At 72.7% G+C, this 55200-nt stretch carries 54 protein-coding genes and 2 pseudogenes (1 of these 56 cut by a window edge); 39 read left to right on the forward strand and 17 right to left on the reverse strand.

The annotated features are described in order from the left end of the window. Positions 1-658, forward strand: the 3' portion of a protein-coding gene (locus ACWGJ5_RS17280; protein ID WP_453310546.1) for a 5'-nucleotidase. It extends 275 nt beyond the left edge of the window; 658 of the gene's 933 nt are visible here — the last part of the coding sequence; its start codon lies beyond the left edge, outside the window; the stop codon is at positions 656-658. A 13-nt stretch (positions 659-671) separates the two neighbouring features. On the opposite strand, the gene ACWGJ5_RS17285 is transcribed toward ACWGJ5_RS17280, so the two are convergent. Beyond that, positions 672-1517 carry a siderophore-interacting protein gene (locus ACWGJ5_RS17285; RefSeq protein ID WP_453310547.1) on the reverse strand — a complete coding sequence of 282 codons (846 nt, stop codon included), beginning with the start codon at positions 1515-1517 and terminating at the stop codon, positions 672-674. Between the two features lie 128 nt (positions 1518-1645). Further along, positions 1646-2575, reverse strand: coding sequence for a 5'-3' exonuclease (locus ACWGJ5_RS17290; protein WP_453310548.1), 930 nt, complete (start codon positions 2573-2575; stop codon positions 1646-1648). A gap of 417 nt (positions 2576-2992) precedes the next feature. Here ACWGJ5_RS17290 and ACWGJ5_RS17295 point away from each other — a divergent pair, with 417 nt between their 5' ends. Then, positions 2993-3562 carry a helix-turn-helix domain-containing protein gene (locus ACWGJ5_RS17295; RefSeq protein WP_228618696.1) on the forward strand — a complete coding sequence of 190 codons (570 nt, stop codon included), beginning with the start codon at positions 2993-2995 and terminating at the stop codon, positions 3560-3562. Beyond that, complete coding sequence (locus tag ACWGJ5_RS17300) at positions 3562-4281, forward strand: helical backbone metal receptor (protein WP_453310549.1); 720 nt, start codon at positions 3562-3564, stop codon at positions 4279-4281. The genes ACWGJ5_RS17295 and ACWGJ5_RS17300 overlap by 1 nt, the downstream gene beginning before the upstream one ends. On the opposite strand, the gene ACWGJ5_RS17305 is transcribed toward ACWGJ5_RS17300, so the two are convergent. Then, on the reverse strand, positions 4193-5356 hold the full coding sequence (locus tag ACWGJ5_RS17305) for a TDT family transporter (RefSeq protein ID WP_453310550.1): 1164 nt from the start codon (positions 5354-5356) through the stop codon (positions 4193-4195). The genes ACWGJ5_RS17300 and ACWGJ5_RS17305 overlap by 89 nt on opposite strands. Before the next feature lie 70 nt (positions 5357-5426). On the opposite strand from ACWGJ5_RS17305, the gene ACWGJ5_RS17310 reads away from it, so the two are divergent. Both ACWGJ5_RS17310 and ACWGJ5_RS17315 read left to right on the forward strand, forming a co-directional pair. After that, positions 5427-6380, forward strand: a complete 954-nt coding sequence (locus tag ACWGJ5_RS17310) for a LysR family transcriptional regulator (protein ID WP_453310551.1) — start codon at positions 5427-5429, stop codon at positions 6378-6380. A gap of 198 nt (positions 6381-6578) precedes the next feature. Then, positions 6579-7541, forward strand: a complete 963-nt coding sequence (locus tag ACWGJ5_RS17315; protein ID WP_453310552.1) for a phosphotransferase family protein — start codon at positions 6579-6581, stop codon at positions 7539-7541. 34 nt (positions 7542-7575) lie between these two features. Here the strand turns inward: ACWGJ5_RS17315 and ACWGJ5_RS17320 are convergent, their stop codons facing one another. Beyond that, positions 7576-8283, reverse strand: a complete 708-nt coding sequence (locus ACWGJ5_RS17320; RefSeq protein WP_453310553.1) for a gamma-glutamyl-gamma-aminobutyrate hydrolase family protein — start codon at positions 8281-8283, stop codon at positions 7576-7578. Between the two features lie 52 nt (positions 8284-8335). After that, positions 8336-9073, reverse strand: coding sequence for a FadR/GntR family transcriptional regulator (locus ACWGJ5_RS17325; protein WP_453310554.1), 738 nt, complete (start codon positions 9071-9073; stop codon positions 8336-8338). A 95-nt stretch (positions 9074-9168) separates the two neighbouring features. On the opposite strand from ACWGJ5_RS17325, the gene ACWGJ5_RS17330 reads away from it, so the two are divergent. The 3 genes from ACWGJ5_RS17330 to ACWGJ5_RS17340 are packed head-to-tail and all read left to right on the forward strand — an operon-like array spanning position 9169 to position 12706. Next, positions 9169-10527 (forward strand): glutamine synthetase family protein, encoded by a 1359-nt coding sequence (locus ACWGJ5_RS17330; protein ID WP_453310555.1) that lies wholly within the window; start codon positions 9169-9171, stop codon positions 10525-10527. Positions 10528-10538: 11 nt separating this feature from the next. After that, positions 10539-11927 carry an aldehyde dehydrogenase family protein gene (locus ACWGJ5_RS17335; protein ID WP_453310556.1) on the forward strand — a complete coding sequence of 463 codons (1389 nt, stop codon included), beginning with the start codon at positions 10539-10541 and terminating at the stop codon, positions 11925-11927. Further along, positions 11924-12706 (forward strand): 3-oxoacyl-ACP reductase, encoded by a 783-nt coding sequence (locus ACWGJ5_RS17340; RefSeq protein WP_069781870.1) that lies wholly within the window; start codon positions 11924-11926, stop codon positions 12704-12706. The genes ACWGJ5_RS17335 and ACWGJ5_RS17340 overlap by 4 nt, the downstream gene beginning before the upstream one ends. A 9-nt stretch (positions 12707-12715) precedes the next feature. Here ACWGJ5_RS17340 and ACWGJ5_RS17345 read toward each other — a convergent pair whose 3' ends face one another. Then, positions 12716-13918, reverse strand: coding sequence for an amino acid deaminase/aldolase (locus ACWGJ5_RS17345; RefSeq protein WP_453310557.1), 1203 nt, complete (start codon positions 13916-13918; stop codon positions 12716-12718). A 1115-nt stretch (positions 13919-15033) separates the two neighbouring features. Here ACWGJ5_RS17345 and ACWGJ5_RS17350 point away from each other — a divergent pair. Both ACWGJ5_RS17350 and mycP read left to right on the forward strand, forming a co-directional pair. After that, a complete protein-coding gene (locus ACWGJ5_RS17350) occupies positions 15034-16194 on the forward strand; it encodes a hypothetical protein (protein ID WP_453310558.1) in 1161 nt (386 codons plus the stop codon). After that, positions 16191-17417, forward strand: a complete 1227-nt coding sequence (mycP, locus tag ACWGJ5_RS17355; protein ID WP_453310559.1) for a type VII secretion-associated serine protease mycosin — start codon at positions 16191-16193, stop codon at positions 17415-17417. Before ACWGJ5_RS17350 ends, mycP begins: the two co-directional genes overlap by 4 nt. A gap of 121 nt (positions 17418-17538) precedes the next feature. Here mycP and ACWGJ5_RS17360 read toward each other — a convergent pair whose 3' ends face one another. Next, on the reverse strand, positions 17539-18495 hold the full coding sequence (locus ACWGJ5_RS17360; RefSeq protein WP_453310560.1) for a serine hydrolase: 957 nt from the start codon (positions 18493-18495) through the stop codon (positions 17539-17541). A gap of 129 nt (positions 18496-18624) precedes the next feature. Between ACWGJ5_RS17360 and ACWGJ5_RS17365 the strand changes: the two genes are divergently transcribed. Further along, positions 18625-19356, forward strand: a complete 732-nt coding sequence (locus ACWGJ5_RS17365; protein WP_453310561.1) for an SseB family protein — start codon at positions 18625-18627, stop codon at positions 19354-19356. Here the strand turns inward: ACWGJ5_RS17365 and ACWGJ5_RS17370 are convergent, their stop codons facing one another. After that, on the reverse strand, positions 19357-19713 hold the full coding sequence (locus ACWGJ5_RS17370; RefSeq protein WP_453310562.1) for a DUF1844 domain-containing protein: 357 nt from the start codon (positions 19711-19713) through the stop codon (positions 19357-19359). Positions 19714-20065: 352 nt separating this feature from the next. Here ACWGJ5_RS17370 and infC point away from each other — a divergent pair, with 352 nt between their 5' ends. The 7 genes from infC to pheT all read left to right on the forward strand — a co-directional run bounded on the left by infC (position 20066) and on the right by pheT (position 27554). Next, the gene (gene infC / locus ACWGJ5_RS17375; protein WP_228618720.1) at positions 20066-20728 is read left to right on the forward strand and encodes a translation initiation factor IF-3; all 663 of its coding nucleotides are present in this window, start codon (positions 20066-20068) and stop codon (positions 20726-20728) included. A gap of 124 nt (positions 20729-20852) precedes the next feature. After that, complete coding sequence (rpmI, locus tag ACWGJ5_RS17380) at positions 20853-21047, forward strand: 50S ribosomal protein L35 (protein ID WP_003977225.1); 195 nt, start codon at positions 20853-20855, stop codon at positions 21045-21047. A 97-nt stretch (positions 21048-21144) separates the two neighbouring features. Then, positions 21145-21528, forward strand: coding sequence for a 50S ribosomal protein L20 (gene rplT / locus ACWGJ5_RS17385; RefSeq protein WP_006141703.1), 384 nt, complete (start codon positions 21145-21147; stop codon positions 21526-21528). A gap of 199 nt (positions 21529-21727) precedes the next feature. Further along, positions 21728-22582: a TrmH family RNA methyltransferase gene (locus tag ACWGJ5_RS17390; protein ID WP_453310563.1), complete on the forward strand. Its 855-nt coding sequence runs from the start codon at positions 21728-21730 to the stop codon at positions 22580-22582. Positions 22583-22632: 50 nt separating this feature from the next. Further along, positions 22633-23769 carry an ATP-binding protein gene (locus ACWGJ5_RS17395; protein WP_453310564.1) on the forward strand — a complete coding sequence of 379 codons (1137 nt, stop codon included), beginning with the start codon at positions 22633-22635 and terminating at the stop codon, positions 23767-23769. 141 nt (positions 23770-23910) lie between these two features. Beyond that, a complete protein-coding gene (pheS, locus tag ACWGJ5_RS17400) occupies positions 23911-25032 on the forward strand; it encodes a phenylalanine--tRNA ligase subunit alpha (RefSeq protein ID WP_453310565.1) in 1122 nt (373 codons plus the stop codon). Then, positions 25032-27554 carry a phenylalanine--tRNA ligase subunit beta gene (gene pheT / locus ACWGJ5_RS17405; protein ID WP_453310566.1) on the forward strand — a complete coding sequence of 841 codons (2523 nt, stop codon included), beginning with the start codon at positions 25032-25034 and terminating at the stop codon, positions 27552-27554. The genes pheS and pheT overlap by 1 nt, the downstream gene beginning before the upstream one ends. 91 nt (positions 27555-27645) lie before the next feature. Here pheT and ACWGJ5_RS17410 read toward each other — a convergent pair whose 3' ends face one another. Then, positions 27646-30039, reverse strand: coding sequence for an ATP-binding protein (locus ACWGJ5_RS17410; RefSeq protein WP_453310567.1), 2394 nt, complete (start codon positions 30037-30039; stop codon positions 27646-27648). Between the two features lie 191 nt (positions 30040-30230). Here ACWGJ5_RS17410 and ACWGJ5_RS17415 point away from each other — a divergent pair, with 191 nt between their 5' ends. The 5 genes from ACWGJ5_RS17415 (at position 30231) to ACWGJ5_RS17435 (ending at position 34549) form a co-directional block, all read left to right on the forward strand. Next, the gene (locus ACWGJ5_RS17415; RefSeq protein ID WP_453310568.1) at positions 30231-30686 is read left to right on the forward strand and encodes a carboxymuconolactone decarboxylase family protein; all 456 of its coding nucleotides are present in this window, start codon (positions 30231-30233) and stop codon (positions 30684-30686) included. Positions 30687-30808: 122 nt separating this feature from the next. Next, entirely contained in the window at positions 30809-31204 is a 396-nt protein-coding gene (locus ACWGJ5_RS17420) for an iron chaperone (RefSeq protein ID WP_453310608.1), read from the forward strand. A 186-nt stretch (positions 31205-31390) separates the two neighbouring features. Further along, the gene (locus tag ACWGJ5_RS17425; RefSeq protein ID WP_453310569.1) at positions 31391-32482 is read left to right on the forward strand and encodes a PP2C family protein-serine/threonine phosphatase; all 1092 of its coding nucleotides are present in this window, start codon (positions 31391-31393) and stop codon (positions 32480-32482) included. 124 nt (positions 32483-32606) lie between these two features. Next, positions 32607-33947 (forward strand): transcriptional regulator, encoded by a 1341-nt coding sequence (locus ACWGJ5_RS17430; RefSeq protein ID WP_453310570.1) that lies wholly within the window; start codon positions 32607-32609, stop codon positions 33945-33947. 65 nt (positions 33948-34012) lie between these two features. After that, on the forward strand, positions 34013-34549 hold the full coding sequence (locus tag ACWGJ5_RS17435) for an NUDIX hydrolase (protein ID WP_365717301.1): 537 nt from the start codon (positions 34013-34015) through the stop codon (positions 34547-34549). 18 nt (positions 34550-34567) lie between these two features. Here the strand turns inward: ACWGJ5_RS17435 and ACWGJ5_RS17440 are convergent, their stop codons facing one another. Both ACWGJ5_RS17440 and ACWGJ5_RS17445 read right to left on the reverse strand, forming a co-directional pair. Next, positions 34568-34828 (reverse strand): hypothetical protein, encoded by a 261-nt coding sequence (locus tag ACWGJ5_RS17440; RefSeq protein ID WP_228618738.1) that lies wholly within the window; start codon positions 34826-34828, stop codon positions 34568-34570. Between the two features lie 194 nt (positions 34829-35022). Further along, positions 35023-35898 carry a 3-hydroxybutyryl-CoA dehydrogenase gene (locus ACWGJ5_RS17445; RefSeq protein ID WP_453310571.1) on the reverse strand — a complete coding sequence of 292 codons (876 nt, stop codon included), beginning with the start codon at positions 35896-35898 and terminating at the stop codon, positions 35023-35025. 172 nt (positions 35899-36070) lie between these two features. Here ACWGJ5_RS17445 and ACWGJ5_RS17450 point away from each other — a divergent pair, with 172 nt between their 5' ends. Further along, positions 36071-37297, forward strand: coding sequence for a glycoside hydrolase family 10 protein (locus tag ACWGJ5_RS17450; RefSeq protein WP_453310572.1), 1227 nt, complete (start codon positions 36071-36073; stop codon positions 37295-37297). Here the strand turns inward: ACWGJ5_RS17450 and ACWGJ5_RS17455 are convergent. Next, a complete protein-coding gene (locus ACWGJ5_RS17455) occupies positions 37267-37491 on the reverse strand; it encodes a DUF1918 domain-containing protein (protein ID WP_228618743.1) in 225 nt (74 codons plus the stop codon). The two genes, ACWGJ5_RS17450 and ACWGJ5_RS17455, sit on opposite strands and share 31 nt — an antisense overlap. Before the next feature lie 20 nt (positions 37492-37511). Then, complete coding sequence (locus ACWGJ5_RS17460; protein WP_453310573.1) at positions 37512-38423, reverse strand: DMT family transporter; 912 nt, start codon at positions 38421-38423, stop codon at positions 37512-37514. On the opposite strand from ACWGJ5_RS17460, the gene ACWGJ5_RS17465 reads away from it, so the two are divergent. From ACWGJ5_RS17465 to ACWGJ5_RS17475, 3 genes and pseudogenes are all read left to right on the forward strand, one after another. Further along, positions 38422-39900: an aminotransferase-like domain-containing protein gene (locus tag ACWGJ5_RS17465; protein WP_453310574.1), complete on the forward strand. Its 1479-nt coding sequence runs from the start codon at positions 38422-38424 to the stop codon at positions 39898-39900. The genes ACWGJ5_RS17460 and ACWGJ5_RS17465 overlap by 2 nt on opposite strands. Before the next feature lie 17 nt (positions 39901-39917). Beyond that, positions 39918-40147, forward strand: a pseudogene (locus ACWGJ5_RS17470) (GNAT family N-acetyltransferase); the annotation flags it as partial. Between the two features lie 188 nt (positions 40148-40335). Beyond that, on the forward strand, positions 40336-40929 hold the full coding sequence (locus tag ACWGJ5_RS17475; RefSeq protein ID WP_453310575.1) for a histidine phosphatase family protein: 594 nt from the start codon (positions 40336-40338) through the stop codon (positions 40927-40929). Here the strand turns inward: ACWGJ5_RS17475 and ACWGJ5_RS17480 are convergent. Further along, on the reverse strand, positions 40911-41363 hold the full coding sequence (locus tag ACWGJ5_RS17480; protein WP_453310576.1) for a DUF6314 family protein: 453 nt from the start codon (positions 41361-41363) through the stop codon (positions 40911-40913). The two genes, ACWGJ5_RS17475 and ACWGJ5_RS17480, sit on opposite strands and share 19 nt — an antisense overlap. Before the next feature lie 212 nt (positions 41364-41575). Between ACWGJ5_RS17480 and ACWGJ5_RS17485 the strand changes: the two are divergent. Then, positions 41576-41797 (forward strand): annotated as a pseudogene (locus ACWGJ5_RS17485) (alpha-L-arabinofuranosidase C-terminal domain-containing protein); the annotation flags it as partial. Here ACWGJ5_RS17485 and ACWGJ5_RS17490 read toward each other — a convergent pair. The 3 genes from ACWGJ5_RS17490 to ACWGJ5_RS17500 are packed head-to-tail and all read right to left on the reverse strand — an operon-like array spanning position 41798 to position 43944. After that, positions 41798-42238 carry a carboxymuconolactone decarboxylase family protein gene (locus tag ACWGJ5_RS17490; RefSeq protein ID WP_453310577.1) on the reverse strand — a complete coding sequence of 147 codons (441 nt, stop codon included), beginning with the start codon at positions 42236-42238 and terminating at the stop codon, positions 41798-41800. Beyond that, on the reverse strand, positions 42235-42660 hold the full coding sequence (locus ACWGJ5_RS17495) for a MerR family transcriptional regulator (RefSeq protein WP_453310578.1): 426 nt from the start codon (positions 42658-42660) through the stop codon (positions 42235-42237). The genes ACWGJ5_RS17490 and ACWGJ5_RS17495 overlap by 4 nt, the downstream gene beginning before the upstream one ends. Positions 42661-42711: 51 nt before the next feature. Then, positions 42712-43944, reverse strand: a complete 1233-nt coding sequence (locus tag ACWGJ5_RS17500) for a cysteine desulfurase (protein ID WP_453310579.1) — start codon at positions 43942-43944, stop codon at positions 42712-42714. 94 nt (positions 43945-44038) lie between these two features. Between ACWGJ5_RS17500 and ACWGJ5_RS17505 the strand changes: the two genes are divergently transcribed. The 11 genes from ACWGJ5_RS17505 to ACWGJ5_RS17555 all read left to right on the forward strand — a co-directional run bounded on the left by ACWGJ5_RS17505 (position 44039) and on the right by ACWGJ5_RS17555 (position 55076). After that, positions 44039-44650: an ABATE domain-containing protein gene (locus ACWGJ5_RS17505; RefSeq protein WP_453310580.1), complete on the forward strand. Its 612-nt coding sequence runs from the start codon at positions 44039-44041 to the stop codon at positions 44648-44650. Between the two features lie 190 nt (positions 44651-44840). Further along, positions 44841-47387 (forward strand): YfhO family protein, encoded by a 2547-nt coding sequence (locus ACWGJ5_RS17510; RefSeq protein WP_453310609.1) that lies wholly within the window; start codon positions 44841-44843, stop codon positions 47385-47387. Positions 47388-47420: 33 nt separating this feature from the next. Next, positions 47421-48371, forward strand: coding sequence for a glycosyltransferase family 2 protein (locus ACWGJ5_RS17515; RefSeq protein WP_453310581.1), 951 nt, complete (start codon positions 47421-47423; stop codon positions 48369-48371). Continuing rightward, the gene (locus ACWGJ5_RS17520) at positions 48368-48739 is read left to right on the forward strand and encodes a GtrA family protein (RefSeq protein ID WP_453310582.1); all 372 of its coding nucleotides are present in this window, start codon (positions 48368-48370) and stop codon (positions 48737-48739) included. The genes ACWGJ5_RS17515 and ACWGJ5_RS17520 overlap by 4 nt, the downstream gene beginning before the upstream one ends. A gap of 57 nt (positions 48740-48796) precedes the next feature. Next, positions 48797-49825, forward strand: coding sequence for an N-acetyl-gamma-glutamyl-phosphate reductase (gene argC / locus ACWGJ5_RS17525; protein WP_453310583.1), 1029 nt, complete (start codon positions 48797-48799; stop codon positions 49823-49825). Next, on the forward strand, positions 49822-50973 hold the full coding sequence (gene argJ / locus ACWGJ5_RS17530; protein WP_453310584.1) for a bifunctional glutamate N-acetyltransferase/amino-acid acetyltransferase ArgJ: 1152 nt from the start codon (positions 49822-49824) through the stop codon (positions 50971-50973). Before argC ends, argJ begins: the two co-directional genes overlap by 4 nt. Beyond that, positions 50970-51872, forward strand: coding sequence for an acetylglutamate kinase (gene argB, locus ACWGJ5_RS17535; RefSeq protein WP_453310585.1), 903 nt, complete (start codon positions 50970-50972; stop codon positions 51870-51872). Before argJ ends, argB begins: the two co-directional genes overlap by 4 nt. Continuing rightward, complete coding sequence (locus tag ACWGJ5_RS17540; protein WP_453310586.1) at positions 51869-53074, forward strand: acetylornithine transaminase; 1206 nt, start codon at positions 51869-51871, stop codon at positions 53072-53074. The genes argB and ACWGJ5_RS17540 overlap by 4 nt, the downstream gene beginning before the upstream one ends. A 7-nt stretch (positions 53075-53081) precedes the next feature. Beyond that, positions 53082-53624, forward strand: coding sequence for an arginine repressor (locus tag ACWGJ5_RS17545; protein WP_228618766.1), 543 nt, complete (start codon positions 53082-53084; stop codon positions 53622-53624). A 110-nt stretch (positions 53625-53734) separates the two neighbouring features. Next, positions 53735-54322, forward strand: coding sequence for an RNA polymerase sigma factor (locus ACWGJ5_RS17550; protein ID WP_453310587.1), 588 nt, complete (start codon positions 53735-53737; stop codon positions 54320-54322). Beyond that, on the forward strand, positions 54312-55076 hold the full coding sequence (locus ACWGJ5_RS17555) for a hypothetical protein (protein WP_453310588.1): 765 nt from the start codon (positions 54312-54314) through the stop codon (positions 55074-55076). The genes ACWGJ5_RS17550 and ACWGJ5_RS17555 overlap by 11 nt, the downstream gene beginning before the upstream one ends. Positions 55077-55200: the final 124 nt, after the last annotated feature.

Below are 55200 nucleotides of genomic sequence, written 5' to 3' on the forward strand. Positions count from 1 at the left end.
GCGGTCGATCGCGGCCCATGAACTGCCGGTCAGCCGGGCCGTGTTCATGCAGGGCAGGGCGCCGTACGCGTTCATGACCGCGCTGAACATGTCCCTGTTCCTGTCCGCGAACGGCGACGACGTACGCGAGGCGGTCGCGGCCGGCCTGCCCGCCGGGCATGTGCTCGGATCGTCGTACGCGGACGACCCGGCCGACCCGGAGCTGCGGATCGCGTTCGACTTCGACGGTGTGCTCGCCGGTGATGCCGCCGAGCAGATCTACCAGTCCGGCGGTCTGGAGGAGTTCCGCGCACACGAGACCCGCAACGCGGCGACCCCGCACGACCCGGGACCGCTGCGGGACTTCCTCGCCGGTGTGAACCGGATACAGCGCCGGGAGGAGGAACGGCGCAGGACCGACCCGGACTACCCGAGCCGGGTCCACGTCTCCATCGTGACCGCGCGTGCCGCGCCGGCCCACGAGAGGGCCGTGCGGAGCCTGAAGCAGTGGGGCGTGACGGTCAACGGCGCCTTCTTCCTCGGAGGCATCGAGAAAGGCGCGGTGATGAAGGTACTCAGACCGCACATCTTCTTCGACGACCAGGTCACACACCTGCAGAGCACGTCCCGGACCACACCGAGCGTGCACGTCCCGTTCGGCAAGCTCAACGAGACCTGAGCGCGGGCCGGTCTCAGGCCGCCGCCGCGCCGCTCTCCTGCTCGGCCTCGATACGGGCGTTCCACTCGCGCTTGGAGGCCTGCCAGCCGTCCTCGTTGTGGCCCAGGCGCCAGTAGCCGGAGATCGACAGGTCCTCGCGCGGGATGTTCAGGTCGACCCGCAGCAGCCGGCGCAGCTCCTTCACGAAGCCCGCCTCGCCGTGCACGAACGCGTGCACCCGGCCCTCGGGGAACTCAAGGGCGCGTACGGCCTCCAGCAGCGCCTCGCCGACCGGCCGGTCGCCGCGGTGCAGCCAGACGACCGCCACATCGGAGTCGATCTTCTGCTCCTCCTCCGGGCCGGACACCTCCACGAAGGCATGGGCGCGGGCGCCGGCGGGCAGCGCCTCCAGGGACCGCGCGATCGCGGGCAGCGCGCTCTCGTCACCGGCGAGCAGATGCCAGTCGGCCGTGGGGTCGGGGGCGTAGGCGCCGCCGGGGCCCGTGAAGCGCACCGCCTCGCCGGGCCGCACCCGGGCGGCCCACGGGCCGGCCAGGCCCTCGTCGCCGTGGACGACGAAGTCCAGGGTCAGCTCACGGAGTTCGGGATTCCAGGCGCGCACGGTGTAGGTCCGGGTCACCGGCCACTGCTCCCGCGGGAACTCCGCCCGGATCCGCTCCACGTCGAAGGGCTCCGGGTAGGTCACGCCCTCGGGGCCGAAGAGCAGCTTCACATAGTGGTCGGTGCAGGTGTCCGCCGCGAAGTCGGCCAGGCCCTCGCCGCCGAGCACCACCCGCTGCATGTGCGGGGTCAGCCGCTCGGTGCGGACCACATGGGCGGTGCGGGTCTTGCGCGGCTTTCGTACCGGACGCTCTGCCATCACGACCTCCAGCAAGATGGTTAGGTTTGCCTAAGTTAGCACCTCGCTCTGCGGTCACACCTCGCTCCCGGCCCCGGCGGAGAGCCCTTTGCCGGAATATTCCGGTCACCGTGCATATTCAGGTACCGTCACCCGGGCTCCACGGCGAGTGTGGTCAACAGCCGCTGCAGGGAGCCGCCGAGCCCCCAGCGCTCGGCCAGCTGCTCCAGGCCCGCCGGGTCCCGAGGAGCGTGCGGCAGGGCCGTGTCGACGTCCGGCAGCGGTACGTCGTCCGCGACCCGCACCACCTTCGGCGCGACCGCGACGTACGGGCCGGCCTCGGTGAGCCGCTTGCGCTGCGACGGCGTGAGCCTGGCCCGCGGGTCGTCGACCGCCGTCATGATCCCGGCCAGGTCGCCGAACTCGGCGAGCAGCTTGGCAGCCGTCTTCTCGCCGATCCCGGGCACGCCCGGCAGGCCGTCGCTCGGGTCGCCGCGCAGCAGCGCCAGATCCGCGTACCCCCGCCCGTCGACGCCATACTTCTCGCGCAGCACCGCCTCGTCGGTCAGCTGCAGGGTGCCGACGCCCTTCAGCGGATACAGCACCCGGATCCCGCGCGCGTCGTCCACCAGCTGGTACAGGTCGCGGTCGCCGGTGACGATGTCCACCGGGCCCCCGGCGCGCGCGGTGAACGTGCCGATCACGTCGTCCGCCTCGTACTCCGCGACGCCGACCCGGGCGATGCCGAGCGCGTCCAGCACCTCCTCGATGACCGGCACCTGCGGGGAGAGGGTGTCCGGCACGACCTCCTCGTCCGGCGCGTCCTCGTGCTCCTCGGCTACCCGGTGCGCCTTGTAGGTGGGGATGAGGTCCACCCGCCACTGCGGCCGCCAGTCGGCGTCCATACAGGCCACCAGGTGCTGCGGCCGGTGGTCCCTGACCAGCCGGTCGATGAAGTCCAGCAGTCCGCGTACGGCGTTCACCGGCGTGCCGTCCGGTGCCTTCACGGAGTCCGGGACGCCGAAATAGGCGCGGAAGTACAGCGATGCGGTGTCGAGCAGCATGAGTCGTCCGGTCACGTTCGCATCATGCCGCACCGCACCGACAGTGCCGTGCGCGCCGGGCTCGAGCGCGCCTGTGCCAGGAAGCAGCCGGTCGCCGTCACCCCGTGGTCCCGCACGGGCGCGGCGCCTTTCCTGGCACGGCAAGGATCCGGCCAACCACGGTCCGTGACGACCCTTGGCCCCTGCCCGGGCCCCCGGCCCTGCTGGTCGGCATGTTCGCCCCGGGCCCGGACCCCGCCCGGGACCGGCCCGGGGCCCCGCCACGCTGGCGCGAACCGTGAGGGTGGCGGCTCGGCAGCATGTCGGGTATGTGACAGCGACGTGAAACGGTTTGCCGAACATGCGTAGGGTGCAGAGAAGTCATCAGAAGAGGTGTGCCCCGAGCCGGGCACCCGGACAGTGGCACGACGAGCGAGGGAGGGAGCCGGAGCGATGGGCGACCACAAAGAGCAGCCCGTGCGGGTGGGCGCGGCCGTCCGGCGACGCCGCCGTGCCCTGGACCTGACCCTCGCCGCCGTGGCCGAGCGCAGCGGTCTGTCGGTGCCCTTCCTCAGCCAGGTCGAGAACGACCGGGCCCGTCCCAGCCGCACCTCGCTGGAGAAGCTCGCCGACGCCCTGCGCACCACGGCCGTCGAACTCCTCGCCGCCGCCGACCCGGCGGCCAGTGTGGACGTCGTACGCGCCGACCCGGCGGCCGAGGGCGGCTTCGAGCCCCGGACCCGCTCCCTGGTGCGCGGCCACCACCAGCTGCACGCCTCCGAGTTCACCGGTGACCACGACGCCGGCCGCGAGTTCCAGCACCGCAACGACGAGCTGATGTACGTCGCCGACGGCGCGGTGGAGATAGAGGCCGAGGGGCGCGCGTATCGCCTCGGTCGCGGCGACACCCTGTATCTGACCGGTGGGGTCCGCCACCGGTGGCGGGCGACGGTGCCGGACACCCGGGTCGTCGTGGTGGCGGTCGCCGAGCACATCGAGGCCGTTCAGGACCGGTCGCGGTAGTGCGGGTCGTCTCCCTGGTCCCGTCCCTCACCGAGGCGGTGGCTGTGACGCTGCCCGGGGTGCTGGCCGGCGCCACCGGCTGGTGCACCCACCCGCCGGACCTGGACGTCACCCGGATCGGCGGCACGAAGAACCCCGAACTCGACCGCATCCTCGCCCTCGCTCCCGACCTGGTGATCGCCAACGAGGAGGAGAACCGCGCCCCCGACCTGGACGCCCTGCGCGCCGCAGGCCTCGATGTGCTGGTCACCGAAGTGCGCAGCGTGCCGCAGGCCTTCACCGAACTGGAGCGCGTCCTCACCGCGTGCGGCGCGCCGGGGCGCCCGCGCTGGCTGGCCGAGGCGGAGGCGGCCTGGACGGCGCTGCCGCGGCCCGAGGGCCGTACGACGGCCGTGGTGCCGGTCTGGCGCCGCCCCTGGATGGTCCTGGGCCGGGACACCTTCGCCGGCGACGTCCTGACCCGGCTCGGTGTCGACCACCTGTACTGCGGTCACCCCGACCGCTACCCCCGCGTCCCGTTGGACGAACTGCAGGCGGCGGCCCCGGACGTGGTGGTGCTGCCCGACGAGCCCTACCGGTTCACCGCCGACGACGGCCCGGAGGCCTTCCCCGGCCTGCCCTGCGCCCTGGTCAGCGGGCGGCACCTGACCTGGTACGGCCCGTCTCTGACCGAGGCGCCACGGGTGCTGGCCGAGGCGCTGCGAGCAACTCGCCGCTGAGCAGGCCGCGTACGGTGCCGGCGGCGGCCGCCGCCCAGGCCGCGGCGAGCAGGGCGTACAGCCCGACGGCCAGCGCGTCGAAGACCGCCAGACCGGTGTGCCGGGCGAGCGCCATGGCGCCGGTGACACACGTACCCAGCGGGAAGGTGAACGCCCACCAGCTCATCGTGAACCTCATGCCCCTCCGGCGGGCCCGCGCCACGTGCGCGGTCGCCAGCGCCAGCCACAGCAGCGCGAACCCCATGACCGGCACCCCGTACAGGACGGCGAAGACGGGCAGGCCACGGGCGTCCGCGGCCGGGACGACCCCCGGAGCCGCGTCCGCGATCTTGCCGACCGCGGTGGTGGACTGCCCGAGCGGGCCGAGGACCAGGAACAGGGTCGGGGTGAGGGCGAGCGGCAGCGGGCCCGAGACGAGCCGCGCGAAGACCAGCGACAGCATCAGCAGCGTCGCGAGCAGGCTCAGCCCGAACAGCGCGAGACAGGTCAGCAGCAGGGTCTCGCGGGGCGGGCCCGCCGGCAGGTACGGCACCAGCAGTGGGCCGAGCGCGGCCGACACCATGGGCGCGACCAGCGGCAGCAGCCAGGCCGGGCTCGCCTGCGCGGGCTCGACGCGGTGCCGTACGGCCATCAGGTACGGCACGGCCACGGCGGCGGCGAGCCCGACCGCCGTACCCGCGGTGAACAGTACGGTGTCCAGGGCGACGGCCGTGCCGGTGCCGATCAGGTCCCGCCCGGCCGTCGTGGCACCGCCGCCGACCGCCAGCAGGGCCATCGACAGGCAGCCGTAGAAGGGGGCCATGGCCGGGTCCAGGAGATCCGCGCGGGCCCGGTCGCGATGGTGGGTCCAGTGCAGGGCCCGGGCCCCGAGCAGGGTCACCAGCATGATCAGGGACAGGACCCAGGTTCCGGCGAAGACGTGGCGCAGAGTTGCCGCGTGCGCGGGCAGGGCGACGCCGGCCGAACCGAGGATGGCGGTGCCCATGACGGTGGCGTACCAGTTGGGGCCGAGGTGGCGGACCCGGGCGGTACGGGGGACGGAAGGGGCGGGCAAGGGCTGGGCTGCGGTGACCATGGGATCACCGTGCCGCCGCCGCTCGCCCCTGACCAGGGGGTTCCTTCCTATCAGGGCATAAGCTGGTCTTATGAGCGAGGCGGAGGGGCGGCGAGAGCCCACGGACCGAGAGCGCCGGGAACCGGAGCGCACGGCGTCACTGGCGCACCGGGTGCCCGACCTGGCCGCGCTGGAACTGCTGCTGGCGGTGGCGCGGCTGGGCAGCCTCGGTGCGGCGGCGCGCGAGGTCGGCATCACCCAGCCCGCCGCCAGCAGCCGGATCCGCTCCATGGAACGGCAACTGGGTGTGGCCCTCGTCGACCGCTCGCCCCGTGGCTCCCGGCTGACGGACGCGGGCGCCCTGGTGACGGACTGGGCCCGTCGCGTGGTCGAGGCGGCGGCGGCCTTCGACGCGGGAGCGCGGGCGCTGCGGGACCGGCGGGACTCGCGCCTCAGGGTCGCGGCGAGCATGACCATCGCCGAGTACCTGCTCCCGGGCTGGCTCCTCGCGCTGCACGCCGAGCGGCCCGACACGGCCGTGTCGCTGCTCGCGGGCAATTCGGCGAAGGTCGCGGAACTCCTGCTGGCCGGGGAGGCGGACCTCGGGTTCGTGGAGGGCCTGTCGGTCCCGACGGGACTGGACTCCGCCGTCATCGCCCGCGATCGCCTGATCGTCGTCACCGCGCCCGGCCATCCCTGGGCCCGCCGCCGGCGCCCGGTGACGGCGGAGGAACTGGCGGGCACTCCGCTGATCCTCCGCGAGCGCGGCTCCGGCACCCGGCAGGTCCTGGACGCGGCGCTCGGCGGCCTCGCCCGGCCCCTGATCGAGCTGTCCTCGACCACGGCGGTCAAGGCATCGGCCGTCAGCGGCGCGGGCCCCTCGGTCCTCAGCGAGCTGGCGGTGAGGGAGGAGCTGGCGATGCGACGCCTGGTCAGCATCCCGGTGGAGGGTGTCTCCCTGCGGCGCGACCTGCGCGCGGTCTGGCCGACGGGGCACCGGCCCACCGGCCCGGCACGGGAACTGCTGTCGCTGACGCGGGGGTGACGGGCGCGGCCCGGCCGGGGCCGGCGGGGTGGGGTCGCTTGCCTCGAAGCCACCGGTACTGCAGCTCCCCAAGGGGCGCGGGGAACAGCGCGACCAGCCCACCGCGCACCCGCACCCGGCTGTCGACGGCGAACTCCCACGGCGGCGGACCGCAAAACCCTTCGCCAAGCCGCGCAGCGCCCCGGCACCATGATCCGCATGACCGTCACCGCCCCGCCCGCCAGAGGCGTCCGCGCCCCCTGGGAAGACCTCCCGACCGCCGTCCGTGAGGCCGTCGGCGAGATGCTCGGGTCGCCGGTCGTGCGGTCGGAGACCCAGCACGGCGGTTTCTCGCCCGGCGTGGCCGCGCGGGTGCGGACCGCCGCGGGCGGCACCGGTTTCGTCAAGGCGGTGAGCGGCGAAGCCAATCCGCACAGCCCCGGCCTGCACCGCCGGGAGGCCCGGATCGCCGCCGCGCTCCCGGCCGTCGTACCCGCGCCCCGGCTGCTCGGGACGTACGACGACGGCACCTGGGTGGCACTGGTCTTCGAGGAGGTGGCCGGGCGCCAGCCGCACGTGCCCTGGCGGCCGGACGAGTTGCGCCGGGTGCTCGACGCCGTGACCGTGCTCGGCCGTACCGGCACGCCCTGCCCCATCGACGTCCCGCCCGTCGCCGAGGATCTGGCGGACGCCTTCAACGGCTGGCGCCGGCTGCTCGACGGCGAGGCCGGCGGGGCCGGTGAGGTGCGCGACCGGCTCGGTGCCTGGACCGCCGGCCATCTGCGCGACCTCGCCGCGCTGGAGGCCGGCTGGGCCGAGGGCGCCTCGGGGGACACCCTGGCCCACGCGGACCTGCGCGCGGACAACGTGCTGCTCACGGCCGACGGGGACGTGGCCCTCGTGGACTGGCCGCACGCCATGCGCGCCGCGCCCTGGTTCGACCTGCTCGTCATGCTGCCGTGCGTGCGGGCGCAGGGCGGGCCCGATCCCGAGGAGGTGTTCACCGCGCACCCGCTGGGCCGCGACGCCGACCCGGACGCCGTGACCGCCGCACTGGCCGGCCTCAGCGGCTACTTCCTGCGCAGCTCCCTGAACCCGGCACCGCCGGGCCTGCCCACCCTGCGCCCCTTCCAGCGAGCCCAGGGCGATGCGGCCCTGGAGTGGCTCCGAAAGCGGCTGTGACCCAGTCGGAGGCCGGGGCCGTCCGGGGCCCGGACTACGGCCGTCCGGCCGTGCCCGGCGTGGCGGCCGTGACCAGGGCCGACAGCACCCGCAGGTCCTCGCCCATCTCGGGGTGCCACTGCACGCCCAGCACCCAGCCCCGGTCCGCGGGCAGCTCGACCGCCTCCACCGTGCCGTCCGCCGCGTAGGCCGACGGCACCAGTCCCGCGCCGAGCCGGTCCACGGCCTGGTGGTGGTAGGTGGGCACGGTCGTCTCCTCCGGGACGATCCCGGCGTACAGGGTCCCCGGCACCGGCTTCACCGGGTGGCCGCCGAACACGCCGACCACCTCCGCGTGCCCCTCCAGGTGCTGGACCAGCGTGCCGCCGAGCGCCACGTTCAGCAGCTGCATGCCCCGGCAGATGCCCAGCACCGGCGTTCCGGCGTCCAGCGCGGCCTCGATCAGGGCCAGTTCCCAGGCGTCGCGGGCCAGGGCGGGCGGACCCGTACGGGGCTCGCGCTCGGCGCCGTACCGGACCGGGTCCACGTCCGGGCCGCCGGCGATCACCAGGGCGTCCAGCCGGGCCACCGTCTCCGCCGCGCGCTCGGGCGTGTCCGGCGGCAGCATCGCGGTCAGCCCGCCGGCCCGCTGCACCAGCCGTGGATAGCCGGCCGGCAGCAGCGCCGCGTCCAGCTCCCACACGCCCCAGCGCGCGCCGGACTCCAGATAGGTGCTGATGCCGATCAGCGGTCGTACGGTCATGCCACCCTCCACGGAAGCCAAAGGTTCACGCCTATACCTTTCCAGACCGGCCTCACGCCAGGAAGCCCCGCAGCAGCGCCGCCGTGCCCGCGCAGTGCTCCCGCATCATCTCCCGCGCGCCGTCCGCGTCCCCGTCCAGCACCGCCTCCACCAGCGCGGTGTGCTGGCGCTGCGAGTGCTCCAGGTTGCGCACCAGCAGCGGGATGCAGTCCAGCAGATCGTTCACCGTGGCCCGGACCGCCGCGTACTGCGCGGTCAGGGAGGGTGAACCGCACAGCTCGGCGAGGGTCAGGTGGAGCAGGGTGTCCAGCCGGCGGTAGTCCGCCAGCGGGGCGTCGTGCGTGCGGGCCAGCGCCTCGCGCAGCCGGTCCGCCTGCTCGCCGCTCAGCCCGTGCGCCGCGCACAGCCCGGCCGCGCCCACCTCCAGCACCTCACGGAACCGCAGCACGTCCTCGATGTCCACCTCGGCGATCCGCCGCCGCAGCTCGTCCTCGCCGCCCGCGTCCGCGCGCGGCAGCACGAACGTTCCGCCGTAGCGCCCGCGCCGCGCCTCCACCAGCCCCTGGTCCTGGAGCACCTTCAGCACCTCGCGCAGCGTCACCCGGCTGATCCCGAGCCGCTCCGCCAGTTCCCGCTCGGCCGGCAGCCGTTCCCCGCCCGGCACCAGGCCGAGCCGCACCACCTGGAGGATCTGCTCCAGCGCCTCCTCGAAGCCGTTGCCCGCCCGCACCGGCCGCAGCACCGGAGCGAGCCGGTCACCCAGCCCATAGGGGCCGATGTCCTGCGACATCCGCCGTACCCCCTTCCCAAGCAATGGTTCTGAGCAATACCTTATGGCTCCCGGCCCGGCCGAAAAAGCGCGAAGGCGCCGAAGGAGGCTCTCCCGTGGCAGACCGCACACCCCCGCTCAGCGTCGAGGAACTGCACGCCCTCGTCGCGAGCGGTGAGATCGACACTGTCGTCCTGGCCTTCCCCGACATGCAAGGGCGGCTGCAGGGCAAGCGGTTCGCCGCCCGTTTCTTCCTGGACGAGGTCCTGCGGCACGGCACCGAGGGCTGCAACTACCTCCTCGCCGTCGACACCGAGATGAACACGGTCGACGGCTACGCGATGTCCTCCTGGGACCGCGGCTACGGCGACTTCGCCATGCACCCGGACCTCACCACCCTGCGCCGCATCCCCTGGCACCCCGGCACCGCCCTGCTCGTCGCCGACCTCGCCTGGAACGACGGCTCCCCGGTCGTCGCGGCGCCCCGCCAGATCCTGCGCCGCCAACTGGAGCGGCTCGCCGAGCTCGGCCACACCGCCCAGGTCGGCACCGAGCTGGAGTTCATCGTCTTCAAGGACTCCTACGAACAGGCCTGGGACGCGGGCTACCGGGGCCTGACCCCGGCCAACCAGTACAACATCGACTACTCCATCCTCGGCACCGGCCGCATCGAGCCCCTGCTGCGCCGGCTGCGCAACGACATGGCCGGCGCCGGCCTCACCGTCGAGTCCGCCAAGGGCGAGTGCAACCCCGGCCAGCACGAGATCGCCTTCCGCTACGACGAGGCCCTCGTCACCTGCGACCAGCACGCGCTGTACAAGACCGGCGCGAAGGAGATCGCCGCCCAGGAGGGCGTCTCGATCACCTTCATGGCCAAGTACAACGAGCGCGAGGGCAACTCCTGCCACATCCATCTCTCCCTCGCCGACGCCGACGGCGGCAACGCCATGGCCGACGGCGACGGAATGTCCGACGTCATGCGGCACTTCCTCGCCGGACAGCTTGCCGCCCTGCGCGACTTCTCGCTCCTCTACGCCCCGAACATCAACTCCTACAAGCGGTTCCAGCCCGGCTCCTTCGCCCCCACCGCCGTCGCCTGGGGTCACGACAACCGCACCTGCGCCCTCCGCGTGGTCGGCCACGGCCGCTCCCTGCGCTTCGAGAACCGCCTCCCCGGCGGGGACGTGAACCCCTACCTCGCCGTCGCCGGACTCGTCGCGGCCGGCCTGTACGGCATCGAGCAGAAGCTGGAACTGCCCGAGCCGTGCCCGGGCAACGCCTACACCGCCGGCTTCGAGCACGTGCCGACGACTCTCCGCGAGGCCGCCGAGCTGTGGGAGAACAGCCCCATCGCCAAGGCCGCCTTCGGCGACGAGGTCGTCGCGCACTACCGCAACATGGCGCGCGTCGAGCTGGAGGCCTTCGACGCCGCGGTCACCGACTGGGAGCTGCGCCGCTCCTTCGAACGCCTGTGAAAGGTCACCACGTGTCCGACCCGCACGAGCTCGTCGTCCTCAACCCCGCCACCGAAGAGGTCGTCGCCACCGTCCCCGCCGCGAGCGCGGAGGACGTGACCGCCGCCGTCGTACGGGCCGCGCGCGCCCAGACCGGGTGGGCCGCCCTCGCCCCCGCCGACCGGGCCCGGCTGCTGCGCCGCTTCGCCGACACCGTCGACGCGCACATCGAGGAACTCGCCCAGCTGGAGGTCCGCGAGGCCGGTCACACCGTCGGCAACGCCCGCTGGGAGGCCGGCAACGCCCGCGACCTGCTGCTGTACGCGGCCGGCGGCGCCGAACGCCTCCTCGGCAGGCAGATCCCGGTGCCCGGCGGATGGAACGTCACCTTCCAGGAACCCCTGGGCGTGGTGGGCGTGATCGCGCCCTGGAACTTCCCCATGCCGATCGCCGCCTGGGGCGCCTTCCCGGCGCTCGCGGCCGGCAACGCGGTCGTCCTCAAGCCCGCCGAGACCACCCCGCTCACCGCGCTCCGCCTCGCCGAACTCGCCCTGGAGGCGGGCCTGCCCGAGCACGTCTTCCAGGTGTTGCCCGGTTACGGCCACACCGCCGGACGCGCCCTGGTGGACCACCCGGACGTCGCCAAGATCGTGTTCACCGGCTCCACCCGCACCGGCCGCGAGGTCATGGAGCGCTGCGCGAGGCTCGTCAAGCCGGTCACCCTCGAACTCGGCGGCAAGAGCCCCAACATCGTCTTCGCCGACGCCGACCTGAAGGCGGCCCTGGACCCCTTCTCCTTCCTGGACAACTCCGGCCAGGACTGCTGCGCCCGCACCCGCATCCTCGTGCAGGAGCGGGTGCTGGAGGAGGCCCGCGAGTTCCTCGCCGACGCCCTCGCCTCCGTCGTCGTGGGCGACCCGGCCGACGAGAAGACCCAGATGGGCCCGCTGATCTCGCGTCAGCAGCTGGACCGCGTACGGTCGTACGCCCCCGAGGACGCCCCCGCGCTGCGCGGCAGCGCCCCCGACGGCCCCGGTTTCTGGTTCCCGCCGACGGTCCTGACGGGGGAGCGGCCGGACAGCCGGACGGCCCGCGAGGAGATCTTCGGCCCCGTCGCCGTTCTCCTCCCCTTCACCGACGAACAGGACGCGATCCGCCTCGCCAACGACACCCCCTACGGCCTCTCCGGCTCCCTGTGGACCCGGGACCTCGGCCGCGCCCTGCGCGTCTCCCAGGCCGTCCGCGCGGGCAACCTGTCCGTCAACTCCCACTCCAGCGTCCGCTACTGGACCCCGTTCGGCGGCTACAAGCAGTCCGGCCTCGGCCGCGAACTCGGCCCCGACGCCCTGACCGCCTTCACCGAAACCAAGAACGTCTTCATCAGCAACGTCTCCCCCAGCACGGAGGGCCCCGCACAGTGACCGCAGAATCTGTTTGCCGCCGCCTGGTCGGCCGTACCGCCGTCGTGACCGGAGCCGGCAGCGGCATCGGCCTCGCCACCGCCCGCCGGCTCGCCTCCGAAGGCGCCCACGTGGTCTGCGCGGACGTGGACGAGGCCCGCGGCAAGGCCGTCGCCGACGAGGTGGGCGGGCTCTTCGTCAAGGTCGACGTCACCGACCCCGAACAGGTCGAGGCGCTGTTCAAGACGGCGTACGACACCTACGGCAGCGTCGACGTCGCCTTCAACAACGCCGGCATCTCCCCGCCCGACGACGACTCCATCCTGGAGACCGGCCTGGAGGCCTGGAAGCGGGTCCAGGAGGTCAACCTCACCTCCGTCTACCTGTGCTGCAAGGCCGCCATCCCCTACATGCGGCGCCAGGGCAAGGGTTCCATCATCAACACCGCGTCCTTCGTCGCGCGGATGGGCGCGGCGACGTCGCAGATCTCGTACACGGCCTCCAAGGGCGGCGTGCTCGCCATGTCCCGTGAGCTGGGCGTGCAGTTCGCCCGGGAGGGCATCCGCGTGAACGCCCTGTGCCCGGGCCCCGTCAACACCCCGTTGTTGCAGGAGCTGTTCGCCAAGGACCCCGAGCGGGCCGCGCGGCGTCTCGTCCACATCCCGGTCGGCCGGTTCGCCGAGGCGGAGGAGATCGCCGCTGCCGTCGCCTTCCTGGCCAGCGACGACTCCTCCTTCGTCAACGCCACCGACTTCCTGGTGGACGGCGGAATCGCGGGCGCGTACGTCACGCCCCTGTAGGCCGGCCGGTCAGAGGAAGGTCTGCCCCTCACCCCGGTAGGTGGGCACGGTCGCCGCGACCGTGTCCCCCTCGATCAGGTGCAGGGCCTCGAACCGCTCGCACAGCTCGCCCGCCTTGGCGTGCCGGAACCACACCTTGTCGCCGATGAGCAGGTCGTCGGCGGGCGAGCCGAGCAGCGGGGTCTGCACCTCGCCGGGGCCCTCCTGGGGGTCGTACTTCAGGCCCTCGGGAAGGTACGGCACCGGCAGCCGGTCGGGTCCGGCTGCACCCGAGGCCGGGTAGCCGCCGCCGAGCACGGTGACGACGCCGACCCCCGGGCGCCGTACGACGGGCTGGGCGAACAGGGCCGCCGGACTGCCGGTGAACGACGTGTAGTTGTCGAAGAGGCGCGGCACGTACAGGCCCGAACCGGCCGCTATCTCGGTCACCGCGTCCTCGGCGGCGGTGTGCTGCACACTGCCCGTGCCACCGCCGTTGACGAACTCCAGGCCGGGGACGACGGCCCGTACCGCGCGTACGACCGCGGCCCGCCGCTCGGCCAGTTCCCGGCGCGCGGCCGCCTGCATCAGCCGGATGGCCCGGGACCTCAGCGGCCGCCCGGCCACCGCGTCCCCGACACCCGCGATGTGCCCTTCGTACGCCATGATCCCCACCAGCCGGAAGCCCGGCCGCCGGGCCACCGACCGGGCCAGCTCGGCGAGTTGGGCGGGGGAGCGCAGCGGGGAACGCCTCGCGCCGACCCGGACCCGGCCGCCGAGCAGCTTCAGCGAGGTGTCCAACTCCAGGCAGACCCGCACCACTTCGCGTCCGCCGTCCCGTGCGGCGTCGATGAGGTCGAGGTGCGCCGGGTCGTCCACCATCACGGTCACCGCACCGGCGAGCTTGGGGTCGGCGGCCAGTTCGGCGAAACCGGCCCGGTCGGCGGACGGATAGGCCAGCAGGACGTCGTCGAATCCGGAACGCGCGAGCCACAGCGACTCGGCCAGCGTGAACGACATGACGCCCTGGAAGCCGTCCATCGCCAGGACGCGCTCCAGCAGGGCCCGGCAGCGAACCGACTTGCTGGCGACCCGGACGGGCTTGCCGGCGGCCCGGCGGACGAGATCGGCCGCGTTGGCGTCGAAGGCGTCCAGGTCCACGATCGCGAGAGGGGCGTCGAGATGGGCGGTGGCCCGGTCGTAACGGGCCCGGTCGGCGGCGCGCGCAGTCATGACGGAAGCCTGCCAGACAGGATTACCGCAGGGTAGGGGGACGTTCCGGGCAGATGCCCCGGCGTTCCGGACTGGTTCTGATTCCGGCCCGGACAACCCGTAGAGTGACGCGCACGTACGGCGGAACGTCCCCGGCCGCATCGCTGAACCGGGATGCCCGTCCGGCCGTACGGGTATGCGTGCCCGGACGGATCTTCCGCACCGGGCGCAGCCGAGCAGCGCAGCGGCCCGCGTACGTGAGGACGGCCCGGGCACGAGGAAACGGGGGGTGCATGAGCACGGAAGCGCGCCACGCTCCCATCCCGCCGCGCCCCTCGACCCCACCCCGCCCGTCCACCCCACCCGACGACCCCGACGACGAGCCGTCGGTCTTCACCCCGCGCGCCGGACGCGTGTCCAACGGGGGTACGGCGGGCGTGGAGGGGACTTCTCCGGAGACAGCAGCGAACGAGGGCCGCCCGTCACCCGCGGGTTTCGCCGGTGGCGGGGGCCCTTCGGGTGGGTCGGCTGCGGTCGAGGGTCACCGGTCGGCTGGGGGCTTCGCCGGTCGTGGCGGGCCTTCGGGCGCATCCGCTGCGGTCGACGGTCGCGCGTGGGGCGGGGGCGTCGCCGGTAGGGGCGCGGCATCGGACGCGGCGGCCGTGAGTGAGGGGCGGGCATCCGCCGGAGGCTTCGCGGGGAAGAGCTCGTCTTCCGCCGCGGCGTCCGGAGGTGACTCCTCGCCCTCGATCGGGCGGTCCATGGCCGGCGGCTCGTCCTCGGCCTGGCGTCCCGTACGCGACGGCTCGCCTTCTTCCCCGGGGTCCGCGGGGAACGGCGCGCCGTCGGCCGGTCGGTCTGCGGTCAGCGGCTCGCCCTCGGCCGGTCGGTCCGCCGGCAGCGGCTCGCCCTCTGCCGAGGACGCCGGGCGTGAGGGCCGGACATCCCGTGGGGGCGCCGGTGCTCGGACCGAGCAGGGTGCTCGGCCCGGCGCGCCGCACACTGTCGTACCCGCCGCCGGTGCACCCGTGAGCCCGCCTCCGCCGCCGGCCTCGGCCCGGTTCCCCGACGCGCCGCCGCCCACGGGTCGCGAGGAGCACCGTCCCGGACGGGAGTACCGGAAGCCCGGAGCCCCGGTGGAGACCCCCTCGGAGACGACGGCCCGGCTCCGCCCGATCACCGCGCCCGATTCGACGGTCCCGCGCCGGCCGGTCACCGCGCCCGGTACGACAACCCCCTCCCGGCCGGTCACCGCGTCCGAGACCACGGCACGGCTTCGTCCGGTCACCGACGTCCCGAAGGCACCGCGCCCCGCTGCCGCGCCCGGCCGGCCGGCCGTCGGGGCGGGCGGAGAGCGCCGTACCGCGTCCGCGTCCCCTTCGACGGTGTCCGCCTGGAGTCCCATGGCGCCGGCGCATCCCGTCGGCCCGCCGCCGGCCGGCACCGCCGCGCCGGACCCCGCCCTGTCCTGGAGCGCCGCGGCCGCCGCGCGGCTCGTGACGGGGGCCGGGGAGCCCGAGGCACTCGGTGGGCGGACCCGGTACCGGGTGGGCCCCCGCACCGCCGCCGCTGCCGCCTGTCTCGTGCTCGGGCTCGGTCTCGTCGGCGGTGCCGTGACCGGCAGTTGGCTCACCGACGACGGCGGGGACGACGCCGTCGGCGACCACTTCACCACCGCCGGGTCGCTCTGGCACAACGTGCCCGTCGACCAGCTGTTCCCGCCCACCGTCCAGGGCACGGGCGCCGGACCCGGCGGCGCCGACCGCACCTGGACCAGGATCGCCGTGGCCCCGGACACCGGCTGCGCGCACGCCTTCGACCCGCTGCTGTCCAAGGTGCTCGCCCCGGTCGGCTGCCAGCGGCTGCTGCGCGCCACCTACACCGACGCCACCCAGAGCTACGTCACCACCGTCGGCCTGCTGTTCACCAGGGCCGACCCGGCCGCCATGGCCGCGCTCGCCCACCGCTTCCGCACCGAACGCCTGGACCGGCGCGCCGATCTGATGCCCCGGCCGTACGCGGCCAAGGGCACCGTCGCGGCCGGCTTCGGTGACAGGCAGCGGGCCTCCTGGGCCGTCTCCGTCCTCACCGACGCCCCCGTCGTCGCCTACGCCGTCTCCGGCTGGGCCGACGGCCGCGGCGTCGATGTGCCCCAGCCCGCCGCCGACGCCGTCAGCGCCGGCGCCACCACCGCACCGGCCCAGGCCGGGCTCGGCAACGAGGCCCAGGGCCTGGCCGACCGCATCGAACGGCGCCTGCGCCGGAGCATCGGCACGGCCACGGAGAAACCTTCATGAGGCGATCGAGTACGAGGCGATCGAGCACGAGGCGATCGAGGCAGTCAATACGCGGCCGCCACCGTGTGGAACCCGTCGGCGCGGCGCTGAGCCTGCTGCTCGCCGGCAGCCTCGCCCTGGCGCCGGCCACCACGGCCCACGCCGACGGCATACGCGCCCAGCAGTGGGGTCTCGACGCCCTGCACCTGGACGAGGCCTGGCGGACCACCAAGGGCCGGGGCGTCACCGTCGCCGTCCTGGACACCGGCGTCGAGGCCGACCATCCGGACCTCGTCGGCAACGTCCTGCCCGCCAAGGACATGATCGGCTTCGGCGCCGGGCAGGGCGACCGCGACTGGGCCCGGCACGGCACCGCCATGGCCGGCATCATCGCCGGACACGGCCACGGCCCCGGCGACAGCGCCGGTGTCATGGGTGTCGCCCCCGAGGCCAGGATCCTCCCCGTGCGCGTGATCCTGGAGGACGGCGACCCCGCCCGCGCCAAGGCCCGTACCAGCCGCGGCAACGCCCTCGCCGACGGCATCCGCTGGGCCGCAGACCACGGCGCCGACGTCATCAACCTCTCCCTCGGCGACGACTCGAACTCCGCGCACCCCGAGCCCAGCGAGGACGAGGCCGTGCAGTACGCCCTGAAGAAGGGCGTGGTGGTCGTCGCCTCCGCGGGCAACGGCGGGGACAAGGGCGACCACGTCTCCTACCCGGCCGCCTACCCCGGTGTCATCGCCGCGACCGCAGTCGACCGCTACGGCACCCGCGCCTCCTTCTCGACCCGCCGCTGGTACGCCGCGGTCAGCGCGCCCGGCGTCGACGTGGTCATCGCCGACCCCGACCACAAGTACTACGAGGGCTGGGGCACCTCGGCCGCCTCCGCCTTCGTGTCCGGCGCCGCGGCCCTGGTCAAGGCCGCCCACCCCGAGCTCGGCCCGGCCCAGATCAAGAAGCTCCTGGAGGACACCGCCCGGGACGCGCCGGTCGGCGGCCGGGACGATTCCCGTGGCTTCGGCATGATCGATCCCGCGGCGGCGCTGCGGGCGGCCGAACGGCTCAGGCCGCAGAGCCTGCGCGCGGCGTCGTACGGCAAGAAGTACTTCGGCAAAGGTCCGGACGCCCCCAGGGCCACGTCCTCGACCGCCGACTGGGCGGGCCCCCTCGCCGGCGGTACCGGCGGGGTCCTGCTGGTGGCGGGCGTGGTGCTGTGGCGGGGCCGCAGGCAGAGGGGCTGAGAGCGTCCGGGATACGGTCCCGCCGACCGGAGAGCCCTGGACCCTGGACCCTGGATCACTTGGCGCCTGGCACCGCGTCATTCACGGGCGAAGCCCGGATCGCCCGGCACCGGGCGCCACGTCATTCACCGGCGAACGCCGACACCGCCGCCTTCGCCGCCGCCTCCACCAGCGCGATGCCCTCCGCCTGTGTCCGCGTGCCCTTCGACAGCACCGCCACCAGACAGCCGGTGCCGTCCACCGTGATCCGCCCGATGCTGTTCACGTCCCACAGCCCGGTCGTACTGCGCGCCAGCCAACCGTTCTTCAGCGCCCAGGAGTTGCCCTCCGCGGCGGCCGACACCCCCCACCGCTGGTCCGCCTCGACCGATTTCATCAACCCCTGCACATACGTCCGGGAGGCCGCGCTCAGCCGGGAGTCCTCCACGAACACCTGCCGGAGCAGGAGGAGTTGGTCCCAGGCCGTGGTCTGTGTCAGCCCCCACAGCTCACCCTCGCCACCGGAGGTCGCGGTGAGCCCGAAGCGCTTGTTCGCCGCGTCCAGACCGTCCGCCCGCCCGATCGTGTGCCACAGCGCCGTCGCCGACGCGTTGTCGCTGTTCTCGATCATCTTCGTGGCGTACGCCTTCTCCGCCGCCGTCAGCGGCCGGCCCGCGTCCTGTGCCTGGAGCAGCAGCGTGGCCAGGATGTCGACCTTCACGATGCTCGCCGTGTCGAAGGCCGCGTCCCCGTACACCGCGCTCTCCCCGGAGCCCACCACCAGCACCGCCGTGGACACCTGCGCACCCGACGGCACGCTCACCGCGGTCATCGCCTTGCCCAGCAGCGCTGTCCGGTCCACCGCCGGCTTCGTCACCGGTTCCACCGAGGCCTCCTCGCCCGCCCCGGCCGAGGAGGAGACCGAGGACGTCGCCGCCGACGATACGGCCGCCGTGCCCGGGTGCGCCCGCGCCTTCACATAGGCCGTGCCGCCGGCCGTCACCCCGCTCACGGCGACCACGGCGAGAGCGGTGTACAGCACGGGACGGCACCGGGACGGGCGCGCACGACGGCCGCGGCGGGCTCTGGGGGACTCCATGGCCGCGATGCTCGGGGCGGGGACTGTGCGCCGCGTCGGACGCACATGAGACGGGGTTCAGGGAACGCTGAGATTCCTGTGAAGGCTCCCGTGCAGCGGGCTGGCGAGGTGCCTATAGGGTCGGTGACCGTGGCGAACAAGAACATTCCCGACCCCGGCTTCTCCGACGACGACGGCTCCGCCGACCCCCGGCTGAGCGCCGCGCTCGCCGCCTGGGCCGAGGACCGCGGCGCCCTCGGGGCCGTCCTCGAGGCGCTGCAGGGCGCCCGCCTGCTGGTCCCGGTCGTCGCCGTGCTCGGCGAGGTCGAGGAGGACGAGAACGGGCTGCGCCGCGAGAAGACCAGCGACATGGCCGTACCCACCCTGAAGGCCGGACAGCGCACCGCCCTGCCCGCCTTCACCTCCACCGAATCGCTCGCCCGCTGGGACCCGGCGGCCCGCCCGGTCGCCGTGCCCCTGCACCAGGCGTTGCAGGCGGCCGCCCACGAGAAGGCCGACACGGTCGTGCTGGACCTCGCCGGACCCGTGCCCTTCGAGCTGACCGGCCCGGCGCTGCTCGCCCTCGCCGAGGGCCGCACCAGCACCGACCCGCTCGCCGACCCGGCCGTGCTCGGGGCCGTCCGTACGGCCGTGGCGGCGGAGCCCGCCGTACTGCGCGCCCATCTCGGCCCCGGCCGGTCCGACGGCACCCTCGCCCTGGTCCTCGACCCGGCAGCTCCGCCCGCCGAGGCCGCCCGTGCGGTGGCCGAACGGCTCGCCGCCGACGAAACACTGAGGGCCCGCCTGGTGCACGGCCTCGACCTGGCACTGCTGCCGGCCGGGACCACGCCTCCGGGCGAGCCCCTCTATGTGAAGGAATAGCTAGCCGTAGACCGGGCCGGTGTACTTCTCGCCCGGCCCCTGGCCCGGCTCGTCCGGGACGATCGAGGCCTCGCGGAAGGCCAGCTGCAGCGACTTCAGGCCGTCGCGCAGCGGCGCCGCGTGGAAGGAGCTGACCTCGGTCGTGCTCGCATCCAGCAGGCCGGCGAGCGCGGTGATGAGCTTGCGGGCCTCGTCCAGGTCCTTGTACTTCTCGCCCTCCTCGCTCAGCCCGAGCTTCACGGCGGCGGCGCTCATCAGGTTGACGGCGACCGTCACGATCACCTCGACGGCGGGGACCTCGGCGATGTCCCGGGTCATCGCGTCGAAGTCGGGGTTCTCAGGAGGGGTCTCACTCATGCCCCACACGATAGGTGGCCGCGTCGCGCCTTCGCGATGACGGGTTCCGATTCGCCCTTCCCGGCCCGTGCTGCTAACCTTGTGTAACGACCGGCTGGACAGCATCCTGCCCAGCCCACAAGTGGAGGCTCCGAACTCCCACCTGACCGTCCTCCGGGACGGCGGGTCACCCGGTCAGGCGGCCGCCATCGTTCCGTACGGACGATGGAGCCGCCCGAACTGCGCCCCGCGGTCACCGCGGCGGTGCTCCGGTATTCATTGGAGCCCCGCCTGTGATCGTCCGGGGCATTTTTTCTGCTTCGGCGCGGTTAGGTCTAACGAAAAGACATACGCGGCTGTCCGCCAGACAACCGTGTGGTGCTACCGAGGAGGATCCATCAGCGCCGAGCCCCGCATCAACGACCGGATTCGCGTTCCCGAGGTGCGACTTGTCGGTCCCAGTGGCGAGCAGGTCGGCATCGTGCCGCTTGCGAAGGCACTGGAGCTTGCGCAGGAGTACGACCTGGACCTGGTCGAGGTCGCGGCGAACGCCCGTCCGCCCGTGTGCAAGCTCATGGACTACGGGAAGTTCAAGTACGAGTCGGCCATGAAGGCCCGTGAGGCGCGCAAGAACCAGGCGCACACGGTCATCAAGGAGATGAAGCTCCGGCCGAAGATCGACCCGCACGACTATGACACCAAGAAGGGTCACGTCGTCCGGTTCCTCAAGCAGGGCGACAAGGTCAAGATCACGATCATGTTCCGTGGTCGCGAGCAGTCCCGTCCCGAGCTGGGCTACCGACTGCTGCAGCGCCTCGCGGAGGACGTCCAGGACCTCGGTTTCGTCGAGTCGAACCCGAAGCAGGACGGCCGCAACATGATCATGGTTCTCGGTCCGCACAAGAAGAAGACCGAGGCCATGGCCGAGGCCCGCCAGGCGCAGGAGGCCCGCAAGGCCGAAGCGAAGGCGAACCCCGGCAAGTCGCAGAACCCTGCCGAGGCTGAGGCGTCCGCCGAGGAGCCCGCCGAGGCGTGATCCCGGGGGATGTGCGGTTCCGTACGTCCCCGAGGATGCAACCGACAGAAGAGAGCGACGCTCCACCGTGCCCGGTTTTCGCAACCGGGCACCGGAGCGCCACCGACGAGGAGATAACGGCGCTATGCCGAAGAACAAGTCGCACAGCGGTGCCAGCAAGCGCTTCAAGATCACCGGCTCCGGCAAGGTGCTCCGCGAGCGCGCCGGCAAGCGCCACCTGCTCGAGCACAAGTCGTCCCGCGTCACGCGTCGCCTCACCGGCAACGCCGAGATGGCCCCGGGCGACGCCGCGAAGATCAAGAAGCTTCTCGGCAAGTGACCTGCGGCGCCGTCTGAGCGCCGTACGTCTGGACCGGGACCGAATCGTTTCCGGGTCGTGTGAGTACCCCCACGGCCCCGCTACAAGGAGTTAACAAGTGGCACGCGTCAAGCGGGCAGTCAACGCCCACAAGAAGCGCCGGGCGATCCTCGAGCAGGCCTCCGGCTACCGCGGTCAGCGTTCGCGCCTCTACCGCAAGGCCAAGGAGCAGGTCACCCACTCGCTGGTCTACAACTACAACGACCGCAAGAAGCGCAAGGGCGACTTCCGTCAGCTGTGGATCCAGCGCATCAACGCCGCTGCCCGCGCCAACGGCATCACCTACAACCGCTTCATCCAGGGTCTGAAGGCCGCGAACGTCGAGGTCGACCGCAAGATCCTGGCCGAGCTGGCCGTGAACGACGCGAACGCGTTCGCCGCGCTCGTCGAGGTCGCGCAGAAGGCTCTGCCGTCGGACGTCAACGCGCCCAAGGCCGCGTGACGCTGCGCCGGCTCTAGGCCGACGTTCACTGTAGGACCCGCAGGCTGTATGGCTTGCGGGTCCTGTTGTTGAGGTCTGCGGCGCGATTCGTTCGGCTGCGGGCCGGTGGGGCCTGGTCGCGCGGTTCCCCGCGCCCCGTCGGGGCGCTGCACCCTGCCGGCGCCACAAAGTGAAGACTTTCTTGAAGGTGAAGAACAGGATGCCCAGCCCCGAGCCGATCTCCCCGCGGTCCGCCCGAGTCGCCGCCGCCCGGCGGCTGGCCAAGCGGAATTTCCGGGGCAAGGACCGCCTGTTTCTCGCGGAGGGGCCGCAGGCCGTCAGGGAAGCGGCCGGGCATCGGGTCGACGGCACGCCCACCCTCGTCGAGCTGTTCGCCACCGTCGAGGCCGCGGAGCGGTACGCCGACATCATCGGGGCCGCGCGGGACGCGGACGCCCGGGTGCATCTCGCGTCCGAGGACGTCATCGCCGACATCTCCACCACCGTCACCCCGCAGGGGCTCGTCGGGGTGTGCCGGTTCCTGGACACGCCCTTCGAGGAGATCCTCGCCGCCCGGCCGAGGCTCGTCGCCGTGCTCGCCCATGTGCGCGATCCCGGGAACGCCGGCACCGTACTGCGCTGCGCCGACGCCGCCGGCGCCGAGGCGGTCATCCTCACCGACGCCTCCGTGGACCTGTACAACCCCAAGGCCGTACGGGCCTCCGTGGGCTCCCACTTCCATCTGCCGGTTGCCGTGGGGGTGCCCGTCGAGCGGGCCGTGGCGGGCCTGAAGGACGCCGGTGTGCGCATCCTCGCGGCCGACGGGGCGGGGGACCGCGACCTCGATGACGAGCTCGACAAGGGCACCATGGGCGGGCCGACCGCGTGGGTGTTCGGCAACGAGGCCTGGGGGCTGCCGGAGGAGACCCGCGAGCTCGCCGACGCCGTCGTACGCGTGCCCATTCACGGGAAGGCCGAGAGCCTGAACCTCGCCACCGCCGCCGCCGTATGTCTCTACGCGTCGGCGCGTGCACAGCGCGCCTCCGGAGGGTGCCGCTCCGTCACCCAGAGCTAGTAGGGTGACCAGCTCGGGGCCCTGCGCGGTCTGAGAGGTGGGGTACGGGGATGAGCGTGGCCGGCACGAGCACCGCGCTGCAGGGGCGGGACGCGCGGCGTACAGCCGTGCCCCGGCAGGGTGACCACGGCTGCGGCCTCGACCCCGACCAGCTGCCCGACGGTCTCGTCGTCGCCGACGAGCACGGCCGCGTCGTCTGCTTCAACGCCGCCGCGGCGCGGATCACCGCCGTACGCGCCGCCGACGCCCTCGGCCAGCCGCTGGAGAAGGCGCTGCCGCTGGAGGACCTGGAGGGCCGCCGCTGGTGGCAGCTCAGCGATCCCTACGGAGGGCTCGCGATCCGGACCCGCCAGCCGGAGCGCAACCTGCTGCTGCCCGGGGTGCGGGAAGTGCTCGTCTCCGCCCGCTACGTGCGCGCCGTGCCCCTCGGGCCCGTGCGGCGTGTCGTCGTGTCGCTCCGGGACACCGAGGCACGCCGCCGTACCGAGCGCAGTCACGCCGAGCTGATAGCGACGGTCGCCCATGAACTGCGCTCGCCCCTCACCTCCGTGAAGGGCTTCACCGCCACGCTCCTCGCCAAGTGGGAACGCTTCACCGACGACCAGAAGCGGCTGATGCTGGAGACCGTCGACGCCGACGCCGACCGGGTCACCCGGCTCATCGCCGAACTGCTGGACATCTCCAGGATCGACAGCGGACGCCTGGAGGTGCGCCGGCAGCCCGTCGACATCGGGGCCGCCGTGTCCCGGCACATCCAGGCCTACGTCGCCGCCGGCCAGCCCGCCGACCGCTTTCTGCTGCGCATCGAACAGCCGCTGCCCGGCCTGTGGGCCGACCCCGACAAGATCGACCAGGTGCTCAGCAACCTCATCGAAAATGCCGTGCGGCACGGCGAGGGAACCGTCACCATGGACGTCACGCCCTGCGCATCCCCGCGCGAGGGCGAGGAAACCGGCACATCGGTCACGGTGAGCGACGAGGGGCCCGGCATCCCGGAGGAGTGCATGAACCGCGTCTTCACCCGCTTCTGGCGGGGCAGCAAGCGCGGCGGCACCGGCCTCGGGCTGTACATCGTCAAGGGCATCGTCGAGGCCCACGGCGGCACCATCACGGTCGGCCGCGCCTCCGGCGGCGGCGCCGAGTTCCGATTTACGTTGCCCGTGGGCGCACCGGCGTATCTCGCCTGACGAGACCCGGAGCAGCCCGCGGGCGCATTCGCCAACCTCCACCCCGTTAGACTCGGCCTTTGGCACCTTTGTGTCCTTCACGCGGCCCTCGCGAGTCGGTGACGGGGACCATCCGCCAGCCAATCGGAAGCACGGGAAGAGATGTCGGCACCGAATAAGTCGTACGACCCTGTAGAGGTCGAGGCGTTGAAACCGGAAGAGATCGAGCGCATGCGGGACGGGGCGCTCGCCGCCTTCGCCGCCGCGGACTCCCTCGACGCGCTCCACGAGGCCAAGGTCGCCCACACCGGCCCCGCCGCCCCGCTGGCCCTCGCCAACCGCGAGATCGGCGCCCTGCCCCCGCACGCCAAGGCCGAGGCCGGCAAGCGCGTCGGCATGGCCCGCGGAGCCGTGAACAAGGCCCTCGCCGCCCGGCAGGCCGAGCTGGAGGCCGAGCGGGACGCCCGCGTGCTGGTCGAGGAGGACGTCGACGTCACGCTGCCGTACAACCGCGTCCCGGCCGGCGCCCGCCACCCCCTGACCACGCTCTCGGAGCGCATCGAGGACATCTTCGTGTCCATGGGCTACGAGGTCGCCGAGGGCCCGCAGGTCGAGGCGGAGTGGTTCAACTTCGACGCCCTGAACATCGGCCCGGACCACCCGGCCCGCGGCGAGGCCGACACCTTCTTCGTCCAGGGCCCGGACGGCGGCACCGGGTCCGGAGTGGTGCTGCGCACCCACACCTCGCCCGTGCAGATCCGCTCCCTGTTCGACCGTGAGCTGCCGGTCTACGTGATCTGCCCCGGCGTCGTCTACCGCACCGACGAGCTGGACGCCACCCACACCCCGGTCTTCCGCCAGGTCGAGCTGCTCGCCGTGGACGAGGGCCTGACCATGGCCGACCTCAAGGGCACCTTGGACCACATGGTCCAGTCCCTGTTCGGCGAGGGCATGAAGACCCGGCTGCGGCCGAACTTCTTCCCCTTCACCGAGCCGAGCGCCGAGATGGACATGCTCTGCTACGTCTGCAAGGGCGAGTCCGTCGGCAACCCCGACCGGCCCTGCCGCACCTGTTCGTCCGAGGGCTGGATCGAGCTGGGCGGCTGCGGCATGGTCAACCCGCGGGTTCTGGCCGCCTGCGGCGTCGACCCGGAGAAGTACAGCGGCTTCGCCTTCGGGTTCGGCATCGAGCGGATGCTGATGTTCCGCCACAACGTCGAAGACATGCGAGACATGGTCGAGGGTGACGTCCGGTTCACCCGGCCGTTCGGGATGGAGATCTGATGCGGGTCCCGCTTTCTTGGCTGCGGGAGTACGTCGACCTGCCGGCCACCGAGACCGGCCGCGACGTCCAGGCCAAGCTCATTTCGGCCGGCCTGGAGGTCGAGACCGTCGAACAGCTCGGCGCCGACCTCACCGGCCCGCTCGTCGTCGGCCGGGTGCTGACGATCGAGGAGCTGACGGAGTTCAAGAAGCCGATCCGCTTCTGCACCGTCGACGTCGCCCAGGCCAACGGCACCGGCGAGCCGCAGGAGATCATCTGCGGCGCCCGCAACTTCGCCGTCGGCGACAAGGTCGTCGTGGCTCTGCCCGGCGCCGTGCTGCCCGGCGACTTCCGGATCGCCGAGCGCAAGACCTACGGCCGGGTCTCCCGCGGCATGATCTGCTCCAGCGACGAGCTGAACATGGGCGCCGACGGCACCCACGGCATCATCGTGCTGCCGCCGGAGACCGAGGTCGGCAAGGACGCCGTCGAGCTCCTCGAACTGGTCGACGAGGTCCTGGACATCGCCGTCACCGCCAACCGCGGCGACTGCCTGTCCATCCGCGGTGTCGCCCGCGAGGCCGCCATCGCCTACGGCCTGCCGCTGCGCGACCCGGCCCTGATCGACGTACCGGCCCCGAACGCCTACGGCTACCCCGTCCAGGTCTCCGACCCGTTCGGCTGCGACCGGTTCATCGCCCGCACGGTCACCGGCCTGCGCCCCGAGGCCCGCTCCCCGATCTGGCTGCAGCGCCGGCTGCAGAAGGTCGGCATGCGCCCCATCTCGCTCGCCGTCGACGTCACGAACTACGTGATGATGGAGCTGGGCCAGCCGCTGCACGCCTACGACCGGTCCCTGGTCCAGGGCACGATCGGCGTGCGCCGGGCCCAGGAGGGCGAGAAGCTCGTCACCCTCGACGGCGTCGAGCGCAAGCTGCACTCCGAGGACCTGGTCATCACCGACGACCGCGGCCCCATCGGCCTCGCGGGTGTGATGGGCGGCGCCAACACCGAGGTCGCCGACCACGAGATCACCGAGAACGGGGTGAACGGGACCACCGACGTGGTCATCGAGGCCGCCCACTTCGACGCCGTCGCGATCGCCCGGGCGTCCCGCCGCCAGAAGCTGCTGTCCGAGGCGTCCCGCCGCTTCGAGCGCGGCGTCGACCCGCAGGCCGCCGCGGCCGCCGCGCAGCGCACCGTGGACCTGCTGGTGCTGCTCGCGGGCGGTACGGCGGAGGCCGGCGTCACCGAGGTCGTCGCGCCCTCGGCGCCGCACACCATCACCATCCCGGCCGACCACCCGGACAAGGTCGCGGGTGTCGTCTACGGCCGTGAGACGGTCGTCCGCCGCCTCCAGGAGGTCGGCTGCGACGTCTACGGGCAGGACGAGCTGATCGTCACCGTCCCGTCCTGGCGGCCCGACCTGGTCGACCCGAACGACCTCGCCGAGGAGGTCATCCGCCTCGAGGGCTACGAGAACCTGCCGTCCACGCTGCCCAAGCTCCCCTCGGGCCGTGGCCTGACCCACCGCCAGCGGCTGCACCGGCGGGTCGGCCGCGCGCTGGCCGGCGCGGGCTATGTCGAGGCGCCGAACTACCCCTTCGTCGGCGAGCAGGTCTTCGACCAGCTCGGCCTGGAGGCCGACGACCCGGCCCGCCGTGTCGTCAAGCTGGTCAACCCGATCAGCGACGAGGAGCCCGCGCTGCGTACGACGCTGCTGCCGGGCCTGCTCGGTGCCCTGCGGCGCAACGACGGCCGGGGCTCGCACGACCTGGCGCTGTTCGAGACGGGGCTGGTGTTCCACCCCCGTGAGGAGCAGCGCGTCGCCACGCACCTGCCGGTCGACCGGCGTCCCACCGACGAGGAGATCGCCGCGCTGAACGCCGCGCTGCCCGTGCAGCCGCGGCACGTGGCCGTCGTCCTCACCGGCGCCCGCGAGCAGGCCGGCTGGTGGGGCAAGGGCCGTCCGGCGAACTGGGCCGACGCGCTGGAGGCCGGACGCGCCGTGGCGCGGGAAGCCGGCGCCGAGCTGATCGTCCGCAAGGGCCAGTACGGCCCCTGGCACCCCGGCCGCTGTGCCGAGCTGGTGGTCGTCGCCGACGGCGCGGAGCAGGTCGTCGGCCACGCGGGCGAGCTGCACCCGCGGGTGCTGCAGGCCCTGGGGCTGCCCGAGCGCACCTGCGCGATGGAGCTGAACCTGGACGCCCTGGAGACGGTTGGCGACGGCGCCCCGCAGGCACCGCGGATCTCGACGTTCCCGGTCGCCACGCAGGATGTCGCCCTCGTGGTCGACCGGCCCGTCCCCTCCGGGGAGGTCGAGGCGGCGCTGCGTGAGGGCGCCGGTGAACTCCTCGAGTCCATCCGGCTGTTCGACGTGTACGAGAACGCGGAGCAGCTGGGCGAGGGCAGGAAGTCGCTGGCGTACGCGCTCCGCTTCAGGGCCGGTGACCGGACGCTGACGGTGGACGAGGCGTCCGCTGCCCGGGATGCGGCGGTTGCCCTTGCCGGTGAGCGGACCGGGGCTGTGCTTCGGGGCTGATCGCCGTTGGAGTGCGGTGCGCGGCCGGCTGCGGGTCTTCCGTGGCCGGCCGCGCACACGCGGCGGAGCCGCACATGGAACTCAGCGCCCCTCACCGGGCGCTGAGTTCCCGTATGCCCTCCTGCGCCAGTGCCTCCTCGTGCTGGTTGTTGAGCCTCCGGGCCAGCTCAAGGGCCTCCCGGTGCAGCCGTAGCGCCTCTTCCGGGAGACCGGCGAGCCGGCAGGTCTCGGCGTAGCCGTTGAGGAAATGGATCTTCCAGTGTTCCTCGAACAGCTCGTCCAGCAGGGCGAACGCCTCCCGGTGGCTGGCCAGCGCCTCCTCGTAGCGGCCCATCTGCCGCAGCGCCACGCCCATGCAGTTGAGGCACCACGCCTGGTTGTTCAGGTGCCCGTCCTCGCGGGCCAGCGTCAGCGCCTGACGCAGTTGCTCCGCCGCCTCCTCGGGGTCCTCCCGGGCGACGGCCAGGCCGAGCGTGATCCGGGCGGTCAGACCGGGCGGCCACGCGGCATCGGTGTGCGGCAGGCCCAGCACCTCCCGGGCCCGCTCAGCCGCCTCCGCGCGGTGTCCCAGCTGGAGCATCGTCCAGGCCTCCGACGCGGCCGCGTGGGCCGCTCCCGCCGGGCAGCCGGCTTGCTCGTACAGCTTCCCGGCCAGCCGGAAGAGTTCCAGCGGCTCCTCGACCTGTCCCGCCTCCCAGCTCAAGTAGCCGCGGCGGACGGCCAGTTCGGCCTCCGTCCGGGCGTCCCCCGTCCGGGACAGCCGCAGTCCGGCCGCCTCGTACGCCGCGGCGGCCTCGGCCGTCCGGCCCGCGTTGTAGCGTGCGTAGCCCAGATCGCTGTGGGCCTCGGCCAATTGCACCGGATCCTCCAGGCGCTCGGCGGCGGCCAGCGACCGCTCGAAGAGGACATTGAGATGTGTCGTGCCGCAGCGCCGCGCGAAGTAGGCCCGCAGGAAGCGCGGCAGCTCGCACACGTGCACATCGGCGCCGACGGCGGCCGCGGTCTCGAAGGCCGCCATCAGGTTTCCGTACTCCGTCACGAACCAGGCGAAGGCGGCGTTCTTGTCCCCGAACCGCGGCAGTTCGGCCGGGCGGTGTCCGGCGGAGGGCGCCCGGCCGGGAGACAGGAACGGCATCGCGGCGTCGGCGGCGGCCGCCGCGTGCACGTAGTAGTCGAGCACCCGGCCCAGGGCGCGCTCCCGGTCGGCCGCCGAGTCCTGTTCCGCCGCGGCCCGCCGCGCGTGCTGGTGCACCAGGTCGTGCAGCCGGTAGCGGCCCACCGTCGGCTGCTGGACGAGGTGTGCGTCGAGCAGGTCCTCCAGCATCGCCCGGGCGCTGTGCAGCGGCACGTCCGCCAGCGCCGCCACCACGTACTCGTCGAACGACTCCCCGGGCAGCAGGCCCAGCTGCCGGAACAGCCGCGCCCGGGCCCGGTTCAGCTGCCGTACCGACATCGCGAACGCCGTGCTGAACGCGGCGTCGAACTCGCCCGCGCCCTGCGCCATCCGTTCGGCGAGGACGCCCACGGTCCAGCCCGGCCGGTGCCGCAGCCGCGCCCCGGCCAGGCGCAGGGCCAGCGGCAGGTGGCCGCACAGCCGCAGCACCTCGGCGGCGGACTGCGGATCGCGGGCCAGCCTGCCCCCGGGCCCGTCGGGGTCGCCGCTGGCCCGGGCCAGCAGCCGGGCGCTCTCCACGGGGCTCAGCACGTCGAGCGAGACCGGGGGCACCTCGTCCAGTCCGAGGAGCCGGTTACGGCTCGTGATCAGGGCGACGGAGGGCCCGGCACCGGGCAGCAGTGGGCGCACCTGCTCGGCGTCGGCGGCGTTGTCGAGGACCACGACGACCCGTCGGCCGGCCAGCTCCGAGCGCCAGCAGGCGGCGAGTTGCTCCAGCCCGTCCTGCGGGACCTTCTCGGACGGCACGTCGAGCGCGCCGAGCAGCATCCGCAGCGCGGCGTCGGGATCCAGCGGCGGCCGGCCCTCGGCGAACCCGTGCAGGTCGACATAGAGCTGCGCGTCCGGGAAGTCGGCGGCGAGCCGGTGCGCGGCGTGCACCGCCAGACAGGTCTTGCCGACGCCCGCCATGCCGTCGACGGAGACCGCCCGATGGCTCGCGACGGCGGCCAGCACGGCGGCGAGCCGCTCCTCGCGCCCGGTGAAGTCGGGCACGTCCCGCGGCAGGTCGTTACGGGCCGGCGGGCGGCCCTGGCGGGTGCTCTTCGGGGGCGCGGGAAGGGGGTTCGAGGCCCGCTCCCACACCGGACGCAGCGGGCGGGGGTCGCGTTTGACGAGGCGGCAGAGGGCGACCACCGCGGGCCAGGGCGGCGCGGTCTGCCCGTTGAGGTAGCGCGAGAGCGACGAGGAGCTGAGGCCGGCGTCCCGCGCGAGGGCCCGTACGCCGAGCCCGGACAGCTCCTGCAGCAGGCGCAGCCGGGCCGCCAGTTCCTCCTGTGGGTCGGTCTTCGCCGTCCGTGCGTGCGCGTCCACTGTTACCCCCCGGTCGTCGTGTCCCGTGCCGCCGGAAGTCTTCCGGCCCAAGTCGCCGCTGGTCAAGGCCGTTTCAGCTGTCCCACGGTGTCCCATCGCCGTGGCCCGGGCAGCCCGCTGCGGCTGTCATGGAGTCACGCCCCGACGCCAGGGGCACCGACCACGAAGGACCAGCAGAGGAGCGGAACGAGATGCAGTCCCGTATGCAGAACCCCGCCGTCGTCCTGTCCGACGCGATGCAGCCCATCCAGCAGCTCTTCAAGGCCGTGCACTCCGGCGGAGTGGACGAGCAGACGCTGGAGCTGGTGCATCTGCGGGTCAGCCAGATCAACGGGTGCAGCGCCTGTGTCGACGCCGGCGCCAAGACGGCCCGCAAGGCCGGAGTGAGCGACGAGCGGCTGGCCACGGTCGCGGCCTGGCGGGAGGCCCCGTACTTCACCGACGAGGAGCGGGCGGCCCTCGCACTGGCCGAGGCCGCGACGCGGCTCGCCGACCGTCCCGACGCGGTGAGCGACGAGGTCTGGGACACGGCCGCCACCTACTACGACGAGAAGCAGCTGGCCGCGATCACCCTGATGATCGGCGTCACCAACCTGTTCAACCGGCTCAACGCCACCACCCGCCAGATCGCCGGCGCGTGGGGCTGACGCCCACCGTCCCCGACCCCCACCCCCGCAACCGAAGGAATCCCGCTGTGAAAGCCGCACAGAGGACCGCCAGGAGCACCGCCACCCCGCCCGAGGGATTCACAGACGGGGAGCGAGCGGCGATGAAGGAGCGGGCCAAGGAGCTCAAGGCGGCCACGCGCGGCGCATCGCGCGCCGCCAAGGGGGCGGAGGACGAGGCCGCCGTGCTCGCCAGGATCGCCGAGATGCAGGACTCGGACCGGGTCATGGCCGAACGGCTGCACGCCGTTCTCAAGGCGGCCGCGCCCGAGCTCGCCCCGAAGCTCTGGTACGGGATGCCCGCGTACGCCCTGGACGGCAAGGTCGTCTGCTTCTTCCAGAGCGCGGAGAAGTTCAAGTCGCGCTACGCCACCTTCGGCTTCAGCGACCGTGCGAAGCTCGACGAAGGCACCATGTGGCCGGCCTCCTACGCCCTGAAGGAGCTGACCGCCGCAGACGAGGCGAGGATCGGCGAGCTCGTGAGGAAGGCCGTCGGCTGAGGGCCCAGGGAGCCCGTCATCCCTTCGGCGAGCTGCATAAATGCGGGTTGACCGGCCCGGGCTCACTCATTCGGGTGGGAACTTCTGGCGATCTGGTCTTCCCGGGCCATGCCCTCGGCAGAATCGGACCGGCCTTTCGGGGTCGGTCCGTCTGCTCTTTCGGGGCCCACATGGGGGACCAGAGGCATGATCCGCATCAAGGCACGGGCGCCCACCGCGCGCAGGGCCGTACTGCCCACGGTCTGGGGAGCCGCGGCGGTCGCCTACAAGTTCGGCTGCCCGCTCGCCCAGCAGAACGGCCTCGGCGCGCGCATCGTCACCAGCGCCGTCTTCTTCGCCGTCGGTACCGGGCTGATCTTCCATGTCCGCCGGGCGCTGCTGCGGGAGCTGCGGCAGGTCCGCCGGGTGGCGCGGGCCGCGCAGAGCGTCGTACTGCGTCCCCTGCCGCCACGCCTCGACGGGCTGAACATCGCCGCCGCCCAGCTGTCCGCGGACCGGGGCGCGTGCGTGGGCGGCGACCTGTACGAGGCGATCGCCACCGAGCACGGGGTGCGGGTGGTGATGGGCGACGTACGCGGGCACGGTCTGGCCGCGCTCGGCACGGTCGCCGCCGTCCTCGGCAGTTTCCGCGAGGCCGCCCACGACGAGCCCGAACTCGGCGGCGTCCTCGGCCGGTTGGACCGCGCCCTCGCCCGGCATCTGCGTGAACGCGCCCGGGCCGAACACCCCGCGAACGGCGGCCAGGGCCCCGACCACCCGGTCGCCGAGGAGTTCGTCACCGTCCTGCTCCTGGAGATCGACCGTGACGGCCGGCTGCGCGCCCTCAACTGCGGTCACCCGTGGCCGTATCTGCTCAGCGGCACGAGGGTCGAGCCGCTGACGCGCGTCGACCCGCTTCCGCCACTGGGTCCGTTCCCGCTCCCGGCCGAGCTGGAGGCCGAGTCCTGTGGTCATCTGGTCCCGGGTGAGTCCCTGGTTCTCTTCACGGACGGAGTGGAGGACGCGCGGGACGGCCGGGGCCGGTTCTTCTCGCTGCCGGGGACGCTGAGCGACGTCGTACGGGATCACCCCGCCTCTCCCCAGACGGTCCTGCGCACCGTTTTCACGGCGCTCCTGCAGCACACGTCCGGCAAACCCACGGACGACATAGCACTACTGGTCCTGCGGAACGATCGAGCATGGGGCGAACCGTCCTGCCCAGGGGTGCGGCACCCCCGTAGCAGGCCCGGCCAAGCCACCGCTTTTCGAGGGGGAGCCGGCGGCTTGGCCGGCACCTAAGTCAAGCGGTTCGGCACGCTGAGCGACAACGCGTGTACAGCGCGGATGCGCGTGTTCCGTTCACACCCCGTGTGAAAGCGGGCGCACTACGCTGAACCGCACCAGGCCATTCGGGGGGCATCCCATGCAGCCCAACACTCTGCTCGACGCGATCCTGGACGAGGCGGGGATCTCGCACGCCGGTCTCGCCGCCCACGTCAACCAGGCGGGCCGGAGACGGGGCCTCGCGCTCCGGTACGAACACACGGCCGTGGCACGGTGGCTGAAGGGCCAGCGACCGCGCGGGCAGGTCCCCGACCTGATCTGCGAGGTGCTCGCCGCTCGCCTGCACCGTCCCGTCACCCTCGACGACATCGGGCTGGGCGTGCCCGGCGAGCCCAGCGCCCCGCACGTCGGCTCGCTGAACGGTTTCGTCGAGCGGGCGACCGCCCTGTGGCGCTCCGACGAACAGCAGCGGCCGCACGTCCTGGGCGCCCCCGCCGTCACCGGGACCCCGGCCGTGATGCCGGTCTGGGAGTGGGAGAACCCGCCCGAGGACGTCGATGTCTCCCGCGGCGGCCGGCACCGGGTCACCGCGGCCGACATCGAGATGCTGCGCGCCGCGCGGACGCACTACGAGCAGATGTACCGCAAGGCCGGCGGCATCGCGACCCGCACCAGGATCGTCGGCTTCCTCAACGCCGAGGCGGCGCCGCTGCTGCGCGGCAGCTACACCGACGCCACCGGGCGCCAACTGCACCGCGCCACCGGAGGGTTGGTGGCCATCGCGGGCATCTGCGCGTACGACTCCGACGCCCACGGTCTCGCCCAGCGCTACTTCCACCAGGCGCTGCGGCTGGCAAAGGCCAGCGGCGACCGGGGACTTGGCGCGTACGTCATAGCGCTGCTGGTCAACCAGTCGCTGTTCATGCGGGAGTACCGGCAGGCCGTCGCCTTCGCCGAAGCCGCGCTGCGGGCCGCCGGCAAGCACATCACCCCGGCGCTCGCCTCCGACCTGTACGCGATGCAGGCCAAGGCGTACGCCCACCTCGGCGACTCCGCGGGGGCCCTGTCCTGCATCCGGCGCGCGGAGACGGCGGCCGAGCGGATCCGGCGCGGCTACGAGCCCGACGAGACCGGCTATGTGCAGCCGGGCCTGGTCAATGTGCAGGTGGCCGAGGCACTGCTCAGCCTCGGCGAGCTGGCCGCCGCCCGGGAGCACGCGGCGGCGGCCGTGGACAACCCGGCCCACGACCGGGGGCGGGTGCACCGGCTCGCCATGCTCAGCACCATCGAGCTGCGCCAGGGCAACGCCGACAAGGCGGTCGCCGCCGCCGTGCAGATGGCCGAGCAGGCACGCGGAATGGAGTCCCAGCGGCTGCGCGACAGACTCCGCGCGGTACGCGAACACCTGGCGCGCTGTGGCTCGGCCGGCACGGCCGAAGCCGCCGAACTCATCGACGGGGCACTGCGCGTACCGCTGTAGGCCCCCTGTAGGTGCACAGTTCCTGCTGCGATATTGCCACTTACTCGGCGGAAGGTGGCAGAACCGTGCAGTGGACGAAACAGAACGAGCAAACTGTGTACGCAAACCGCTGGTTCAGCGTCAATCTCGCAGATGTCGAGCTGCCGGACGGCCGGCACCTGGACCACTTCCTGATCCGGCTGCGGCCGGTGGCCGTGGCCACCGTGGTCAACGAGGCGAACGAGGTGCTGCTGCTGTGGCGGCACCGCTTCATCACCGACAGCTGGGGCTGGGAGCTGGCCGCGGGCGTCGTCGAGGACGGCGAGGACATGGCGAGTGCGGCCGCCAGGGAACTGGAGGAGGAGACCGGCTGGCGGCCGGGGCCCCTGCACCACCTGATGAGCGTGGAGCCGTCCAACGGCCTCACCGACGCCCGGCACCACATCTACTGGTCCGACCGGGGCGAGTACATCGGGCATCCCGTGGACGACTTCGAGTCGGACCGCCGGGAATGGGTCCCGCTCAAACTCGTTCCCGACCTGATCGCCCGTGGGGAGGTCCCGGCCGCCAACATGGCGGCCGCGTTACTCCTGCTGCACCACCTCAGGCTCGCCGAGGGCTAGCGGGCCCGGGCCCGGCGCCTAACGGGCGGCCAGCGCCTGCCAGACCGTCACGACGAGCGCTCCCAGGGCCGTGAGCGCGGCGAGTGACGGCAAGGGCCAGCGCGCGTGTTCCAGGGAGATCATCCGGGAGTTCAGCTCGTCGACTTCCTTGGCGGTCTCCTTGGTGCGGTGACTGAGCAGCGCCAGCCCTCCCTCGACGCGGGCATACGCGACGTCGAGACGGCGACGTAACTCTGCGAGTTCCTCCTGGACCACGGAATGATCGGAATCGGTGGTCACGGTTTTCTTCCTCTCTGTAGCCGAATGTGGTTCCGCCACATCCGTTGCATGGGCATGAAGAGTGAACTCTGCTGGTGGGCGCCTGGGGAGCGTGTGCGAGGGGCATATGCGTGCCCGGCGCGCACACGGTGTGTGAAACAGATGGGCCCGGCACCGAGTTCGGTGCCGGGCCCGTAAGGCGTAGCTCTGTGTGATCAGCCGTAGGTGTAGAACCCCGACCCGGTCTTCCGGCCCAGCCGGCCCGCCTCGACCATGCGCTGGAGCAGCGGGGGAGCGGCGTACAGCGGCTCCTTGTACTCGGCGTACATGCTGTTGGCGATGGAGACGATGGTGTCCAGGCCGATCAGGTCGGACAGCCTCAGCGGGCCCATCGGGTGGGCGCAGCCCATCTCCATGCCGTTGTCGATGTCCTCGCGGCTCGCGATGCCCGACTCGAACATCCGGATCGCGGAGAGCAGATAGGGCACGAGCAGCGCGTTGACCACGAAGCCGGAGCGGTCCTGGGCGCGGATGGCGTGCTTGCCGAGCGTCTTCTCGGCGAAGACCTGGGCGCGGCTGAGGGTGCCCTCGGAGGTGGTGAGCGCCGGGATCAGCTCGACCAGCTTCTGCACCGGGGCCGGGTTGAAGAAGTGGATGCCGACCACGTGGTCCGGGCGGGAGGTGGCGACCGCCAGCTTCACCAGCGGGATCGAGGAGGTGTTGGAGGCGAGGATCGCGTCCGGGCGGGTCACCACCTGGTCGAGGACCTGGAAGATCTCCGTCTTCACCGGCTCGCTCTCCACGACGGCCTCGATCACCAGGTCGCGGTCCGCGAACTCGCCGAGGTCGGTGGTGAAGGTGAGCCGCGCCTGCGTGGCGTCCAGCTCCTCCTCGCTGATCTTGCCGCGCTCGGCGGCCTTGGCCAGGGAGTTGAACAGCCGGGTACGGCCGATCTCCAGGGCCTCGCCGGTGGTCTCGGCGACCTTCACGTCCAGTCCTGCGCGGGCGCACACCTCGGCGATGCCGGCGCCCATCTGGCCGCAGCCCACGACTCCGACGCGAGCAATGTCTCCCGTTGGGATGCCCGTCACATCGTTCCCTTCGCTGGTTCTCCGGCTCGCTGGCAGGACCTCCGGGTTTCGGCGCCTGCTCCGATCGAGCACGTTACCGTCAAGTATCGATGATCGATCGGCCGGGTGGGTGCATTCTGTGGCGCGGAACGATCCGTGAGGGAGCGGATCCGGAGCGTATGGGGGTGTGCACATGGGGCATCTGTCACGGCGGGCCTTCACGCTGGCGGCGCTGTCGACGCTGGCCACCGCGCAGGGTGCGGCCGCGGCCGCGGGTCATCGGCCCCGCGCGGCCGCCGAGATGCGGGGCGTGTGGCTCGCGACCGTGTCCAACCGGGACTGGCCGTCCCGGCCCGGGCTGACGGCCGCCGCGCAGCGGGCGGAGCTGACCGCCCATCTCGACCGGGCGGCCCGCGACCGGCTCAACACGGTGGTCTTCCAGGTACGGCCCACCGCCGACAGCCTGTGGCCGTCACCGTACGAGCCCTGGTCCGAGTACCTCACCGGCACCCAGGGCGAGAACCCCGGCTGGGACCCGCTGGGCACCGCGGTGCGGGAGGCCCACGCCCGGGGCCTGGAACTGCACGCCTGGTTCAACCCGTACCGGATCGCGAACCACACCGACCCCGGCCGGCTCGCCGCCTCGCACCCGGCCCGCAAGCACCCCGACTGGGTGGTGCCCTACGGCGGGAAGCTCTACTACAACCCCGGCCTGCCCGAGGTCCGCGCGTTCGTCCGGCAGGCGATGCTCGACGCGGTCGCCAAGTACCCCGTCGACGCCGTCCACTTCGACGACTACTTCTACCCGTATCCGGTCGCGGGGCAGACCTTCGACGACGACGACGCCTACGACCGCTACGGCGGCGACTTCTCCGGCCCGGCCGCCTGGCGGCGGGACAACATCAACAGGCTGGTGCGGGAGATGGCCGCCGGAATCAAGCGGGTCCGGCCCGGCACCCGGTTCGGGATCAGCCCCTTCGGGGTGTGGCGCAACGCCTCGGCGGATCCGCTCGGCTCGGACACGCGGGCGGGCGTGCAGACCTACGACGACCTGCACGCGGACACCCGCAGATGGGTGCGCGAGCACTGGATCGACTACATCGTGCCGCAGCTGTACTGGAACATCGGCTTCGCCGCGGCCGACTACGCGAAGCTGGTCGAGTGGTGGGCGGCGGTCGCGAAGGGCACGAAGACACGCCTCTACATCGGCGAAGCGCTGTACAAGGCCGGGGCCGCCGGGCAGCCCTCGGCCTGGCAGGACCCGGTCGAGCTGTCCCGGCACCTCACCTTCGCCGCCGGCTACCCGCAGGTGCGCGGGCATGTGTTCTTCGCCGCCAAGGACGTGGCGGCCGATCGGATCGGGGCGATGTCACGCGTGATCACCGACCACTACGGGCGATCGGCGAAGCCACCCCGCTGATTCGCCTGATCGTCGCGGTGCTTGACCTGGCAGTCGGGTCCGGGGGACATGATCGCCTCGTGTCCGTCCTTGAACCGTACGCGGTACGGTGGGCTGCCCTCGGCACCCAGTACCTCGACTACTTCCGATTCCTGGTCGTGTTGGCCGACCACCCTGCCGTGCTGCACAAGATGGTCGCCCTTGGATGCACGCATATCGCAGGCCCTCCTCATGATCACGACCGCTGAGTGACGGCGATGCACACGAGCACGGCGACGGCCGTCACCGGAGCGGCCGCCGTGAAGTGCTCGCCCAGTAGCAGCGCCGACCACACCAGTGTGAGCAGCGGCTGAGCCAACTGCAACTGGCTGGCCCGGGGGATGCCGATGACCGCCATCCCCCGGTACCAGACGACCAGGCCGAGGAACTGCGAGCCCAGTGCCACCCACAGCAGGCCGGCGACGCCGTGCCCGGTGAGCCGGACGGGCTCGTACGTCAGCGCCAGCGCGGCGGCCGGCACGCTCAGCGGCAGGCACAGCACCAGAGTCCAGCCGATCACCTGCCAGCCCGGCATGATCCGGGCCAGCCGGCCGCCCTCGGTGTAGCCGGCCGCGCACACCAGCAGGGCCGCGAACAGATACCCGTCCGCGGCCGTGAGCGCACCGCCGCTCTGCCCGACCGTGAAGGCGACCACGGCCGCGGCGCCCGCCAGCGCGGCCAGCCAGAAGCGGCGCGAGGGGCGGCTGCCGGTGCGCAGCGCCGAGAACACGGCCGTGGTCAGCGGCAGCAGTCCCACCACGACGGCGGCGTGCGCGGTGGTGGAGGTCTGCAGGGCGAGCGTCGTGAGCATCGGGAAGCCGACCACGACACCGGCGGCGACGACGGCGAGACCCGGCAGATGCCGCCGCTCCGGCAGCGGTACCCGCAGGGCGAGGAGGCAGCCGCCCGCGACGAGCGCGGCGAGCACACTGCGCACGGCCACCAGCGACCAGGGACCGAAGCCCTGCAGACCCCAGGCGGTGGCCGGGAAGGTCAGGGAGAAGGAGGCGACGCCGAGGGCGGCGAGACCGGTGCCGAGGCCGCGGCGCTCGCGGGGAGTGATGACCGCTATCGGGCTCGGAGCAGTAGCGCTACTCTGTGTTCTCATGCAACAGCGTAGCAGTGTCACTGATCTGGCAGACCAGCTCCGACAAGACCTCAACCGCTACTCTGTCGGTGGAAAGCTCCCGTCGAGTCGGGCGCTGGTCGAGCGGTTCCGCGTGAGCCCGGTGACCGTCTCGCGGGCCCTCGCCCAGCTGGCCGCCGAGGGCCTGGTGGTCACCCGCCCCGGGGCCGGTGCCTTCCGGGCCCGGCCCGGTACGACGCAGCCCCCGGCCGGGGACACCTCCTGGCAGGAGGTCGCGCTGAGCGCCGACGGCGCCGCCGAGCTCGTACCGCGCACGGTGGACGCGTCCGGGGTCACGGTCTCCCTGGCCGCCCCGTCCCCCGGCGTGCTGGAGTTCAACGGCGGCTATCTGCATCCCTCCCTCCAGCCCGAGCGGGCCATGGCGGCGGCGCTCGCCCGGCCCGGGCGGCGGCCGGGTGCCTGGGGGAGGCCGCCGCTGGAGGGGCTGCCGGAACTGCGGGAGTGGTTCGCGCGCGGCCTCGGCCAAGGCTTCACGGCGGCCGAGGTGCTGATCGCGGCCGGCGGCCAGTCCGCCCTGGCCACCGCCCTGCGCGCGCTCGCCCCGCCCGGCGCTCCCGTCCTGGTCGAGTCGCCCACCTACCCCGGCATGCTGGCGATCGCCCGCGCCGCCGGACTGCGCCCGGTCCCGGTGCCCGTCGACCCCGACGGAGTGCGCCCCGAGCTGCTCGCCGACGCCTTCCGGGCCAGCGGCGCCCGGGTGTTCGTCTGCCAGCCCCTGTTCCAGAACCCCACCGGTGCCGTCCTGGCCCCCGACCGGCGCGCCGAGGTGCTGCGCATCGCCCGCGAGGCCGGCGCCTTCGTCATCGAGGACGACTTCGTACGGCGCCTGGTGCACGCCGACGCGGGCCCGCTGCCCCGCCCGCTGGCCGCCGACGACCCGGACGGCGTGGTCGTGCACGTCGGCTCGCTGACCAAGGCGACCTCGCCCAGCTTCCGGGTGTGCGCCCTGGCCGCGCGTGGTCCGGTGCTGGAACGTCTGCGCGCCATCCAGGTCGTGGACAGCTTCTTCGTCCCCCGGCCGCTGCAGGAGGCGGCCCTCGAGCTGGTCGGCTCCCCGGCCTGGCCCCGTCATCTGCGGGCGCTGTCGGCCGAGTTGAAGGTCCGCCGCGACGCCATGACGGCCGCGCTCGCCGTGCACCTGCCCGAACTGGCCCTGCCGCACATCCCGTCCGGCGGCTACCACCTCTGGCTCCGCCTCCCCGACGGCACGGACGAGGGCGCCCTGACCGCGGCCGGCCTCCGTGCCGGCGTCGCCCTCACCCCCGGCCGTCCCTACTTCAGCGCCGAACCCCCCGCGGCCCACCTCCGCCTGAGCTTCGCGGCGGTCGCCGGCACCGGGGAGATTGCGGAGGGCGTACGCCGGCTGCGGGCGGCCTGTGACGAGGTGTTCCAGGGCCTGCGCGGCGCGCCGGAAGCCGTTCGATCGACATCGCGTTGACCTGCGAGGACCACACCATGGACAGCGCGCCCCGACTCCCCGACGGGTACGAGTTCTCCGCCGACCCCGCCCGCGTCGACGTCGACCGGGTCCACGGCCGGCTGTCGACCGATGCCCGGTGCGCGGCAAGGGCGTCGGTACGGCCTTCGTCCGCCGCGTCCGCGACCACCTGAGGCCGTTCGGACTGCGCCGCATCCTGCTCGCCACGGAGGACGCGCACGGGGTGCACGAGAAACGGGGCTTCCGCTCGCGGCCAGGCGCACGCCACCCGCTCCCGTCACGTCGATACGCCGTGACAGGACCGCCCCGGCCAGTGGATGGTCCACCGCTTCGCGCCGGGGTGAGCGGCCGCGTCCGAGTGACCGGCCGCACACCCGTCGTAACTCACAGCGGCCACCCCTTGACCTGCGCTCACTCGGGGCACACCATCACCGCATGCCACTGAGGGTGACGTTCGTCGCCGCCGCGCGCAGCGCCCCGCTGCTCGCGGAGCGCTTCGCGGACGACCGGCCGCTGGACCAGGCCGGCTGGGACGAGGTGCAGCGCGCCGCCGGGGACCTGCTGCCGCTGGCCGCCGCCGAGCTGCGGTACTGCTCGCCGACCCCGCGCAGCCGGGCCACCGGCGACGCCCTGGGATACGCCCCGCTGGTCCAGCTGGCGCTGCGGGACTGCGACATGGGCCGGTGGCGCGGGATGACCCTGGGCGAGGCGATGGCCCGTGAGCCGGAGGCGGTGGACGCCTGGCTCGCCGACCCGCGCGCCACCCCGCACGGCGGCGAGTCCCTGCTGGCCTTCATCTCCCGGGTCGGGGGCTGGCTGGACACCCGGCCGGCCGAGGACGGCGGCCGGATCGTGGCCGTCGCCGAGCCAGCCGTGATCCGCGCGGCCCTGGTCTACGCCCTGAAGGCGCCGCCCGCGACCTACTGGAACATCGACGTGCGCCCGCTGTCCACGTCCACCGTCACCGGCCGCGCGGGCCGCTGGAACCTCCGCCTCGACGCCGCCTCGGCTCAGCCCTCGCGCACGTAGTCCGTGGTCAGCACCAGGTCCTTCGCCGGTCCGCCGACCCGCCACACCGAGCGCCAGCGGTCGGCGTCCCGCACGGTGAACTCGCCACGGTAGAGGTCGGCCGCGCACGGATGCTCGGCGACGTACCGCCCCGAGCGCAGGTCCAGCGAGTGAAAGGGCCGCCCGTCCGCGAACCGCACGTCCGCCGTGCCCGGCGCGGGCCCCGGCAGAAACCGCAGCGTACGCGTGGCGGGCCGGGTCGCACCGTGCCACGTGAAGGCGCCGGACTCCTCGTGCAGCAGGCCCCCGGCCGTGAGCGCGGTGAAGTCGGTCACCCCTGAGAAGTGGCCCGCGTCTCCGTCTGCCAGGTCGTGCACGCTTCGTTCGACGCGCCAGCGGCCGGCGAGATGGGCCAGCACATCGGGGACCGGCCAGTACCGGGGCTGCGCATCCATGAGGCGAGCTTACGGCCGCCCGCGCCCGCCCCGTTGACGTGCTCACACCCCTCCTCTTACCGTTCGTTCGAAGTGCTGACTAATGTCAGATATTTCGAACAATCAGGCGCTGCGGAGTATCCATGTCACGCACCGCCTGCTGGAGACTCGGCCTGGGAGCGAGCGCCGTCCTGCTCGCCTCGGCCGCCCTGCCCGCCCCCGCCCACGCCGAGGACGTCCAGTCCTCGGCGGCGCGCACGGCCATCGACCTCGGCGGCGCGAAGGTCGCCTCCCGGGCGAAGGCGATCACGCTCGCCGCCGCTCCGGACGCGGTGAACAGCGAGACGTCCACGGCGGTCGCACCGCGGACGTCCACCGTCACCGCAGTCGCCGACAGGTTCAGCTACACGTTCCCGGCGAACTCCGTCACGTTCCTCCGTATCAGGCAGAGGTGATCAGGCAGACGTAGCCGGCTCCTCGTCCGCGGGCTGCTGTCCGAGCGGCAGCAGCCCGCGCTCGGCGAAGACCTTCTTCGCGGCCAAGGTGGCGTTGAGCGCCCTCGGTATGCCGCAGTAGACGGCGGAGTGCAACAGCGCCTCCGTGATCTGCTCCGGCGCCAGGCCCACGTTCAGCGCCGCGTTGACGTGCACGTCCAGCTCCAGTTCGCAGCCCCCCAGCGCGGCGAGCACCCCCAGGGTCACCAGCTGGCGGTCGCGCGGGGCGAGGCCGGGACGGTCGTACATCTCACCGAAGGCCCAGGCCACGATCTGGTGTCCCAGCTCGGGGTTCACGTCGGCGAGCGAGTCCACGACCCGCTGTCCGGCCTCGCCGTCGACCCTCTTCAGGACCTCGAGGCCGTGGGCGAAACGCTCGTCGCGGGTGGTGCTCTGAGTCATCTCGGTTCGTCCGTCCCCGGCTGCCGTGCGTCCAGCAGCCGTTCGTAGTGTGCGATCTTGTCGTCCAGCGCGGACGCGTTGCGCCGCAGCGCCCGGATCCGCTCGGCCAGTTCGGCGCGGTGCTCGCGGAGCATCGCCAGCCGGTCGGCGACCGTGACGTCCCCCTCCGAGCGCAGCCGCGCGTAGCGCTGCATGTCGCTGATCGGCATGCCGGTCGCGCGCAGCCGCAGCAGGAACTCCAGCCACAACAGGTCCGCCGTCCGGTAGCGGCGCTGGTTGCCGGTGGTCCGGCCCACCCGCTCGATCAGACCGGCCTTCTCGTAGTAGCGCAGGGTGTCCTGCGAGAGGCCCGTGCGCTCGGCGACCTGGGCGATGGTCAACGACGGTTCCCGGTCCTGCGGGAGGGGCTGTCCGCTGGTCATGACAAGCACGGTAGAACCTGGAGCGCGCTCCAGGTCAAGCCCGAACTGCGATCACCCCCCGAAGTACTTCTGAGCTGCGCGGACACCCTCCACCAGGGCGTCCACCTCGGCCGGCGTGTTGTAGACGTAGAAGCTCGCCCGGGTCGTCGCGGGGATGCCGTACCGCCGCACGATCGGCCGGGCGCAGTGGTGGCCGACGCGGACGGCCACGCCCCGCTCGTCCAGCACCTGGCCCACGTCGTGCGGGTGGATGCCGTCGACCGTGAAGGAGACCGCCGAGCCCCGGTCGGTGAGCTCGGCGGGGCCGACGATCCGGACGCCCGGCACCTCGGCGAGCAGGGCCAGCGCGCGGGCGGTGAGCGCCTCTTCGTGCGCCGCCACGTCCGCCATGCCGAGCCGCTCCAGGTACTCCACGGCCGCCGCGAGTCCCACCGCCTGCGAGGTCATCGGCACGCCCGCCTCGAAGCGCTGCGGCGGTGGCAGGAAGGTGGTGCGGTCCATCTCCACGATCTCGATCATCGATCCGCCGGTCAGGAACGGCGGCAGTCCGGCGAGCAGGTCCGCGCGGCCCCACAGCACGCCGACGCCGTTCGGTCCGAGCATCTTGTGCCCGGAGAAGGCCAGGAAGTCCGCGCCCAGTTCCGTCACGTCGACCGGGCGGTGCGGCACTGACTGGGCGCCGTCCACGACCACCAGGGTGCCGAACGCGTGTGCGCGGTCGGCGAGTTCGCGCACCGGGTTGAGCGTGCCGAGCACATTGGACTGGTGGCTGAGGGCGAGCACCTTGGTGCGCCCGTCCAGCAGCTCCCCGGCGCGGGAGAGGTCGAGCCGCCCGTCGTCGGTGAGCCCGAACCAGTCCAGACGGGCCCCGGTCCGCTCGGCGAGCTGCTGCCAGGGGACCAGGTTCGCGTGGTGCTCCATCTCCGTCACCACGATCCGGTCACCGGGGCCGACCCGGCCCGCGTTGCCCAGCGCGTAGGCGACCAGGTTGATGCCCTCGGTGGTGTTGCGCGTGAAGACCACCTCGTCGGCGGCGGCGCCGATGAACCGGGCGACCGTCGCCCGGGCCTGCTCGTACGCCTCCGTCGCCTCGCCCGCCAGCTGGTGCGCGCCCCGGTGCACGGCCGCGTTGCGGTTCAGGTAGAAGTCCCGCTCGGCGTCGAGGACCTGGAGGGGTTTCTGGGTGGTGGCGCCGGAGTCCAGGTAGACGAGCGGGGCGCCGCCGTCCAGGGTCCGCTCCAGGATCGGGAAGTCCTTGCGCAGCGTGTCCACGTCGAAGGCCACGGCGGCTCACCTCTCAGGATTCGTCTCACGGCTTTGGCGATGGTTCTCCGTGAGGCACGGTAAGTCTTCCTCACGGAGAACCGCAAGGATTACCATGAGAGTCGTGGATCACGAACCGCCCGTCTACCTGCACCGGCTGCCCGTCCCGGGCGAGGACCGGTACCTCTCGCTGGCGCTGGTCAACACGCGCTTCACCGTCAGCCACGGCCAGGTCGACCTGCTCGACGACACCGAGGCCGCGCACCTCTGGCTCGTCCGGCACGAACTGCTGCCCGACCGGGTGGCGATCAACGGCAGGCAGTCGGGCCGGCTGCGCACCCTGCGCGAGGCGCTGCGCGCCCTCTTCGAGGCCCGTGTCGCCGCGGCACACCCGCCCGCCGGCGCCCTCGACACCCTGAACACGGCACTCGCCGCCGCGCCCGCCACTCCCCGGCTCGCCTGGAGTGCCGACGGCCCCCGCCGCGCCGACCTCCCCGACACCGGAAACCCGGCCGCCGCCGCGCTCTCCCTGCTCGCCGAGGACGCGACCGACCTGCTCACCGGCGCCGATGCCGGCCAGCTCACCGAGTGCGCCGCCCAGGGCTGCGCCCGCTGGTTCCTGCGCTCCCACGGCGCCCGCCGCTGGTGCACCACCAAGTGCGGCAACCGGGTCCGGGCGGCCCGCGCCTACGCCGCCCGCAGGACCGGCCCATCCGGTTCACCTTAAAAACACCTGCCGGAAATCAGAGATTTTCCGGTCGGTCATCAAATTCATACGGCGTTTCCCGTATTCGGAGGACGGCGCGCCATTTTTCGGTGAGCGCACAACCAACCGGAAACACGGACCGTCTACGTCGGCGATAAGACGGGCACAGCTTTGTGGGGGAACGCCGGAATATGCAACAGGTGGGAAACCGATATCCCGGCCGAGGCGGGCCGCCGCCCTGCTCGCCGCGGCCGTCGCCGTCACGGCGTTCTGCGCAGGCGACCTCCTCGCCCGCAGCTACCCCTTCGGACCGCGCACCCGCAGCGTCAACGACCTCGGCAACCAGTACGTGCCCTTCCACGCCCACCTGTGGGACCTGCTGCACGGCCACGCCGACGGCGGCGTCCTCGTCAACTGGCAGTCCGGGTACGGCTCCAGCTTCCTGCCCGACCTGGGCACCTACCTCGGCAGCCCCTTCGCCCTGCTCGTCGCCGTCTTCCCACGGGACCGCATCGACCTCGCCGTCTACGTCGTCACGGTCCTTAAAATCGCCTCCGCCGCGGCCGCCATGGCCTGGCTGCTGCTCACTTTGCGCCCCGGGCGCTGGTGGGCCGCCGGACTGCTCGGCGCCTCCTACGCGCTGTGCGGCTGGACCGTGGCCGACGCCGACTACAACCCGATGTGGCTCGACGGGCTGATCGCCCTACCGCTGCTGTGCCTGGTCGGAGAATGGGCGCTCACGGGGCGCCGGCGCCTCCTCGGCGTCCTGGTCGTCGCCCTCGCCTGGACCGCCAACTTCTACACCGCCTACATGGCCACCCTCGGTGCCGCACTGGTCCTGCTGCTGCGCCTGCTGCTCGCCCGTCCCTCCCGCCGCCGGGCCCTCGCGACGGCAGGCCGCGCCGCCCTCGCCGTCACCCTCGGCGTGGGCCTCGCCGCCCCGCTCGTCACGGTGATCTACTTCGGCACCCGGCACGCCTACCCGGGCCGCGTACGGCAGTTCACGCCCGTCCCGGGCGAGGACCTGCTGGCCCGCCTGCTGCCCACGACGTACGGCTTCGGCTCCCCGGCCCTCTACGTCGGCATCACGGCCCTGCTGCTCGCCCTCGCCCTGCCCTTCCACCGCGCGGTGCCCGCCCCGGTCCGCGCGGGCTGGACGGCGCTGGTGCTCGCGGTCGCCCTGTCGCTGCAGTGGGCGCCCACCAGCCTGGCCTGGCACGCCTTCGCCACCCCGCAGGGCAGCTCCTACCGGCAGGCGTTCGTGCTGTGCGGACTGCTCGTCATCGCCGCCTGGCACGCCCTGTCGTACAGCCTCCCCGACCGGCGGGCGCTCGGCGCAGCGACCGCCCTGCTCGCCCTGATCACCGCCGTCGCGAGCCGCAGCACGCTGGTACGGCCGCACACCTGGCCGGTGCTGCTGCTCGCCGTCGCGGGCACCCTGACCGGGCTCGTCCTCCTCGGCCGTGCCGGGCCCCGCACGCGACTCGCCGGCCTGGCCGTCGTACTGCTCCTCGGTGCACAGGTCGGGGAGACCGCCGCCACCTCCGCCGTCGCCGCCAGGCTGCGCCTGAAACACCTGGACGACTACGCGCCCTGGGGCGAGCGGCAGCAGCGGCAGGCGGCGGCGATCGCCGAGGCCGGCGGCTGGCCCCGCTACCGCACCGACCCCGGCCGCGAACAGACCGTCGGCAACGACCCGTTGCTGGTCGGCGGCCAAGGAGCCCAGTACTACAGCAGTCTCACCCCGGACGTCCTCAGCCGCACCCTCACCGCCCTCGGCGGCGGCTGGACCTCACGCGGCCGCAGCGTGCAGAGCCTGGACAACGCCGTCACCGACGTCCTCTTCTCCGTCGGCGCCCGGCTGCACAACCCGCCGGACCCGCACCAGGGAGCGCTGCCCGAGGACTTTGGGGCGATCACCGTGACCCGGCGCGAGGTGCCGCCCCTGGTGACCGTGCGGGCCGCGCCCGGCGGCGCCCCCTTCGACCCGTCGCCGTACCACAACCAGGAACTGCTGCTGGGCAGCCGGGTCTACACCGTGCCCCGCGCCGCCGTACGGGACGACTTCGGGAAGCCGGTCAAGAGCCGTTACGTGGGCGCCGGAGACGCCATGACGGGGCCGGCGATCACCGCCCGCTGCCCGGCGGGAACCGAGGTGAACCTCTGGGCCCCGCACTTCTCCGGCACCGCACGGCTCACCGGCGCCGGCACCGGCGTGCTCTTCCGGTCCGCGTACGGCCGCAACCGTGCCGCCATGGAGCCGCTCGGCCGTGCCCCGGCCTCCGGGCGCGTGCGGATCGAGCTGACCCCGGACCGCCCCGGCAGTATCCCGCCCGGCGCTGTCGGCTGCCTGGACTCCGCACGACTGCACACCGCTGCCGCCCGGCTGAAGGCCACCGGCGCCACCCGGGTCACCGTCTCCGACGGCACCGTCCGGGCCCGGCTGCCCGCCGGCAGCAAGGGCATCGCGGTCGTCGCCGCACCCCGCATCGCCGGCTGGCGATGCGCCACCGGCGACGGCGCGGCCAGGCCCGCCGGCGACTACCACGGCCTGATAGCCGTCCCCCTCGACGGCCGATCGACCAGTCTGACCTGCACCTTCCACCCACCCGGCCTGCGGCTGGGCACGACCGTGGGACTCGTCTCGCTCGCGGCCCTCGTCCTGCTCGCCGCCCTGGGCCCTGTCGTCCGCCGCCGGCGCGCCCCCGTGCCGGCCATGACCACACCACCACGCGAGCGCGTGACCACCGCGCCCTGACCGCGCCCGACCCCGCCCCTGGGGGGAACCGCCATGCTGATATCGATCGTCGCGCCGTGCTACAACGAGGAAGACGTCCTCGAAGGCTTCCACGAGAAGATCCAGGGCGTCGCCGAGGAACTGCTGCCGCTCGGCCACGACATGGAGTTCGTGTACGTCGACGACGGCAGCCGCGACCGTACGCTCGCCGTCCTGAAACACCTCGCCGACCGTGACGCGCGGGTGCGCTATGTCTCCTTCAGCCGCAACTTCGGCAAGGAGGCCGCCCTGCTCGCAGGCCTGCGGCACGCCTCCGGCGACTCGGTGATCGTCATGGACGCCGACCTCCAGCACCCGCCGGAACTGATCGGGCGGATGGTCCAGCTGCGCGAGGAGGGCCACGACCAGGTCATCGCCCGGCGCAGCCGCACCGGCGACCGTCTCGCCCGGACCCTCACCGCGCGCCTGTACTACCGGTTCGTCAACCGCCTGGTCGACGTCGAACTCGTGGACGGCGTCGGCGACTTCCGTCTGCTGTCGCGCCGCGTGGTGGACGCCGTGCTGGCCCTCACCGAGTACAACCGTTTCTCCAAGGGCCTGTTCGCCTGGGTGGGTTTCCCGAGCACCACCTTCGAGTACGAGAACGCCGCGCGCGAGGCCGGCAACAGCTCATGGAACCTGCGCGGGCTGCTCAACTACGGCATCGACGGGCTGCTGTCCTTCAACAACCGCCCGCTGCGCGCCGCCCTCTGGCTCGGCATGGGACTGCTGTTCTGCGCGGGCCTGTACACGGCCTGGATCGTGGGCGCGGCGCTGATCCACGGGGTCCAGACGCCCGGCTATGTGACCATCATCACCGCCGTGACGGCCCTTGCGGGCGTGCAGATGGTCATGCTGGGAGTGATCGGGGAGTACACCGGCCGCATCTACTACGAGGTGAAGGGTCGCCCGCACTTCCTGGTGAAGGCGACCAACGTCGAACGGACGAAAGACCTCATTCCTTGAAGCGACAGATCCTCACCTTTGCCGCCGTCGGTGTGATCAACACCGCCGTTTATTACTGTCTCTACCTGTTGTTCCTCATATGGCTGCCCTTTCTGGCCGCGCATGTTCTGGCCTTCGCCCTCAGCATGGTCGGCTCCTTTTTCCTGAACGCGCGCTTCACCTACCGGACCCGGCCCACCTGGCGTAAATTCCTGCTGTTCCCGCTGACCAATGTCACGAACTTCCTGATCACGACGGCCGGTGTCTACGTGATCGTCGACGTCCTGCACGCCGGCAGCCGTTTCGCCCCGCTGCTCGCCTCGGCGACGGCGATCCCGGTCACGTTCGTGGTGTCCCGCTGGGTGATGCTCCCCAGGTCCCTCGCATAGTCCATTGCATAAAACTGCAGCGCTACGTATAGTCATGCCATCACGAGGAGGATGGACATGGCGGTACGTGCGGCGGTGGCCGGAGCGAGCGGATACGCGGGCGGCGAGGTCCTGCGCCTGCTCCTCGCGCACCCCGAGGTCGAGATCGGTGCCCTGACCGGGAACTCCAACGCCGGCCAGCGGCTCGGCGCGCTGCAGCCGCATCTGCTGCCCCTGGCCGACCGCGTGCTGACGGAGACCACGGCCGAGGCGCTCGCCGGGCACGATGTCGTCTTCCTCGCGCTGCCGCACGGGCAGTCCGCCGCCGTCGCCGAGCAGCTCGGCCCGGACGTCCTCGTGGTCGACATGGGCGCCGACTTCCGGCTGAAGGACCCGGCCGACTGGGAGACGTACTACGGCTCCGCGCACGCCGGCACCTGGCCCTACGGCCTCCCCGAACTTCCGGGCGCCCGCGCCGCGCTGGAGGGGTCCAAGCGCATCGCGGTGCCCGGTTGCTACCCCACCGCCGTCACCCTCGCCCTGTTCCCGGCCCACGCCGCCGGGATCGCCGAGCCGGAGGCGGTGATCGTCGCCGCGTCCGGCACCTCCGGCGCCGGCAAGGCACCCAAGCCGCATCTGCTCGGCAGCGAGGTCATGGGCTCCATGTCGCCGTACGGCGTCGGCGGCGGCCACCGGCACACCCCCGAGATGATCCAGAACCTCAGCGGGGTCGCCGGGGAGTCCGTGAAGGTCTCCTTCACACCGACGCTCGCGCCGATGCCGCGCGGGATCCTCGCCACGTGCAGCGCGTCCGCCCGCGAGGGCGTCACCGCCGAGTCGGTGCGGGCCGCCTACGAGAAGGCGTACGCCGACGAGCCCTTCGTCCATCTGCTCCCCGAGGGCCAGTGGCCCGCGACGGCGTCCGTCTACGGTTCCAACGCCGTTCAGGTGCAGGTCGCGTACGACGAGTCCGTGAACCGCATCATCGCGATCAGCGCCATCGACAACCTGACCAAGGGCACCGCCGGCGGTGCCGTCCAGAGCATGAACATCGCCCTGGGTCTTCCCGAGACCACCGGGCTTTCCACGATCGGAGTCGCACCGTGAGTGTCACGGCAGCCAAGGGATTCACGGCGGCGGGCATCGCCGCCGGGATCAAGGAGAACGGCAACCCCGACCTGGCCCTCGTGGTCAACAACGGGCCGCGCCGTGCCGCCGCGGGCGTCTTCACCTCCAACCGCGTGAAGGCCGCGCCGGTGCTGTGGTCCGAGCAGGTCCTCAAGAGCGGCCAGGTCTCCGCCGTCGTCCTCAACTCGGGCGGCGCCAACGCCTGCACCGGCCCCAAGGGCTTCCAGGACACCCACGCCACCGCCGAGAAGGTGGCCGAGGTGCTCGGCCGGGGCGCCATCGAGGTGGCCGTCTGCTCCACCGGGCTCATCGGCGTGCTGCTGCCCATGGACAAGCTGCTCCCCGGCGTCGAGACGGCCGCCGCCCAGCTGTCCGAGCACGGCGGCGAGAAGGCCGCCATCGCCATCAAGACCACCGACACCGTCCACAAGACCTCCGTCGTGACGAAGGACGGCTGGACCGTCGGCGGCATGGCCAAGGGCGCGGGCATGCTCGCCCCCGGCCTCGCCACCATGCTGGTCGTCCTCACCACGGACGCGGAGCTGGACGACGACGCACTGGACCAGGCCCTGAGGGCGGCCACGAAGGTCACCTTCGACCGCGTCGACTCCGACGGCTGCATGTCCACCAACGACACCGTGCTGCTGCTCGCCTCCGGCGCCTCCGGCGTCACCCCGGAGTACGCCGAGTTCGCCGACGCCGTACGGCAGGTGTGCGACGACCTCGGGCAGCAGCTGATCCGGGACGCCGAGGGCGCCAGCAAGGACATCAAGGTCGAGGTGATCAACGCGGCGAGCGAGGAGGACGCCGTCGAGGTGGGCCGCTCCATCGCCCGCAACAACCTCCTCAAGTGCGCGGTCCACGGCGAGGACCCCAACTGGGGCCGGGTGCTCTCCGCGATCGGCACCACGAAGGCCGCCTTCGAGCCGGACCGGCTGGGCGTCGCCATCAACGGCGTGTGGGTGTGCAAGAACGGCGGCGTCGGCGAGGACCGCGAGAAGGTCGACATGCGCTACCGCGAGGTGCACATCGTTGCCGACCTGGCCGCCGGCACCGAGACCGCGACGATCTGGACCAACGACCTGACCGCCGACTACGTCCACGAGAACAGCGCCTACTCGTCATGAGCACCACGCGTAAACACACCGCACTGCCCAAGGCCCAGATCCTCATCGAGGCGCTGCCCTGGCTGGTCAAGCACAACGGCAAGACCGTCGTCATCAAGTTCGGCGGTAACGCCATGATCGACGAGGAGCTGAAGGCCGCCTTCGCGCAGGACGTCGTGTTCCTGCACCACGCCGGCCTCAAGCCGGTCGTCGTGCACGGCGGCGGCCCGCAGATCAGCGCCGCCCTCGACAGGCACGGCATCGTCAGCGAGTTCAAGGCGGGCCTGCGCGTCACCACCGAGGACGCCATGGACGTCGTACGGATGGTGCTGGCGGGGCAGGTGCAGCGGGAGCTGGTCGGTCTGCTCAACCAGCACGGGCCGCTCGCCGTCGGTCTGACCGGCGAGGACGCGCACACCATCACCGCCACCAGGCACCAGCCCGAGATCGACGGCGAGCTGGTCGACATCGGGCGGGTCGGCGAGATCACCGCGATCGACACGGGCGCGATCGAGGCCCTGCTCGCCGACGGCCGTATCCCGGTCGTCTCCTCCATCGCCCGCAGTCAGGACGACGGACATGTCTACAACGTCAATGCTGATACGGCGGCTGCGGCACTCGCTGCGGCACTGGGCGCCGAAACCCTCATGGTCCTCACCGACGTCGAGGGCCTCTACGAGGACTGGCCGAACTCCGACGAGGTGATCAGCCGTCTCAGCGCTTCCCAACTGGAGAAGCTGCTCCCGGAGTTGAGCTCCGGCATGGTGCCGAAGATGGAGGGCTGTCTGTACGCCGTGCGCAACGGGGTGCACACCGCCCGCGTCATCGACGGCCGGGTCCAGCACTCGATCCTGCTGGAGATCTTCACCGACGAAGGCATCGGCACCATGGTCGTGCCGGACGAACAGGGGGAGCCGTGAGCAACCAGGAGCTGACCGCGCGGTGGCAGGGCGCGCTCATGAACAACTACGGCACCCCCCGCCTGCCGCTGGTGCGCGGCGAGGGCACCAGGCTGTGGGACGCCGACGGCAGGCAGTACCTCGACTTCGTCGGCGGGATCGCGGTCAACGCGCTCGGCCACGCGCACCCGGCCGTCGTCGGGGCCGTGAGCCGGCAGATCGCCTCCCTCGGCCACGTCTCCAACCTCTTCATCGCCGAGCCGTCCGTCACCCTCGCCGAACGGCTGCTCCAGCTCTTCGGCCGGGAGGGCCGTGTCTTCTTCTGCAACTCCGGTGCCGAGGCCAACGAGGCCGCCTTCAAGATCGGCCGGCTCACCGGGCGCACCCACATGGTCGCCACCACCGGGGGCTTCCACGGCCGGACGATGGGCGCCCTCGCGCTCACCGGCCAGCCCGCCAAGCAGGACCCCTTCCTGCCGCTGCCCGGCGAGGTCACCCACGTGCCCTACGGCGACGCCCAGGCGCTCGCCGCCGCGGTCACGGAGGAGACGGCGCTCGTCATCATCGAGCCGATCCAGGGCGAGAACGGTGTGATCGTGCCCCCGGCCGGCTATCTGAAGGCCGCCCGCGCGATCACCGCCGCCACCGGCGCCCTGCTGGTGCTGGACGAGGTGCAGACCGGCGTCGGCCGCACCGGGACCTGGTTCGAGTACCAGGCCCACGAGGGCGTCCTGCCCGATGTCGTCACCCTCGCCAAGCAGCTCGGCGGCGGACTGCCGCTCGGCGCCACCGTGGCCTTCGGCCGGGCCGCCGAACTGCTCGGGCCCGGCCAGCACGGTACGACCTTCGGCGGCAACCCGGTCGCCTGCGCCGCCGGACTCGCCGTGCTCGACACCATCGCGAACGACGGGCTGCTGGACAACGTCAAGCGGCAGGGCGAGAGGCTGCGGGAAAGAATCGAGGGCCTGGGCCACCCGCTGATCGATTACGTGCGGGGCGCCGGCCTGCTCCTGGGTATCGTGCTCACCGGGCCGCACGCGCCACAGGTGCAGCAGGCGGCCCAGGAGGCCGGGTTCCTGGTGAACGCGCCCGCCGCCGACGTCGTACGGCTCATGCCGCCGCTGAACCTGTCCGACGACGAGGCAGGTGCCTTCCTCGAGGCGCTGCCCGGCATCCTCGACGCAGCGAACCCAGTGAATGGGGACGGACGATCCGGAGAATAGGACGACGATGAGCCAGGCGCAGGACCACGAGCAGGCGGGGGCCGGACCGGCCGTGCCGCAGACCCGTACCGCGCGGCACCGCCGGATCGTGGACATCCTCAACCGGCAGCCGGTGCGGTCGCAGAGCCAGCTGGCGAAGCTGCTGGCCGACGACGGGCTGAGCGTCACCCAGGCGACGCTCTCCCGGGACCTCGACGAGCTGAACGCGGTGAAGATCCGCAACACCGACGGCGAGCTGATCTACGCGGTGCCGAGCGAGGGGGGGTTCCGCACCCCCCGTGCCCCCTTGGGGGAGTCGGCCAAGGAGGAGCGCATGCGGCGGCTCTCCCAGGAGCTGCTGATCTCCGCGGAGGCCTCCGCCAACCTGGTCGTCCTGCGCACCCCGCCGGGGGCCGCCCAGTTCCTCGCCTCGGCCATCGATCAGGCGGAGCTGCACGACATCCTGGGCACGATCGCCGGTGACGACACGCTGCTCCTGATCAGCCGGGACCCGAGCGGCGGGCAGGCCCTGGCGGATCACCTGCTGCGGCTGGCGCAGAACGGCCACTGAGCCCGCATGCGACGCCCGGCCCGGCGGCGGAGAATGGCAGTGTGATCTTCCGCGGCGGGCGGGCAGGTGGGCGGGCAATCCCCTGGCGGCCGTCGGCCGTATACAGGGGTGTGTCGGGTTTCCGGTTCCCCGTGGACCGCCTCCCGGACGAAGCCCTGCTGTCGGGGCTGGCCACCGGTGATCCGGAACTCGCGGTGATCTTCGTACGGAGGTTCCAGCACCGGGTCTTCGGGGTCGCCAGGGCCGTCACCGGGGATGCACAACTCGCCGAGGACGTCGCTCAGCTGACGTTCGAGCGCGCGTGGCGGCACGCCCAGATCTACGACTCTCGCCGCGGCTCGGTCGCCACCTGGCTGACGACCATCGCGCACAACCTCGCCGTCGACGCCGTCCGGTCCCGGCGTACCGAGCCGATGGCACCCGAGGACCTCGACTCCGTCATCGGCGCCGTCACCGAGACCCCCGAGCAGTGGGCGCTGGCCGACGAGGCCTCCTCCCAGCTGCGGGCCGCCGTGGCACGGCTGCCCCGGGAACAGGCCAGGGCCTTGGTGATGGCCGGCATCTACGGGATGACGGCCCAGCAGATCGCCGAAGCCGAACGCATCCCGCTGGGCACCGCCAAGACACGCATCAGGGCCGCCATGGGGAAACTGCGCACCACACTCGCGCCTTTGAAGCGAGGCGACCATGTCCAGTGACGTGAACTGCGACAAGCTTCGGGAGATCGGCGCCGAGCTGGCGCTGGGCGTGCTGCCCGGCCGGGAGCGCGCCGAGGCGGTCGCCCATCTGGACCGGTGCGCGGACTGCCGGGAGTACGTCCGCCGGCTCACCCTGGTCGGCGACCGGCTGATCGGCCTGCTGCCGGACACGGAGCCCCCGGCCGGGTTCGAGGCGCGGGTGGCGCGCCGGCTGGCCGAGCAGGCTGCGGCGGCCGAGGCTCGTGGGGGCGCCGCCGGCCGTGTGTCACGGGACCTGCGCGGGCGTGTCCGGCGGGGCCGGCTGCGGCTCGCGGCCGTCGCCACCGCGCTCACCGTCGCCGTCGGATTCGCCGGCTGGGGGATCGGCACCGCCGTCGAGGAGGTCGTCGCCTCGACCGCGCCCGCCGCCGAGTCCGAGCCCATGCTGGTCGGGGACATGATCTCGGCCATGAGCGGCGGAGGCAAGGTCGGCGAGGTCTACGCCCACCCCGGGACCCCCGGCTGGATCTTCGTGTCCGTCGATTCCGCCGGTCCCAGCGGCTCGTACACCGGCAAGGTCACCTGTCTCCTGGAGCACTCCGACGGCACGACCGTCCGGGTCGGCGACTTCCCCCTGACCGCCGGACGCGGCGAGTGGGGTGTGGCCGCGCCCGGTGACCTCTCGACCCTCTCCGGCGCCCGGCTGACGACACCCGGCGGCACGGTCCTCGCCACGGCGCACCTGGGGATGGGGCACGTCGTGGAGCCGTCGTAGGCAACGGGCCGGCCTGCGTCAGGGACGCCGCGGCAAGATCCCCTCCAGGGCCGAGGCCGGTTCGGCGACCGTCGGCCGCGCGGCCGGGTCGGCTCGCAGGCAGGCGCCGATCGCGCCGGCGAGC

The sequence above is a fragment of the Streptomyces sp. NPDC054783 genome, from assembly GCF_053611725.1.

Bases quoted from the DNA above. Each gene is read 5' to 3' on its own strand.
- ACWGJ5_RS17475 (WP_453310575.1), top strand. From the start codon at position 40,336: ATGCCACTGAGGGTGACGTTCGTCGCCGCCGCGCGCAGCGCCCCGCTG.
- ACWGJ5_RS17360 (WP_453310560.1), bottom strand. From the start codon at position 18,495: ATGGAGTCCCCCAGAGCCCGCCGCGGCCGTCGTGCGCGCCCGTCCCGG.
- pheS (WP_453310565.1), top strand. From the start codon at position 23,911: ATGTCGGCACCGAATAAGTCGTACGACCCTGTAGAGGTCGAGGCGTTG.
- ACWGJ5_RS17390 (WP_453310563.1), top strand. From the start codon at position 21,728: ATGCCCAGCCCCGAGCCGATCTCCCCGCGGTCCGCCCGAGTCGCCGCC.
- ACWGJ5_RS17315 (WP_453310552.1), top strand. From the start codon at position 6,579: ATGACCGTCACCGCCCCGCCCGCCAGAGGCGTCCGCGCCCCCTGGGAA.
- ACWGJ5_RS17370 (WP_453310562.1), bottom strand. From the start codon at position 19,713: ATGAGTGAGACCCCTCCTGAGAACCCCGACTTCGACGCGATGACCCGG.
- ACWGJ5_RS17515 (WP_453310581.1), top strand. From the start codon at position 47,421: ATGCTGATATCGATCGTCGCGCCGTGCTACAACGAGGAAGACGTCCTC.
- ACWGJ5_RS17285 (WP_453310547.1), bottom strand. From the start codon at position 1,517: ATGGCAGAGCGTCCGGTACGAAAGCCGCGCAAGACCCGCACCGCCCAT.
- argB (WP_453310585.1), top strand. From the start codon at position 50,970: ATGAGCACCACGCGTAAACACACCGCACTGCCCAAGGCCCAGATCCTC.
- ACWGJ5_RS17505 (WP_453310580.1), top strand. From the start codon at position 44,039: ATGAGAGTCGTGGATCACGAACCGCCCGTCTACCTGCACCGGCTGCCC.
- ACWGJ5_RS17455 (WP_228618743.1), bottom strand. From the start codon at position 37,491: ATGCGTGCATCCAAGGGCGACCATCTTGTGCAGCACGGCAGGGTGGTC.
- ACWGJ5_RS17415 (WP_453310568.1), top strand. From the start codon at position 30,231: ATGCAGTCCCGTATGCAGAACCCCGCCGTCGTCCTGTCCGACGCGATG.
- ACWGJ5_RS17480 (WP_453310576.1), bottom strand. From the start codon at position 41,363: ATGGATGCGCAGCCCCGGTACTGGCCGGTCCCCGATGTGCTGGCCCAT.
- argC (WP_453310583.1), top strand. From the start codon at position 48,797: ATGGCGGTACGTGCGGCGGTGGCCGGAGCGAGCGGATACGCGGGCGGC.
- ACWGJ5_RS17495 (WP_453310578.1), bottom strand. From the start codon at position 42,660: ATGACCAGCGGACAGCCCCTCCCGCAGGACCGGGAACCGTCGTTGACC.
- ACWGJ5_RS17420 (WP_453310608.1), top strand. From the start codon at position 30,809: ATGAAGGAGCGGGCCAAGGAGCTCAAGGCGGCCACGCGCGGCGCATCG.
- ACWGJ5_RS17345 (WP_453310557.1), bottom strand. From the start codon at position 13,918: ATGACTGCGCGCGCCGCCGACCGGGCCCGTTACGACCGGGCCACCGCC.
- ACWGJ5_RS17465 (WP_453310574.1), top strand. From the start codon at position 38,422: ATGCAACAGCGTAGCAGTGTCACTGATCTGGCAGACCAGCTCCGACAA.
- ACWGJ5_RS17490 (WP_453310577.1), bottom strand. From the start codon at position 42,238: ATGACTCAGAGCACCACCCGCGACGAGCGTTTCGCCCACGGCCTCGAG.
- rpmI (WP_003977225.1), top strand. From the start codon at position 20,853: ATGCCGAAGAACAAGTCGCACAGCGGTGCCAGCAAGCGCTTCAAGATC.
- ACWGJ5_RS17395 (WP_453310564.1), top strand. From the start codon at position 22,633: ATGAGCGTGGCCGGCACGAGCACCGCGCTGCAGGGGCGGGACGCGCGG.
- ACWGJ5_RS17305 (WP_453310550.1), bottom strand. From the start codon at position 5,356: ATGGTCACCGCAGCCCAGCCCTTGCCCGCCCCTTCCGTCCCCCGTACC.
- ACWGJ5_RS17460 (WP_453310573.1), bottom strand. From the start codon at position 38,423: ATGAGAACACAGAGTAGCGCTACTGCTCCGAGCCCGATAGCGGTCATC.
- ACWGJ5_RS17430 (WP_453310570.1), top strand. From the start codon at position 32,607: ATGCAGCCCAACACTCTGCTCGACGCGATCCTGGACGAGGCGGGGATC.
- pheT (WP_453310566.1), top strand. From the start codon at position 25,032: ATGCGGGTCCCGCTTTCTTGGCTGCGGGAGTACGTCGACCTGCCGGCC.
- ACWGJ5_RS17310 (WP_453310551.1), top strand. From the start codon at position 5,427: ATGAGCGAGGCGGAGGGGCGGCGAGAGCCCACGGACCGAGAGCGCCGG.
- ACWGJ5_RS17320 (WP_453310553.1), bottom strand. From the start codon at position 8,283: ATGACCGTACGACCGCTGATCGGCATCAGCACCTATCTGGAGTCCGGC.
- ACWGJ5_RS17325 (WP_453310554.1), bottom strand. From the start codon at position 9,073: ATGTCGCAGGACATCGGCCCCTATGGGCTGGGTGACCGGCTCGCTCCG.
- ACWGJ5_RS17545 (WP_228618766.1), top strand. From the start codon at position 53,082: ATGAGCCAGGCGCAGGACCACGAGCAGGCGGGGGCCGGACCGGCCGTG.
- ACWGJ5_RS17450 (WP_453310572.1), top strand. From the start codon at position 36,071: ATGGGGCATCTGTCACGGCGGGCCTTCACGCTGGCGGCGCTGTCGACG.
- mycP (WP_453310559.1), top strand. From the start codon at position 16,191: ATGAGGCGATCGAGTACGAGGCGATCGAGCACGAGGCGATCGAGGCAG.
- ACWGJ5_RS17295 (WP_228618696.1), top strand. From the start codon at position 2,993: ATGGGCGACCACAAAGAGCAGCCCGTGCGGGTGGGCGCGGCCGTCCGG.
- ACWGJ5_RS17555 (WP_453310588.1), top strand. From the start codon at position 54,312: ATGTCCAGTGACGTGAACTGCGACAAGCTTCGGGAGATCGGCGCCGAG.
- ACWGJ5_RS17425 (WP_453310569.1), top strand. From the start codon at position 31,391: ATGATCCGCATCAAGGCACGGGCGCCCACCGCGCGCAGGGCCGTACTG.